This window comes from Chloroflexota bacterium (assembly GCA_020850535.1).
GTDB lineage: Bacteria > Chloroflexota > UBA6077 > UBA6077 > JACCZL01 > JADZEM01.
Genome location: JADZEM010000059.1, coordinates 1 through 47,405 on the forward strand (window position 1 = coordinate 1; position 47,405 = coordinate 47,405).

43 protein-coding genes are annotated in these 47,405 nt (G+C 68.4%); 24 read left to right on the top strand and 19 right to left on the bottom strand.

Features of this window, described 5'->3' with window-relative positions; genetic code table 11:
• Positions 1-546 precede the first annotated feature (546 nt).
• From IT306_08680 to IT306_08705, 6 genes are all read right to left on the bottom strand, one after another.
• On the bottom strand, positions 547-1,128 hold the full coding sequence (locus IT306_08680; GenBank protein ID MCC7368484.1) for a GNAT family N-acetyltransferase: 582 nt from the start codon (positions 1,126-1,128) through the stop codon (positions 547-549).
• 52 nt (positions 1,129-1,180) lie between these two features.
• Positions 1,181-1,729: an adenylyl-sulfate kinase gene (cysC, locus tag IT306_08685; GenBank protein MCC7368485.1), complete on the bottom strand. Its 549-nt coding sequence runs from the start codon at positions 1,727-1,729 to the stop codon at positions 1,181-1,183.
• A 124-nt stretch (positions 1,730-1,853) separates the two neighbouring features.
• Positions 1,854-2,345 carry a hypothetical protein gene (locus tag IT306_08690; protein ID MCC7368486.1) on the bottom strand — a complete coding sequence of 164 codons (492 nt, stop codon included), beginning with the start codon at positions 2,343-2,345 and terminating at the stop codon, positions 1,854-1,856.
• A complete protein-coding gene (locus IT306_08695; protein MCC7368487.1) occupies positions 2,329-3,129 on the bottom strand; it encodes a phosphoadenylyl-sulfate reductase in 801 nt (266 codons plus the stop codon). The genes IT306_08690 and IT306_08695 overlap by 17 nt, the downstream gene beginning before the upstream one ends.
• Positions 3,126-4,847: a nitrite/sulfite reductase gene (locus IT306_08700; GenBank protein MCC7368488.1), complete on the bottom strand. Its 1,722-nt coding sequence runs from the start codon at positions 4,845-4,847 to the stop codon at positions 3,126-3,128. The genes IT306_08695 and IT306_08700 overlap by 4 nt, the downstream gene beginning before the upstream one ends.
• 154 nt (positions 4,848-5,001) lie before the next feature.
• On the bottom strand, positions 5,002-5,382 hold the full coding sequence (locus IT306_08705; GenBank protein ID MCC7368489.1) for a YezD family protein: 381 nt from the start codon (positions 5,380-5,382) through the stop codon (positions 5,002-5,004).
• On the opposite strand from IT306_08705, the gene IT306_08710 reads away from it, so the two are divergent.
• From IT306_08710 to IT306_08775, 14 genes are all read left to right on the top strand, one after another.
• A complete protein-coding gene (locus IT306_08710) occupies positions 5,381-5,575 on the top strand; it encodes a DUF4177 domain-containing protein (protein MCC7368490.1) in 195 nt (64 codons plus the stop codon). The two genes, IT306_08705 and IT306_08710, sit on opposite strands and share 2 nt — an antisense overlap.
• A 63-nt stretch (positions 5,576-5,638) precedes the next feature.
• On the top strand, positions 5,639-5,893 hold the full coding sequence (locus tag IT306_08715) for a hypothetical protein (protein MCC7368491.1): 255 nt from the start codon (positions 5,639-5,641) through the stop codon (positions 5,891-5,893).
• A 1-nt stretch (position 5,894) separates the two neighbouring features.
• Positions 5,895-6,323 (top strand): nucleotide-binding protein, PIN domain-containing protein, encoded by a 429-nt coding sequence (locus tag IT306_08720; protein ID MCC7368492.1) that lies wholly within the window; start codon positions 5,895-5,897, stop codon positions 6,321-6,323.
• A 145-nt stretch (positions 6,324-6,468) separates the two neighbouring features.
• On the top strand, positions 6,469-7,182 hold the full coding sequence (locus IT306_08725; protein ID MCC7368493.1) for a response regulator transcription factor: 714 nt from the start codon (positions 6,469-6,471) through the stop codon (positions 7,180-7,182).
• Between the two features lie 3 nt (positions 7,183-7,185).
• Entirely contained in the window at positions 7,186-8,670 is a 1,485-nt protein-coding gene (locus IT306_08730) for a HAMP domain-containing protein (protein MCC7368494.1), read from the top strand.
• A gap of 100 nt (positions 8,671-8,770) precedes the next feature.
• Positions 8,771-9,316, top strand: a complete 546-nt coding sequence (locus IT306_08735) for a pentapeptide repeat-containing protein (GenBank protein MCC7368495.1) — start codon at positions 8,771-8,773, stop codon at positions 9,314-9,316.
• A 485-nt stretch (positions 9,317-9,801) separates the two neighbouring features.
• A complete protein-coding gene (locus IT306_08740; GenBank protein ID MCC7368496.1) occupies positions 9,802-10,209 on the top strand; it encodes a hypothetical protein in 408 nt (135 codons plus the stop codon).
• 137 nt (positions 10,210-10,346) lie between these two features.
• Positions 10,347-10,526 (top strand): hypothetical protein, encoded by a 180-nt coding sequence (locus IT306_08745; protein MCC7368497.1) that lies wholly within the window; start codon positions 10,347-10,349, stop codon positions 10,524-10,526.
• Between the two features lie 274 nt (positions 10,527-10,800).
• A complete protein-coding gene (locus IT306_08750) occupies positions 10,801-12,135 on the top strand; it encodes a YihY family inner membrane protein (protein MCC7368498.1) in 1,335 nt (444 codons plus the stop codon).
• Positions 12,136-12,343: 208 nt separating this feature from the next.
• Positions 12,344-12,751, top strand: coding sequence for a response regulator (locus tag IT306_08755; protein ID MCC7368499.1), 408 nt, complete (start codon positions 12,344-12,346; stop codon positions 12,749-12,751).
• Positions 12,752-12,877: 126 nt separating this feature from the next.
• The gene (locus IT306_08760) at positions 12,878-13,480 is read left to right on the top strand and encodes a (2Fe-2S)-binding protein (protein ID MCC7368500.1); all 603 of its coding nucleotides are present in this window, start codon (positions 12,878-12,880) and stop codon (positions 13,478-13,480) included.
• The gene (locus tag IT306_08765) at positions 13,477-15,816 is read left to right on the top strand and encodes a xanthine dehydrogenase family protein molybdopterin-binding subunit (protein ID MCC7368501.1); all 2,340 of its coding nucleotides are present in this window, start codon (positions 13,477-13,479) and stop codon (positions 15,814-15,816) included. Before IT306_08760 ends, IT306_08765 begins: the two co-directional genes overlap by 4 nt.
• Before the next feature lie 2 nt (positions 15,817-15,818).
• Positions 15,819-16,847: a xanthine dehydrogenase family protein subunit M gene (locus IT306_08770; protein ID MCC7368502.1), complete on the top strand. Its 1,029-nt coding sequence runs from the start codon at positions 15,819-15,821 to the stop codon at positions 16,845-16,847.
• 233 nt (positions 16,848-17,080) lie between these two features.
• Positions 17,081-17,989 carry a Rieske 2Fe-2S domain-containing protein gene (locus tag IT306_08775; protein MCC7368503.1) on the top strand — a complete coding sequence of 303 codons (909 nt, stop codon included), beginning with the start codon at positions 17,081-17,083 and terminating at the stop codon, positions 17,987-17,989.
• Positions 17,990-18,004: 15 nt separating this feature from the next.
• Here IT306_08775 and tenA read toward each other — a convergent pair whose 3' ends face one another.
• The 7 genes from tenA to IT306_08810 form a co-directional block, all read right to left on the bottom strand.
• Positions 18,005-18,697, bottom strand: a complete 693-nt coding sequence (gene tenA / locus IT306_08780; protein ID MCC7368504.1) for a thiaminase II — start codon at positions 18,695-18,697, stop codon at positions 18,005-18,007.
• Between the two features lie 48 nt (positions 18,698-18,745).
• The gene (locus IT306_08785) at positions 18,746-19,531 is read right to left on the bottom strand and encodes an energy-coupling factor transporter transmembrane protein EcfT (GenBank protein MCC7368505.1); all 786 of its coding nucleotides are present in this window, start codon (positions 19,529-19,531) and stop codon (positions 18,746-18,748) included.
• A complete protein-coding gene (locus tag IT306_08790; protein ID MCC7368506.1) occupies positions 19,528-21,312 on the bottom strand; it encodes an ABC transporter ATP-binding protein in 1,785 nt (594 codons plus the stop codon). The genes IT306_08785 and IT306_08790 overlap by 4 nt, the downstream gene beginning before the upstream one ends.
• A gap of 73 nt (positions 21,313-21,385) precedes the next feature.
• Positions 21,386-21,997: an ECF transporter S component gene (locus IT306_08795; GenBank protein MCC7368507.1), complete on the bottom strand. Its 612-nt coding sequence runs from the start codon at positions 21,995-21,997 to the stop codon at positions 21,386-21,388.
• A 640-nt stretch (positions 21,998-22,637) separates the two neighbouring features.
• Positions 22,638-23,150 (bottom strand): MaoC family dehydratase, encoded by a 513-nt coding sequence (locus IT306_08800; GenBank protein MCC7368508.1) that lies wholly within the window; start codon positions 23,148-23,150, stop codon positions 22,638-22,640.
• Between the two features lie 12 nt (positions 23,151-23,162).
• Positions 23,163-23,600, bottom strand: coding sequence for a transcriptional repressor (locus tag IT306_08805; protein ID MCC7368509.1), 438 nt, complete (start codon positions 23,598-23,600; stop codon positions 23,163-23,165).
• A gap of 99 nt (positions 23,601-23,699) precedes the next feature.
• Positions 23,700-24,137: a hypothetical protein gene (locus IT306_08810; protein MCC7368510.1), complete on the bottom strand. Its 438-nt coding sequence runs from the start codon at positions 24,135-24,137 to the stop codon at positions 23,700-23,702.
• A gap of 390 nt (positions 24,138-24,527) precedes the next feature.
• Between IT306_08810 and IT306_08815 the strand changes: the two genes are divergently transcribed.
• The 5 genes from IT306_08815 (at position 24,528) to IT306_08835 (ending at position 31,233) form a co-directional block, all read left to right on the top strand.
• Complete coding sequence (locus IT306_08815; GenBank protein MCC7368511.1) at positions 24,528-27,350, top strand: aconitate hydratase; 2,823 nt, start codon at positions 24,528-24,530, stop codon at positions 27,348-27,350.
• Between the two features lie 2 nt (positions 27,351-27,352).
• Positions 27,353-27,931, top strand: a complete 579-nt coding sequence (locus IT306_08820) for an NUDIX hydrolase (GenBank protein MCC7368512.1) — start codon at positions 27,353-27,355, stop codon at positions 27,929-27,931.
• 192 nt (positions 27,932-28,123) lie between these two features.
• Entirely contained in the window at positions 28,124-29,899 is a 1,776-nt protein-coding gene (locus IT306_08825; protein ID MCC7368513.1) for a DUF1957 domain-containing protein, read from the top strand.
• Between the two features lie 46 nt (positions 29,900-29,945).
• Complete coding sequence (locus tag IT306_08830; protein ID MCC7368514.1) at positions 29,946-30,734, top strand: hypothetical protein; 789 nt, start codon at positions 29,946-29,948, stop codon at positions 30,732-30,734.
• Between the two features lie 10 nt (positions 30,735-30,744).
• The gene (locus IT306_08835) at positions 30,745-31,233 is read left to right on the top strand and encodes a DUF4240 domain-containing protein (protein MCC7368515.1); all 489 of its coding nucleotides are present in this window, start codon (positions 30,745-30,747) and stop codon (positions 31,231-31,233) included.
• Positions 31,234-31,622: 389 nt separating this feature from the next.
• Here the strand turns inward: IT306_08835 and solA are convergent, their stop codons facing one another.
• The 4 genes from solA to IT306_08855 all read right to left on the bottom strand — a co-directional run bounded on the left by solA (position 31,623) and on the right by IT306_08855 (position 38,510).
• Positions 31,623-32,756 (bottom strand): N-methyl-L-tryptophan oxidase, encoded by a 1,134-nt coding sequence (solA, locus tag IT306_08840; protein ID MCC7368516.1) that lies wholly within the window; start codon positions 32,754-32,756, stop codon positions 31,623-31,625.
• A gap of 11 nt (positions 32,757-32,767) precedes the next feature.
• Positions 32,768-33,592 carry a sugar phosphate isomerase/epimerase gene (locus IT306_08845; protein MCC7368517.1) on the bottom strand — a complete coding sequence of 275 codons (825 nt, stop codon included), beginning with the start codon at positions 33,590-33,592 and terminating at the stop codon, positions 32,768-32,770.
• A gap of 101 nt (positions 33,593-33,693) precedes the next feature.
• Complete coding sequence (locus IT306_08850; protein ID MCC7368518.1) at positions 33,694-35,100, bottom strand: C69 family dipeptidase; 1,407 nt, start codon at positions 35,098-35,100, stop codon at positions 33,694-33,696.
• Between the two features lie 161 nt (positions 35,101-35,261).
• Positions 35,262-38,510, bottom strand: a complete 3,249-nt coding sequence (locus IT306_08855; protein MCC7368519.1) for an efflux RND transporter permease subunit — start codon at positions 38,508-38,510, stop codon at positions 35,262-35,264.
• Positions 38,511-38,722: 212 nt separating this feature from the next.
• On the opposite strand from IT306_08855, the gene IT306_08860 reads away from it, so the two are divergent.
• Positions 38,723-39,145, top strand: coding sequence for a hypothetical protein (locus IT306_08860; GenBank protein MCC7368520.1), 423 nt, complete (start codon positions 38,723-38,725; stop codon positions 39,143-39,145).
• A gap of 75 nt (positions 39,146-39,220) precedes the next feature.
• On the opposite strand, the gene der is transcribed toward IT306_08860, so the two are convergent.
• Positions 39,221-40,576 carry a ribosome biogenesis GTPase Der gene (der, locus tag IT306_08865; GenBank protein ID MCC7368521.1) on the bottom strand — a complete coding sequence of 452 codons (1,356 nt, stop codon included), beginning with the start codon at positions 40,574-40,576 and terminating at the stop codon, positions 39,221-39,223.
• 502 nt (positions 40,577-41,078) lie between these two features.
• Complete coding sequence (locus IT306_08870; GenBank protein ID MCC7368522.1) at positions 41,079-42,059, bottom strand: D-2-hydroxyacid dehydrogenase; 981 nt, start codon at positions 42,057-42,059, stop codon at positions 41,079-41,081.
• 277 nt (positions 42,060-42,336) lie between these two features.
• On the opposite strand from IT306_08870, the gene IT306_08875 reads away from it, so the two are divergent.
• The 4 genes from IT306_08875 (at position 42,337) to IT306_08890 (ending at position 47,151) form a co-directional block, all read left to right on the top strand.
• Complete coding sequence (locus tag IT306_08875; GenBank protein ID MCC7368523.1) at positions 42,337-43,947, top strand: hypothetical protein; 1,611 nt, start codon at positions 42,337-42,339, stop codon at positions 43,945-43,947.
• 183 nt (positions 43,948-44,130) lie between these two features.
• Entirely contained in the window at positions 44,131-45,180 is a 1,050-nt protein-coding gene (locus IT306_08880) for a ParB/RepB/Spo0J family partition protein (protein ID MCC7368524.1), read from the top strand.
• A gap of 180 nt (positions 45,181-45,360) precedes the next feature.
• Positions 45,361-46,224, top strand: coding sequence for a pentapeptide repeat-containing protein (locus tag IT306_08885; GenBank protein MCC7368525.1), 864 nt, complete (start codon positions 45,361-45,363; stop codon positions 46,222-46,224).
• A 72-nt stretch (positions 46,225-46,296) separates the two neighbouring features.
• The gene (locus IT306_08890; GenBank protein MCC7368526.1) at positions 46,297-47,151 is read left to right on the top strand and encodes an NAD(P)-dependent oxidoreductase; all 855 of its coding nucleotides are present in this window, start codon (positions 46,297-46,299) and stop codon (positions 47,149-47,151) included.
• Positions 47,152-47,405 lie beyond the last annotated feature (254 nt).

Below are 47,405 nucleotides of genomic sequence, written 5' to 3' on the forward strand. Positions count from 1 at the left end.
CGTGCCGCCGCGTCGGGGCTTGAAAGCCCCGCCTACGATCCTGCAGTCGCTGCGCGACGCTCCAGTCGCACCAGTGCCGGCCGTTCCCGACGGCCGTCGCGCAGCGACTGAATGACTGTAGGCGGGGGGTTTCAACCCCCGCCTGCGCGTCTCGTCGCGCTTCGGGAACACCAGCGAACATGCAATCGCCCTGAGTCACGAACCGGAGCGATTGCATGATGGCCTCGTCGTGCCGCCGCGTCGGGGCTTGAAAGCCCCGCCTACCATCCTGCAGTCGCTGCGCGACGCTCCAGTCGCACCAGTCCCTGCCGTTCCCGACGGCCGTCGCGCAGCGACTGAATGACTGTAGGCGGGGACTTCAGTCCCCGACCGCCCGTTCCATGATGCATCGGGTACACCAATGAACATGCAATCGCCCTGAGCGAGGGGGCAGGGCAATCGCATATTGGGTGTGTCGTGCCGCCTCGTCGGGGCTTGAAGCCCCCGCCTGCGCGTCTCGTCGCGCTTCGGGAACACCAGCGAACATGCAATCGCCCTGAGCAGATGTCACGCATGATTCGGGATGGGATCGCCGTTCCGACCGGCCCAGTCGGCGCGGAGCAGGCCGTAGATGGCGCGGTCGGCGCGTTCGCCCCAGCGCACCACCTGCGAGCGGAGCAGCCCCTCACGCTGCATCCCCAGCTTCTCAAGCACCCGCACGGAGGCTACGTTGCGCGGATCGACCCGCGCAACGACCTTCTCCAGACCCAGCGTCTCAAAGACGTAGCCCGTGACGGCGGCTGCCGCTTCGGTGGCGAGTCCGTGGCCCCAGTGCTCGCGGGCGATGCCGTAGCCGAGCGTTGCGACGAGGTTCACGCGGTCGATCTCGAGTGTGAGCCGCCCGATCACCATGCCGTCGCGCTCGACGGCGAACTCGGCCCGCTGCCCCCAGGGGATCGCGACGATCCGCTCCATCGCACGCCGCATGACGTCCATGTTGGCTGGCCGCCGCGCCCCGAACACCGCGAACTCGGGGTTGCTGGCCATCTGGAAGTACGCCTCGGCGTCGGAGACGGCTGGCGGGCGCAGCAGCAGCCGGGCCGTGCGAAGCTGGGTCGGCTGGGGCGGGCTTGCGGGCGGCGTGGCCATGCCTGGATGGTAGCGCAGACGCTCGCTGCCGGTGGCCAGGAGGAGGATATCGTCAGCCCGGCACGGCGCTGCGGGCGCTCACGTAGCCGATCCGTTCGAGCGTTGCCAGCACCCGCTCAACCGACGCCTCGACGGTCTCCTGGTCCGTGTCCAGCACCAGCTCGGGGTTGAGCGGCGGCTCGTACGGGTCCGAGACGCCCGTGAACTGGGTGACCTCGCCGCGCAGCGCCCGCTCGTACAGGCCCTTCACATCGCGCCGGATCAGCTCTTCGAGCGAGCAGCGCAGATGGACCTCGACGAACCGGCCGATGTCGGCGCGGACCTCGTCGCGGGTGGCGCGGTACGGCGAGATCGCCGCCACCACCGCCACCACGTCGTTGCGCGACAGCAGCTTCGCCACGAACCCGATCCGCCGGATGTTCGTGTCGCGGTCCTCGCGGCTGAATCCCAGCCCCTTCGACAGGTTGGTGCGGACCACGTCGCCGTCGAGCACTTCGACGGTCTGTCCGCGCTCGCGCAGGGCCGCCGCGACGGCCGCTCCGAGCGTCGTCTTGCCGGCCCCCGAGAGGCCCGTAAACCAGATCGTGTATCCGCTGCTCATCTGCGTCCTGCGTGGAAGGGTGGGCTGCCTGCGTAGATGGATCGGCTTCCTGCGTTGCAGGACCGGTATTGATATCGTACGACCACGGGCACGCCGCTGTCGCTCTCGACCTGGGCCGCGCCGGTCATCCGCCGACCTCCACCCGGTCGACGGACACCCCGCTGTTCCCCACCGAGAGCGTCAGATGGGCGCGGTCCGTGTGGATCGTGATGACGTGCCGGCCGGCTGCCGCCGTCACGGCGATCTTCTCGACGGTCTGGCCCTGGACGGCTTCGAGGGCACGGGTCACGTCGCGGGCCGCCTGGCGCAGCCCGGCTCCACGCTCGGTGCGGAAGTAGAGGTCGGTCAGGGTGCGCTCGGCGTCGGGGCCGTGCCGATTGCGGACGGCCTTCGACTGGAGCGCCAGCTCCAGCATGGTTTCCAGTGGCCGTATCAGCGGCGATGGGATCTCGCCATCGGCCACTGCCTCGGCCAGCTCGGCGTACCGCGCCTGCGAGGCCGGGTCTTTGAGGTTGCGCGCGAAGGCTGGGACGTCTTGCAGCAGGAGATCCTGCTCGGCCGGCGCCAGCGTCAGGCCCGCCCCGCGTTCGGTCTGCTGCTCACTGGCGGTGACCAACGATCACCTCCAGCTCGTGCTCGAAGCCGCCCGTCTCGACGGCGCAGTGCATCCCGCACTCCTTGGGCGCGCCCTTCTCCCACCACCAGCGACCGGAGCGCTGGTCCGCTCCTGGCTCCACCGGGCGGGTGCAGGGCGCACAGCCGATGGTCTTGTAGCCCTGGTCGTAGAGGGTGTTGTAGGGGACGTTGTTCTCGCGCAGATAGTCCCAGACCTCTTCCTCAGTCCAGTCTGCCAGCGGGTTGATCTTGACGAGGCCGCCGTGATCGTGGTCGATCTCGATCTTGCGGATGTTCGAGCGGGTAGCCCACTGGTCGCGGCGCAGGCCGGTGATCCAGCCGTCAAGGTCGCCGAGCACCCGCACCAGCGGGCGGACCTTCCGTACGTCGCAGCAGGTCAGCCGTAGCGGCACGGATTTCAGGAAGAGATCCTCGCCATGCTGCCCGATCATGTTGGTCAGGTCGTTCCGGTCGGGGTGGTAGGTCTCGACCTGCAGCCCATAGTGATCCTGCACCCGCTGGATCAGGTCGAGCGTCGCGAGGGGCAGCCGGCCGGTGTCCACCGTGAAGACGCGCACGTTCGGGTCGATGCGCCAGGCCATGTCGAGGATCGCCATGCCGTCGACCTGGAAGGACGTGCAGACGGCAACGCGACGCGGCGAGAAGGTGGTCAGCGCCCATTCGATGACCTCCCACGGCTCGCGGTCGTCGTACTCGACGGCCAGCTCGCCGGCCTCCCAGTCATCGAAGGTGATCCGTGCGTCCTCGATCGTCTCAACGCTCATTGCGCCCTCCCTGCCCCCGCCCCTGCTACCGCTTCCTGGCCGCTCGCCAACGCGACCAGCGTCTCATCTGCCGTCCGTCGCGTGAATGCCTGGAACGATTCGCCGTCCTGCCGCTGGGCCAGCCAGCCGGCCACCAGCCGCTCAACGGTGTCCACGGCCTCGGCGGCCGGCACGCGCCGCAGGACCGCCCGCCCGACGGTGGCGTCCTCTCCGATGCCGCCGCGCAGGTAGACCTCGTAGGCCTCCAGCTTCTGGATGCCGTCGCCGCGCGCCGTCGTGCCCTGGAGTCCGATGTCCGAGATCCAGTGGTGCGCGCAGGCGTGCGGGCAGCCGTCCACGCCCAGGCTCAGCCCGTCCACGGCGTTCCCGAACCGCTGCTCCAGCCGTTCCACGATCTCGCGCATTTTCGGCTTGGTCTCGGCAACAGCGTAGTTGCAGAGCGGCTGCCCCGTGCAGGCGACCGCCGTGCCCCGCAGCTTGTGCACGTCCAGGTCGAACCCGATCTCGCGCAGCTTCCCGACGATCTCGTCGACGCGGCCCGTGGGCACGCCCGTCAGGATGAAGTTCTGCTGGCGGGTCAGGCGGATGTCTCCTCCGTACGATGCGGCCAGCTCGGCGATGGCGACGGCCTGCACGGCGTTGATCTGACCGGCGAAGACCGGCACGCCGATGTAGACCTTGCCGTCCTCCTTCTGCTGGTGGACGCCGAGATGGTCGATGCGAGCACCCGGTGGCGGCGGCGTGATGAGATCTTCGAGCGTGCGCCCGAGCTTCTCCTCCACCGCCTTCCGCACGCCGTCCACGCCGTAGTCGTCCACCAGGAACTTGAGGCGGGCCTTGGCACGCGACACCCGATACTTCAGGTCGTGCCGCCAGACGTCGAGGATGGCCCGCGCCACCTCGATGGCCTGACCCTGCTCGACAAACACGCCCAGGTCACGGGCGATCCGTGGCGTGGACGAGAGGCCGCCGCCCACGTGCACCGCGAAGCCGTTGCGGGGGCCGTTCGGCCCGGGCTGGGTGGCCCCCACGAATGAGATGCAGTTGATCTCGGGCGCGTTGCACTGGTCGGTGCAGGCAGCCATCGAGATCTTGTGCTTGCGTGGCAGATCCAGGTACTCGTCGTGGTTGATGAAGTAGCTGACGAGGTCGTGCAGCTCGGAGGAGCAGTCGAACAGCTCCGTTCGGTCGAGGCCCGCGACGGGACAGCCGGTGACGTTGCGGACGGCGTCGCCGCAGCCGCCCTTGGAGGTCATCCCGACGCTCGCCAGCGCCGCGAAGACCTCGGGCAGGTCGCGGATGCGAAGCCAGTGGAGCTGGATCGTCTGGCGGGTGGTCAGCTCGGCGTAGTCCCGCCCGAACTTCTGCGAGAGCTCGCCGATGACCTTGAGCTGCGGAGCGGTCAGGTGGCCGGCTGGCACCTTGATCCGCAGCATCATCAGCCCGATTTTCGGCTTGTCGTGGTACAGGCCGTACCACTGGAAGCGGACCATGTCCTCTTCGGAGACGTCGTTGTAGTCGAGCGCACCGAGGGCTGGCGCCTCGTCGAGGATGGCGAGCGGGTGCTTCTCGGCCTTGAGCTTCTCGACGTTGTTGCGCTTCCGCACCAGGTCCCAGTCCGGCGCCGCGCGGGACGCCGCCGGGAAGGCCGGGCGCACGGCGGCGGCCGGACGTGGCCGCGGCGTGGTCGCCTCCTCGCCGGGTGTTGGACCGCTCATGATCGCGTTCTCTCCCTCGAAACTGCCGTGAACACGAGAAAAGGCCGAGCCGGCCTCTTCAAGCCGCTCGGCCTCCAGTGGACTGGTCAGCCGGGAGTGCCCGCGCACGCACGAGCACGCATCTTCAGTTGGTGCGCTCCGCGAGCGTCAGCCGTCAGGGAGCGCTGCCGCCCTGCCGTCGCTGCGCGGGAGCGCCCGCCAGCCGCACCTTGTGCGTCGCGTCGAGCTGCACGACCCGACCATCCTGAACGATCACAGTGACGGACCCGTGGCGCATCCCCGCGAGGAGGCGCTGGAGCTCCGACACCAGGGTGTCGAGATCCTCGGATCGTGTCGGATCGAGACTCGCCAGAAGCCACCTCCAGCGCCAGAAAGGCCCGCCGGTGAGACGCTGCACAAAATCGATGAAATCGACTCGTTGAGTAGACAATAGCGGGTTTCGCGCGGGGCTGTCAACCCTGCCGGTGGCACGCAGGCCGTCCGAACCAGTACGGTCCGTCCGCAGCCGGGAGTTCACGACCTGGAGGTCAGGCATGGCGGATCGTTGGCAGTACAAGACGGTGAGCGTCTCGCCCGCGCAGGCGGAGAATCTGGACGAGATCCTCAACAGCTACGGCGCGGCCGGCTGGGAGCTGGTGTCGGTGGTCGTCGAGGCGTGGATGCCGCGGGGCTTCCTGGGTGGCGCGCAGCAGCCGACGTACCGGGCGGTGTTCAAGGCGCCGGCGTAAGCGCCGGCGACATCGCGATGCGCTGGTACACTCAGAGGCAGGACACCCGAGGAGGTGACGCTGATGTGCCGCATCGACATCAGCGAGCTACCGCAGCAGACGGACGAAGAGATCGGCACTGGCGAGACCTACGCCGTCGAACGAGATGGCAAGGTCGTGGCCTACGTCGTTCCGGTGAAGCCCCGCGACGAGAGCGAAGTACGGGCCGTGACAGAACGGGTTGCACACGCTGTCGATGCCAGTCTGAGCGAAGGGTACACTTCAGAGGATCTGGCCCGGGATCTCGACATCAGCCGTCCATTCAACGCATCCAGATAGCATGCGCCTCGCTGTCGATGCGAGCGTGCTCGTCGCCGAGCTTACACGCCGGCGTGGACGAAGCCTGATTTCGCTCTCTGCTCTGGAGTTTGTTGTTGCTGCTCACGCCTGGGACGAGGTGACCTACGAACTACCGCGCCGACTGGCGGCCCGCGAGCGACACGGCCGCCTGGTTTCCGGCGGTGCAGATCTGGTGCTGCGCAAGTGTCTCTCCCTGGCGGCGGCATACGTCACCGTCGTGCCGAGCGTCGCGTACGAGTCGTTCGAGGCGCTGGCGCGGCGGCGAGTGCCGAGGGATCCGCGCGATTGGCCGACCGTTGCGTTGGCCATGGCGCTCGAGGCCGGCATCTGGACCGCCGACGCCGACTGTCTCGGCTGTGGCCTGCCAACCTGGACGACCGAGGCGCTGCTGCTGGCGTCCGAGGCGTGAGCGAGGCAGTTCGCTGGAAGGCCTGGCTTGAACACGGGCCTTCATGAACTTGTCATATTCCATCCGTCTGCACCCTCATGAAGATCGCCGCCTGTCGATGGTTTCGCCTCACTCGTCATAATCGTGCTCCGTATCGGGTGACCGTATGAGCGTCCAGCCGAGTGCACGCTCGGGCTCCGCGCGCGCCCGCGTGCTTGTCGTGGACGACGATCCGAAGGTCGTGAGCCTGATGCGCCGTGGGCTGACCTTTGAGGGTTACGACGTGAGTGTGGCCTCGGATGGCGATGAGGCGCTCGCCGTGGCGCACGACTCGCCGCCGCACCTGGTGGTGCTCGACGTGATGATGCCGCGCCTGAGCGGGATCGAGGTCTGCCGCCGCCTCCGTGCGATTGACCGCGACCTTGCCATCCTGATGCTGACGGGGCGCGCCAGTGTGTCGGCGCGCATCGAGGGGCTGGACGCCGGTGCGGATGACTATCTCGTCAAGCCGTTCGCGTTCGACGAGCTGCTGGCCCGCATCCGAGCGCTCTTGCGCCGGACCCTCCCGCCGGAGGATGAAGTCCTCGAGTTCGAGGACTTGCGGCTCGTCCCGTCCACCCGTGACGTGACCCGCGCAGGGCAGGCCGTCGAGTTGACGGCGCGCGAGTACGATCTCCTGGAGCTATTTCTGCGGCACCCTCGCCAGGTGCTTCAGCGCGACGTCATCTTCGCCCGGGTGTGGGGGTCCGACTTCCTTGGTGAATCGAACGTCATCGACGTCCACGTGATGCGGTTGCGGGACAAGCTCGAATCCGGTGGTGGCGAGCGCCTGATCCACACGATTCGCGGCGCGGGCTACAGCCTCCGGCGGCGGAGCTAGACGGTGCCGTCGCTGATGCGCCTGCCGATCCGCCTGCGGATGGCGCTCTGGTTCGCTGCGCTGCTCTGGCTGCTGGTGGGCGCGATGAGCGTCTTCCTGCTCTCGGCGTTGGACGACGTCGTTCAGGAGCAGATCGATGCCGCCCTGCGATTGCGCGCCTCACGGGTCGAGCGGGAGATCACGACGGGCGACGATGACCGGCTCGACCCGCAGGACGTGCAGGCGAGTCTGCTCGACCTCGCCCCGTTCGAGGAGCTGTCTGCGCCGGGCATCTACGTGCAGGTGCGGGACATCCGTGGGGCCGTCATCGCGGCGTCCGCCAACCTGCCGCGCGACGAGCTGCCGGTGACGCAGGAACTGCTCGCGAGCGCGCTCCAGGACCGCGAGGCCTTCGAGACGGTCTCGGTCGGCAACGAACAGGTACGCATCCTGGCGTGGCCGGTCGATACATCGGGGCCGGTCGTGGGTGTGGTGGTCGTTGGCCAGTCGTTGCGGCTGGTCGAGGTCACACGGCAGGGCGTCGAGCGGCTGGTGACCATCGCGGCGATTGTGGCGACGGTGGCTGCAGGCCTCGGCGGTTGGTGGTTGACCTCGCGGGCGCTGGGTCCGATGGCCGACGTGACCCGCGTTGCCCGTGACATCGCGGCGACAGGGCGGTTCGAGCAGCGCATCGCGCGGCCGGCCGGCGACGACGAGGTTGGACAACTGGTTCAGACGTTCAACGAGATGCTGGCGCGGTTGGAGCGGATCTTCGCACTCCAGCGCGAGTTCCTGGCCGATGCCTCACACGAGCTGCGCGGCCCGCTGATGGTGATTCGCGGCAACCTCGACCTGCTTCGCCTTGGCATCCCCGAAGACGAGCGGCGCGACTGCGTCCGTGAGGCCGGTGAGGAGGTGGAGCGGCTCTCGCGGCTCGCCTCGGACCTCCTGTTCCTGGCGGCGACCGACGCTGCCGAGGTCGTCGAGCAACTGCCTGTTCGCCTCGATCAGGTGGTGGTTGGCGCCTGGGAGCGCGCCCGCCTGACCGACCACGGGCGGCACGAGATCGTGCTGGGCGAGAACCAGCCGAGCGAGGTCATCGGAGATCGGACCCGGCTCGATCAACTCGCCTGGAACCTGGTCGAGAACGCGCTGCGCTACACCCAGGCCGGTGGGCGGGTCGAGCTGTCGCTGACCCGGGCTGGAAATCAGGCGACGTTCGTTGTGCGCGACACCGGATTGGGCATCGCCGCCGAGCATCTGCCGCGCATCTTCGAGCGCTTCTACCGCGTTGACAAGGCGCGCTCGCGGGGGAATGGCGGCACCGGGCTCGGACTGGCCATCGTCAAGCGCGTCGCGGAATCTCATCAAGGGCACGTCAGCGTCACCAGCGAGCCTGGGCGCGGGACGACATTCACCGTCACGCTCTACGTGCGCGCCGTTGCCGCCCAGCACGACGGGCCATCCGAGATTCGGCAGGCGTCCGCGGAACGGCAGGTGCGCGCCTGATCTCCGTCCTCACATTCATAGTTCTGTCATCTTCAACGGTCATGCTGACCGCTCTCAGATTGTCGTCCTGGCCGCTCGGCGCCGCTGAAGGGAACCTCCCGTGACACGTCTCGACCTGATCCGCGCGTTCGTTGCCATGCTGATCGTCAGCACGGCCGTCCTGGTGCAGTTCATTCACGGGAGCAGCAGCCGCCCGGCAACTTCGTCTCAGCTCGACGCACAGGCAATCCTGCACCGCTTCGTACCCGAGCCGAGCCGCGTCGCACTGGCTGACAACGGCAGCGACAATGGCGACGAAGACGCCGACAACAGCGGTGCTGACAACAGCGGCGCCGACAACAGCGGTGCTGACAACGAGGATGCCGACAACAGCGGCGCCGACAACGAGGATGCCGACAACAGCGGTGCTGACAACGAGGACGCCGACAACGAGGACGCCGACAACAGTGGGGCCGACAACGAGGACGCCGACAACGGCGGCGCTGACAACAGTGGGGCCGATAACGAGGATGCCGACAACAGCGGCTCCGATAACGAAGACGCTGACAACAGCGGTGCCGATAACGAGGACGCCGACAACAGTGGGGCCGATAACGAAGACGCCGACAACAGTGGGGCCGATAACGAGGACGCCGACAACAATTAGTGGCTCGGCAGGCGTGCATCGCAGGGTTGCTCGGTGCCCATCGTCAACCTGACAGCAGCGAGAAACGACCTCCCGTCCGTCATCCCGACCGCGGCGAGGAACGAGCGGAGTGGGGATCTTCTCCTTCTGTAGCGTGAGGAAGATCCCTCGACTTCGTTCGCACGCTCACGTCGCTCGGGATGACGGGGGAAGCGTCGAGTGACCCGACCCGGTCGTTCACGACGGACAGGCCACGAGAATCAGTTGAGACTCTGCTGATCCCGTCCGGCCCCGCCTGACGCCCCGTGTGCCAGAATGGAAGCCCGAGCACGCCCCGCGCCTGCGAGCAGGCACGGGGCGTGCTTGTGTCACCCGGGGTTGCGACACACGCGGAGCCGGTGCGGTGGATATGGGAGCGGGGAGCACGGCTGTGAGCGACGGCGGACCTTTCAAGGCGTCGGAAAGATCCGAGCGCGAGGTCGGGCGCCGCGCTCCCACGCCTCTGAGTGGAGCCGCCTTTCCTGGTCACCGTTGCGTTCAACGCTGACGTCGAGCAGCAGGCCGGGGCGTACGCCACCGGCCTGCTGGCGTTGATCACCTCGGCCACCGTCACCGTGACGCTCTCGGCGCACCGTCGGGGGCAGCGGGCCGCCAGCGTCGCTTTCGGGCTGATCTCGTCGATCTTCATCTACAGGACCGTCGTCACGATTGTTGGCCGCCCGGAGGGTTTGAAGATCGCTGCCCTGTTCATCGTAGCGCTTGTGGCGACCTCGGTCGTGTCGCACCTGCTGCGGCAGACCGAGCTACGGGTGAAGCGCGTCATTCTGGACGAGACGGCGGTCAGCTTCATTCGGGCGGCGAAGCGCCAGCCGCTCCCACCTGATCGCTCACGACACCGACTGCCAGACGCCTGAAGAGTACGACTCGAAGGAGACGGAACAGCGCGAAGCACGACTGTCTGACGGCCCGTGGCCGCGCGGCACGTTCGGTGCAGAGGGATCGGCGATGACGTGACAGGGCGCGCCGCAGCGCCGCCGTGAGGGAACACCTGATGATCGAACGACCGCGCACCGATCCAACAGAGCCTGGCGATCCTGACGATCTCGCAGACGATGTGGTGGACGAAGCCGAGCCGGTCACGCCTCCGCCGGCCGTCGAGCCGGCGGCCGGGCCGCCAACGTTGCCGCCCAGCGAACCGCCCAGCCCGGGCGTCGGCGGACTCCGGAACTGACCGGTGAGAGGGTCGCGGTGAAGCTGCCCAAAGGGGGCACGTCTGGCTCTTGCAACTGGACTATCTCGTCATAAGATGATGGAGCCGTCGAGAGAGGTCAGCCTGCTCTCTCGCAGGAAGCGCAAGCGCCGGGGTGGCCCAACACCCCGGCGCTTTTTGTTGTGTCTCGGGGCCCCCACGTAGGCGCGGCCGGAGGCGGGCATGCAGCCTGCGTGTGTCGGCGGCAGAATCGGCCGGCAACGTCGATCAGGCCGCACCACCGACGAGGATGACCATGGACACGCTCGCCGTACTCAGAGATCCCAAAGGCCTGCTCGCGCTGCTCAAGGAGACCTTCAACGACTGGAGCGAAGACAAGGCTGCGAACCTCGCTGCCGCCCTGGCCTACTACACGGCGTTCTCGATCGCGCCGTTGCTGCTGATCTCCATCGTCGTCGCCGGCCTGTTCTTCGGCCGCGAGGCGGCCCAAGGGCAGATCTTCGGGCAACTCGAGGGGCTGCTCGGGCCGGAGGCGGCAGGCGTGATCCAGACCAGCGTCGCCAACTCCCAGCAGTCGGGCGCCAGCACGCTGTCGGCCATCATTGGCGTCGTGACGCTGATCTGGTCGGCCTCGAGCCTCTTCGCGCAGTTGCAGGACGCGCTCAACACGATCTGGGAGGTGAAGCCAGATCCGCGGGCCGGCTGGCTGGCGTTCATCAAGCGCCGGTTCCTGTCGATGACGCTGGTCCTCGGCATTGCGTTCGTGCTGCTGGTGTCACTGGTCTTGAGCGCTGGCCTCGCAGCTGTCGGCGGGCTGCTCGGCAACGTGCTGCCCGGTGGAAACGTCTTCTGGCAGGCCGTCAACTTCGTGATCTCGTTCGCGCTGGTCACCGGTCTGTTCGCCGCCATCTACAAGGTGTTGCCAGACGCTACCATCAACTGGAGCGATGTCTGGATTGGCGCGGCATTCACCGCCTTCCTGTTCACGGCGGGCAAGCTCGTGATCGGCCTGTACCTGGGGCATGCCAGTATCGGCTCGACGTTCGGCGCAGCCGGCTCGCTGCTGGTCTTCCTGGTGTGGGTCTACTACTCGGCCCAGATCCTCTTCTTCGGCGCAGAGTTCACCCAGGTCTACGCCCGCAAGTACGGCTCGCGCATCGTGCCTGCGCCCGGCGCAGTGGCGCTTGACCCACAGGACCGGGCGCAGCAGGGCATCCCGCACGAGAACACAGCGCCGAAGCATGCCGCCGCTCGCGAGCGGCAGGAAGCACTTGCCGGCGCAGGAGCCGGCAGCCGCCGTGAGAACGGCAAGGCCGTGGCGCCAGACGGTCGGCCAAATGGTCGACCAAATGCTCGGGCCAACGGCTCAGCGTATCGGCGCGGCGCGGCGCGCGCCCCGGGCGACTACGCCACGACGAAGCACGCCCAGGCCCACCTGCGTCGGGGTGCGGGTGGCCCTGCTCCTGGGGGCAGCGGCGGTTCGAACGGCGCACCTGGCGCCGTCAAGAAGCTGCTCTGGGCCGGGCTGGTATCGGGATCGCTGGCCGTGGGAGCTGTGGCAGCCCGCCGGGCCAGCGCCGAGATCTGGCGCGGCGTCTTCCACCAGGAACCGCCCACCAGGAACGTCTGAATCAGAGCCATGGTGGAAGCCAGATGGCACGCCTCCGACGTAGCCGCACCCCCGGCCCGCACCTCCGTGCGTCATCCCGTCCGACAGGCCCGATGGATGCGCAGTGTCGTCCTGACGGCCTCGTGTTGGAACGCTCTCTGTACTGGAGCATTGACAGAAGCGCAGAACACGACGATGTGTCCACTCCAGCGCAGCATGAGGGACGACGATGCGTCAGCAGCGAACGGTGATGATCGTGGAGGATGAGCCGGCCATTCGTGGGCTCCTGTCGATGACCCTGGAAGCCGAAGACTATCGGGTAGAGACGGCGGCCGATGGGCGCGAGGCCCTGGAACGGGTTCGACATCATCCGCCGGACGCGATCTTGCTCGATCTGGTGCTCCCTTACCTGGACGGACCGACACTCATTCGCACGCTCGACGACGACCCGTCGCTGCAGCAGATCCCCGTCGTCGCGGTTTCGGCGACGGAGCGCTACCCGGGTGTGGGCGAGCGCGGGGTGTACGCATTCCTGTCCAAGCCGTTCGACGTGGAGACGCTCCTGACCATCCTGGACGATGCGCTGGTCGAACATGAGGCGCGTCGTCTGGTCACGTTTGACGACCGCGTCGAGTAGGCAGGCGCGCCGAACCGGACGAGTGCCGCGTCACGGCGCACCGGTATGAAAAGTGCGTCAGGTCCGGTGGCCCGGCGACGCAGGAGATGCGTCGCCAGCGCCAGTGAGAGCCGCCCGTAGTCCGACATGCTGCCGGCAGCGTCGGACCGCCCGTCGTATCACGCACCGGAGCCGATGATGCACCTCGTCTCGTTCCGCCTCAACGGCGAAGAACGGTCGCTGGCTGTGGAGCCGCGACGCACGCTGCTCGACGCGCTGCGCGTCGACCTTGCCCTCACCGGGACCAAGAAGGTCTGCGACATGGGCGACTGCGGCGCATGCACCATCCTCCTGGATGGGAAGGCCGTCTACTCCTGCCTGACGCTCGCCGTCGACTGCGACGCCCGCTCGGTGACCACGGTCGAAGGGCTGGCAGACGGCGAGCACCTCGATCCCGTACAGCAGGCGTTCATCGACACGGACGCCTACCAGTGCGGCTTCTGCACACCGGGCCAGATCATGAGCATCGCCGCGCTGCTGGCGGAGTCGCACGTCCCCGACGAGACCGAGATCCGTCGGGCGGTGAGCGGCAACCTCTGCCGCTGCGGGGCCTACCAGAACATCGTCAAGGCCGGGCAGCGCGCCGTGGAGCTCATGGTTGACGCACGCGCGAGCCGTAAGGCTGGCGGCTCGGACGAGTCGACGAACGGGCATGTGTTGCCCGACGTGGCAAAGGCAGGGGTCCGATGAACGTCGTGCGGGTTGACCGCGAGCAGACCGCCAAGGGTGACGAAAAGTACACGGTCGTCGAGCGGAACACGGGGGCCGCGTGGCCGCGGGACCGAGGGTTCCAGGTTGTTGGGAAGCCGCTGCCGCGCGTCGAAGGTGACCTGAAAGTCACCGGCAAGGCGCAGTACGCCTACGACGTGCGCTTGCCGGGCCAACTGTACGCCAGGGTGCTCCGCAGTCCGCATCCGCATGCCCGGATCGTCCGCATCGACACGACCCGGGCCGAGGCGGTGACCGGCGTCCGGGCCATCGTCAGCCGAAACAATGCCGCCGACATCTTGTGGTTCAAGGACACCGAGCTGTTCTCGTCGGTGGTCCGCTACATCGGGGAGGAGGTGGCGGCCGTCGCTGCCGACTCCGAGGAGATCGCCGACGATGCCCTGCGGCTGATCGAGGTCGAGTACGAGCCGCTGCCCTTCGTGATGGAGGCCAGCGCGGCGCTGCGGCCCGGCGCGCCGAAGATTCACCAGGACGGCAACATCGCGGGTGAGGTGCAGGAGCAGGAGCGCGGCGACGTGGCAGCCGGATTCGCGCAGGCGGATGTGGTGATCGAGCGCGAGTACGTCACCCAGGCGGCCCTGCACAACTGCCTGGAGCCGCACGGCTGTACGGCGGCCTGGGAGCCGGATCGCCTCACGATCTGGGACTCGACCCAGTCCATCTTCGACGTGCGGCAGGAGGTCGCCAGGCGGCTGGGCCTGCCCGAGCACCGCGTCCGGGTCGTCAAGCAGTTCATGGGCGGCGGCTTCGGCAGCAAGCAGATCGCCTGGAAGCACACGGCGCTGGCGGCGCTGCTCTCGAAGCAGTCGGGGCGGCCCGTGCAATTGATGCTCGACCGTGAGGCCGAGAATCTGGCGGCCGGCAACCGCAACCCGACCCGGCAGAAGGTGCGGGCCGGAGCGAAGCGCGACGGGACGCTCACCGCCATCGAGGTCGAGGCCATTCAGAGCGTCGGCGCGTACATGGTGGGCGGCGAGGCGGCGAACGTGGTCGGCCCGTACCGCACACTCTACCGCTGTCCCAACGTCCGGACGAAGCAGACGCCGGTCTACATCAACGCCGGCCCGACGGTGGCCTTCCGCGCCCCCGGCTACGTCGAGGGGGCGTTCGGGCTGGAATCGGCCATGGACGAGCTGGCCCAGACCCTGGGCATTGATCCGCTGGCCCTGCGCCTCAAGAACTACGCCGACCGCGACCAGGACGAGGATCAACCGTACACGGCCCCGGACGGGCTGCGACGCTGCTACGAGGCCGTCGACGAGGCGTTTGGCTGGCAGAAGCAGGCGCGGCAGGCGCGGGCGAAGGCTGGCGCTCGACGGGCCACGGGCGCGAAGGTGCGGGGTGTCGGGTTCGCCGGGCACGATTGGATCGGCGGGGCCGGGCATCCACCCGGGTACGCCTGGGTCAAGCTGAACGCCGACGGCAGCGTGGACATCGTGGCGGGCACCCACGACATCGGCACCGGCAGCCGGATCGGCCTGACCCAGATCGCGGCCGAAGAGCTGAGCATCCCGGTCGAGCAGGTCGGCCTCCACCTTGGAGACACCGCCTACGGACCGTACGCGCCGGTCAGCTCCGGCAGCGCGACCCAGGCGACGATTGGCCCGGCGATCCAGGCGGCGGCTCTCGACGCGAAGGCCCAGTTGTTCAAGGCGGCCGGCCCGATGCTGGAGGTCGATCCCGACGACCTGGAGCTTCACCATGGACAGGTGCGCGTCAAGGGTCAGCCCTCCCGCGGCCTGAGCATCGCCACCGTGATGGAGAAGATCGACCCGCACATGATCCAGGGGCAGGGCTCGCGCGGGCCGAACCCGGACGGCAAGACGATCCACACGTTCGGGGCGCAGGCTGCCGAGGTCGAGGTTGATACCGAGACGGGCGAGGTGACGGTGCTGCGGATCGTGGCGGCGCACGATTGTGGCCGCATCATCAACCCGATGATGGTCGAGAGTCAGGTGATCGGGGCGGTCACGCAGGGGCTGGGCTTCGCACTGACCGAAGAGCGCATCGTGGACGAGCGGCGCGGGGTCGTCCTCAACGCCAATCTCGAAGAGTACAAAGTCCCCACCGTGCTCGACATCCCGCACGTCACCACGGTGCCGCTCGACATGCCCGACCCGGAGGCAAACCCGACCGGCGCAAAGGGCATCGGTGAGTCGCCGTTGATCCCCACCGCGCCGGCCATCGTCAACGCCGTCTGCGATGCACTCGGCGTCCGCATCCGCGAGACGCCCCTGACCCGGTCACGGGTGCTGCGCGCACTCGCCGAGCGGGACTCGGCGCAGGGAGGAGCGTAGTCATGCGGACGTTCGAGTACGCCCGCGCCGAGACCATCGACGATGCGACGACCCAGGTCGCGAGTCCGAGCGCCGATGGCAACGGGAGGCGTCCCATTGCGCTGCCCGTACAGGACGGACGCCGGTTCCTGGCTGGCGGTACCGATCTCCTGACGCTGATGAAGGCTGACGTGTTTGCGCCGTCGATGCTGGTCGATATCAAGCGGGTTGCCGACATTCCGCACGGCATCGACGAGCGCGGCGATGGCGGCGCGGCCATCGGGGCGCTCACGACCCTCAGCGAGATCGAGCGTCATGCTGGGCTCGCTGCGAGGTTTCCGGCCCTCGTCGCGGCGGTGGGTCAGGCGGCAACGCCCCAGCTGCGAAACATGGCGACGATGGGTGGCAACTTGCTCCAGCGACCGCGTTGCTGGTACTTCCGGAGCAGCCTGTTTCCCTGCTGGCTCAAGGGCGGCGACGAGTGCCACGCCCGCGATGGCGAGAACAGCCACCACGCCATCTTTGGCGAGTCGCCGTGCGTGGCCGTGCACCCGTCAGATGCGGCGGCGGCGCTGGTAGCGTACGGCGCCACGGTGCGGCTGCGCGGCCCGCACGGCGAGCGGACCCTTTCCGTGGAGGAACTGTTTGCCGAGCCGACCGACGACCGCCGCACTGAGACGCTGGTGGAGCCAGACGAGCTGGTGCTGGCCGTCGAGTTGCCGGCCCCGGCGGCCGGCAGCCGCAGCGCCTATCTGAAGGCGATGGACCGGAAGGTCTGGGCGTTCGCGCTGGCAGGCGTCGCCGTGGCGCTGACCCTCGATGGCGGGCGGATCACAACGGCGCGGGTGGTGCTGGGCGGTGTTGCGCCGATCCCGTGGCGCGCCCATGACGCCGAGTCGGCGCTGACGGGTCAGGCTGTCAGCGCCGAGGTGTTGAACCGTGCCGCCGACATGGCCCTGGGTGGCGCGCACCCGCTCGAACACAACGGCTACAAGGTCGTGCTCGCCCGGAATCTGGTCCGAAAGGCCCTGCACGACGTGGCCGGGCCCTAGCTCACAGCGGGCCGAGGGGACGCCGCGAGCAACTGCTCCATGGTGAGCAGTTTATCTCGATGCTGGGCTACATGGCCGCCTCGCAGTGTTGGGCCGTCGGTAGCTCCTCGGCAGCTAAAGGTAGACGCCGTCCGGCACTGCTCTTGCCTACAGGACGACGCCAGGGACCGTTGGCGGCCCTCAGGATACCGGTGGCCGAATGGCGCGGTGCTCACAGAACTGGAGGTCGGTGCATGACTACCGATGAGCTGGCGGAACAAGTGCAGCAAGCGGTGACCGCGGCCTTCGAGCTGGCCGGCGAGCGTGGCGCGAAGCTCAAGGACGTCCTGCACGGCACCTGGCTGGGGCACGCGCTGCACCCGATGCTGGTGGCTGCGCCTATCGGTGCCTGGACGACTGCCGGCGTGTTGGACATGGTGGGGTCAAAACGCGGGGCCGATACGGCCATTGGCTTCGGCATCCTGGCGTCGCTGCCGGCTGCCGCCGCCGGGTTCGCGGACTGGTCCTACACCGAGGGGAAGCCTCGTCGGCTCGGCCTGAGCCACGCGGCGCTCAACGGCGCGGCCCTCGCCTGCTACGGGCTGTCCTGGATGGCCCGCCGGGGTGGCCGGCGAGGCATCGGCATGGCCCTCTCGACCGTCGGCATGGGGCTGGTCAGCGCGAGCGGCTACCTCGGCGGCGAGTTGTCGTACTCGCTGGGACAGGGGGTCAATCGGAACGCCTGGAGTCCGGAGGTCGAGCAGACCTCCCAGCCGCCGAGCGACTTCATCCCCGTGATCGCGGCCAGCGAGCTGCGCGAGGGCATCCCAACGGCCGCCGAGGTCTCACTCTTCGACACCCCGGTGCCCCTGGTGCTGGTGAAGAAGGGGCGCGAGGTCTTCGCGCTGAACGGCCAGTGCTCGCACCTGGGCGCTCCGCTGGCCGAGGGACGGCTGGTCGACGAGTGGTGTCTGGAGTGCCCGTGGCACCAGTCGCGGTTCGACATCCGCGATGGATCGGTTGACCAGGGGCCGGCGGCCTACCCGCAGTCGCGCTTCCAGACGCGCATCGAGAACGGGATGGTCGAAGTTCGGCCGCGATCCGCCCCCGCCGACGCGGTGGACCGGATGCTCGCGTCCGTCGAGGGATCCGCGCTGTCATAGGTTGAGGGTGGCCCGTCAGACGGGCCACGTCTCCAGGCGATAGGCGGCGTCCCAGAACATCCACTCGTAGCGGCTGGCGGTGAGGTAGTGGCGGCGGATCGGCGTGAGACGGCTCTCGGGCAGGTCCGCGGTTGAGTGGTTCACGGCGTCCAGCACGCGTTGCACCGCCGCCGCGAACTGTTCTGAGGCGTAGGCGTCGATCCACCGCTGGTAGACGGGGTTCGGGGAGCCGTGCGCGATCAGCGTCTTCCCGACCTCCCAGTAGATCCAGTAGCACGGCAAGATCGCCCCGAGCAGCTCCTCGAACGTGCCGGTCCCAGCGACGCGCAGCAGGTACGAGGTGTACGCCGTCGTGGTCGGCGTGGCGGGCGTCGCCTCGATCTCGGCCGGGGAGAGGCCCCACGCCGCGAAGTACCCCTCGTGCAGCGAGCGCTCGACGTTCAGGGCCGACTGCGCGTGTGCCGCGAACATCTCGCACCAGTAGGAGGACGAGGCGCGGGCTGAGGCCAGGGCCAGACAGCGCGCGTACTCCCGCAGGTAGAGCGAATCCTGCTTGACGTAAAACTGAAAGCGCTCCTCCGGCAGCGATCCACTTGTCAGGCCTTGCAGGAACGGATGCTCCAGGATGCGCTCGTAGATCGGGGCGGCACTGGCCCAGAGCTGTGGGGTCAGCGCGACGCTGGCGGGTGCATCGGGGGTGGTGGTCATCACAGGTTCTCCATGGGCGACATGCGGTGACGTTGGTGACATGGTGACTCAGGCTGCGAGCTGGCGAACGGCGAGTATGGTCACTGTGCAGGTGAGCGCTGCCCCGAGCAGAAACCAGAGGTCGGCCGACGTCCAGTGCGTCTGGCGATAGTAGGTCCGGTGCCGGTGGCCGCCGAAGCCCCGCGCGTCCATCGCCAGGGCGACCCGCTCGGCCCGCCGCACGGAGATCGCCAGCAACGGGATGGCGAACCCGAACATGCGCCGGAGCCGGGCCAGGGGGCCGCGCCCGCCGGCGCCGCCCCGAACGTGGTGGGCCGCCTGGATGTTCTCCAGCTCTTCGTGGACGAGCGGCACGAAGCGGTAGGCGGCGAACACGGCGTAGCCGACCCGGACCGGCAGCCGGGCCTGCTGAATGAGCGCCGCCACGAGATCGATGGGGTTGGTGGTGAGCACGAACAGCATCGACGTGGCGAAGATCGCCAGGAGCCGACAGACGACCGTCAGGCCGAACAGCAGACTGGCCGGCGCGATCGAGACCGGGCCGGGCACAAGCGACGGACCGTCCGCGCCCGGCCCGGCGTAGAACACGACGCTCGACCAGAACAGCCCGAAGCCGAGCAGCAGCGCCAGGGCGAGCGGTCGGAGGATGTTGGGCCACGGCACCCGTCCGAGCGTCCGGGTGGTCAGGGCTGCCACGACCCCGAGCAGCAACGGCGTCAGCGGTTCGTTGAACAGGGTGACGACGGCGGCCATCGGCAGAGCCAGGGCGAGCTTGGTCAGCGGATTCAGCCGGTGGAGGGGCGAATCAGCCTCATGCCAGACAAACTGCCTCATGCGGACGGCCGTCCTGCGTGCGCCTCTGGCCGGCGGCCGGGCTGCTCGGCGAGCGCGGTGGCCACGCTCGCCACCGACAGCCGGTCCAGGCGTGGGAGCGACTGGCGCAGCCCCAGGCGCTGGCTCAGCTCCCAGAGCGGCGGCGGCAGCAGATGCGCGGCGGCGAGCAGCGCCCGGTCGGAGAAGAGATCGGCGGGCCGGCCGTCGAACAGGACCGTGCCGTCCCCGATGACCACGACGCGCTGGGCGTGCTCGGACACCAGGCGCATGTCGTGGGTGATGGCCACCACGCCGCGCTGCTCGGCCGCCAGCGCTTCGAGCTTGTCGAGCAGCATCGTGGCGTTCTTCTGATCCTGCCCGAATGTCGGCTCGTCGAGCAGCAGCAGCCGCTGCCCGAGGACCAGCATCGAGGCGACGCTGAGCCGGCGCTGCTCGCCGTGGCTCAGGCTGAACGGGTGGGCCGGCCCGAGCGCCAGCAGGCCGAAGTCGGCCAGCATGGCGCGGCTGCGGTCCAGCGCCTCGGATTCGGGGACGCCGGCATGGCGCAGCCCGTAGGCCACGTCGTCCAGGACCGTCTGCCCGACGAACTGGTGCTCCGGATACTGGAAGACGTACCCGACGAACGTTGCCACGTCGCGGTGCGCGAGGCGCGCGGCATCCTGTCCGTCCAGCAGAATCGCACCGGGTGGCGGGCGCACGATGCCGGCGATCAGCCGTGCGAGCGTGCTCTTGCCGGCCCCGTTCGCCCCGACGACGGCCACCAGCTCGCCCGGCGCGACCGCGAGGCTGACGCCGTTCAGGACCGGACGGCTGGCGCGTGGGTACTGGTAGCTGACCTGGCGCACGGCGAGCAGCGGGCACGGCGCAGGATGCGCGCTGGTGATGCGCTGGGCACTCGCCGTGTGCGCCGTCGTCGTCAGGGCGTCGAGCGTCTCGACGTGCGGCCGGAGGGCGGCCTCGGCCTCGGGGAGGGAGATCGGGAACGGCTCGACCGGCACCCCGCCAACTCGCAGGCGGCGGGCCAGCTCTGAGACCTGCGGCGTCCAGACACCGGCCTCCGCGAGCGATGGGCCGTGGTCATCCAGCACGGCGTGCGGCCGACCGTCCGCCACGATGCGCCCGTCCGCGCCCAACACGACGGCCCGGTCCACCAGCGGCACGACCTCATCCAGCCGGTGCTCGACGATGACCAGCGTGTGCCGCCCTTCGGCTCGCAGCCGCCCGACGACGGCCATCACGTCGGCAGCCCCGAGTGGGTCAAGCTGGGCCGTCGGCTCGTCCAGCACCACGATGTCGGGGTTCAAGGCCAGCACACATGCCAGCGCCAGCCGTTGCTTCTGCCCGCCGGAGAGCCGCGCGATCTGCTCGGTGCGGCGGTTGAGCAGGCCGACGGTCGCCAGCGCTGCGTCGATGCGGGCATCCATCTCCGCACGGGGCACGGCGAGGTTCTCCAGGCCAAACGCGATCTCGTCCTCGACGCTGACCATACAGAACTGGGCCTCGGGATCCTGAAACACGATCCCGACGCGCGCAGCGAGGTCGGGCATGGACGTCGTGCGGGTGTCCCGGCCGTCGATGCGGACGCTGCCGCTGAGGTCGCCAGCCAGCGCGTGCGGGATCGCGCCGTTGAGCGCCAGGGCCAGGCTGCTCTTGCCGCAGCCGCTCGGCCCGAGCAGCAGCAGGGACTCGCCGCGCTGGACCGTCAGCGAGACGTCTTGCAGCGTCGGCAGCTTGCGCCCGACGTACTTGAACGTCAGACCACAGACCTCGATCAGCGGCATCGGCGCACCGACGACATGGTGGGCGGCAGGGTCAGCGTGCCCGCCGCCCGAGATGGCAGGAGGTCCATCCGACTCAGACCTCGCGGACGCGGTCTCGCGCGATGGGGAAGTTGTTCAGCACCCCGGTCCGCGCCAGCGCGTCGGCGATGAGCTTGCCGATCAACCCGGCGAAGATCGCCCCGCCGATCAGCTTCAGCACGAGCCGCAGCGCCTGAATCTCGATGCCCAGCGAGGCCACGCTGCTGGTGAAGTAGGTGTAGCCGAAGTACGGCACGATGGCGCCCGCCGCGCCGGCCAGCAGCAGGATCGGCAGGCTCCAGCGACGGTAGCGGGTTGAGGCGAAGACGGCTTCCACGCCGAGACCCTGCAACAGCCCCAGCCACAGGACAATGGCCCCGAACGGCGTGAGTGGGATCTCCAGCGAGGATGCCAGCATCTCGCCGAGCAGCGCAGCGCCCGGCCGCCGCACGATGTACCCGACGATCACGGCCGCCACGACGTAGAAGCCATCCAGGACGAATCCGAGCTCTGGGAGGATGGATCGGCCGGCCGACCACACGTATCCCCATCCGAGCGACCAGACCACGCCTAGCGGCACCGCGATGGCTGCCGCCACGATGAAGTCGCGTGTCTTCCAACTGCCCTGATCGACCGATGTCGGCTCTGCCACTCGCGCATCTGCCACGCTGCCACCCTCCCCGGTTCCAGGCTCCGCTGGAACGTCCGCGCCGCGGCGCGCCCGGCTGAACGGGATCGCGGGGGGGCGTGGGCGGCGGCGACGCGCGGGAGGGCGCGTCGAATGTGGCGAGCCGCGCGGGAGAACAGCCCCCCACGCACACCGGGTGGGCCGTCGTCCCGCCGTGGCGGCTGTTGCTTGCGGCTGACCGTCTCTGCATGACGCAGAACGACCACCGCGAAGCCAAAGGCCCGACCACGGTGGTCGCCATCCTTCGGTCGCATTCCCTACGCTCGTCTTCCGCTCCGAAGCGTCTGGCGCTTCGCACGGCTTCCCGAGATCAGGTTCGAGGGGTTGGTGGGCCTGACCCCGCCTCTCAGCTGCTCGCTCCCCCAGCGTACCGGTCGCGTCTTCAGTTGTACTGGTGACTATAGCAGCCGATCCGCGCGAGTGCGAGCGCTGCCGCTATGCCGCAGGGCGATTGCACGTTGGGCGCGTCGTGCAGCGTGGTCGGGGCTTGAAAGCCCCGCCTACCATCCTGCAGTCGCTTCGCGACGCTCCAGTCCCACCGGACGACGGCTGTTCTCGTCCTTCGTCGCGTAGCGACGGAATGAGTATAGGCGGGGGTTTCAACCCCCGACTGCGCGTTTCACGACGTTCTGGGAACACCAACGAACATGCAATCACCTTGCCGCGATGCCGGGCGGCGCTTCATGAATCCCAGGCCCACCAGCGTCATCGCCATGACGCCGTCCTGGTTCTCCGCCTCGACCTTGAAGCGGATCAGCCCGCGATCTGGCTTGCTGCGCGAGGGCCGGGCCTCCAGCACCGTCACGCGGACGGCCAGCGTGTCACCGGGGCGGACTGGCGCGAGCCAACGCAGCTCGTCGATGCCCGGCGATCCGAGACCGTTCGTCTCGCCGAAGACGTGAGCGACCATCTGGCGCATCGTCAGCGCCACGGTATGCCAGCCGCTGGCGATTAGGCCGCCGTACGCTGAGGCCTTCGCGGCTTCTGGATCGGTGTGGAACGTCTGCGGATCGTACTGCGACGCGAACGCGACGATCTCCGACTCGCCGGCGCTCACGCGGCCGGCGTCGAAGATGCGGCCGGGCGGGAAGTCCTCGAAGAACCGATCTGCGAGCGGATCGACACGCGGCACGGTCGCTGGCAGTCAGTGCGTGTGCGTCGGCAGGGCCTTGCCGACGCAATCGCCGCAGGTACCGATGATCGCGAAATGGGCCAGATCGGCGTGGAAGCCGTACGTTTCGCGCAGATGCTGGTCGAGCGGCGCAAGCTCCCGCACGTCGATCTGGCGCTCGGAGCCGCACGTCCGGCAGACCATGTGCTGATGATTCGAGTCCTCAGCCAGGTGGTACAGCGCGATGCCGTCGTCAAAGTGGGTGTGCGTCACGAGCCCGAGCGTCTGCAACAGCTCCAGCGTCCGGTAGACGGTCGAGATGTTCACCTGGGGGAACTGCGCCGCGACCTGGGCATGCACTGACTCGGCGGAGACGTGCCCCTCGGCGGCTTCGATGGCATCAAGAATGAGCTGCCGCTGCGGCGTGAGACGGTGGCCGCGCTCCTTGAGCGTATGCACGAGCTGGCCCATCAAGACCCCCTTGACGGGACGAACGGTACCACGCCTCGAGCGGGGCGATCAACGCAGGGAGGCCCACACGCCCAGGGGGCCTCCGCGTCGGTGTGGCGGTCAGTCGACGGTGAGCGTCGCGACCATGCCCTTCGTGTAGTGGTTCGTCAGATTGCAGAGGAGGATGTACCGGCCCGGGGCCAGCGAGAGCGTGCCGGACATCGACGCGGCCGGGGCCACGTCCTCGAAGCCCCCGATGTACTCGCCGATGGCCTCCTCGTCCACCTCGCCGCGCACCTTCGAGGGCGGCAGGGCGGTGATGTCCAGGTCGCTCTTGATGATGATGACCTCGTGGACGTCCTCGCCGATGTTCGACACGTCAATGGTCACGTCGCCGGCCGGGACGGCTGGCTGATCGGAGATGATCGACCACTCGTTCAGCGTCATGGTCACGTGGGAGGCCGTCTGGGCGGCGGCCGGCTGCGAGCCGGTCATCAAGGTCGTGCCAGCCAGGAGTGCCAGCCCCGCTGCCAGGAGTCCGAACCGAATGCGCTTCATGGTGCCCTCTCGTGTGTAGTCGGCAGGTGTTTGCCGCTCGCCGCCGAAAACGGCTGTGCGATCCGCGAGTGCTGCCCGCCGCGCAGACCGCCACCTGCTTCTTAGTACGGATGGCAGGGCTTCTCGGTTCTGACGACCTGCCGTTGCTGGCCCATAGCTCGCACCCAGCCGACTCGATCGCCACCCCTGGCCGACCGGATTGCCGCCCCTGTGGGCTGTAGTAAGATTCGTCCGAATGACGGGCCGCGAGATGACGGCAGGAACAGCCGGCTTGATGGGACCAGCCATCGAGTGTCCCAGGCGAGGCACCGGCGCTCGCTCGCAGACCCCACGACGCAGACTCCACCATGCAGGACCTTCTGCACCGGATGACGAGGGGGACACACTCCTATGGCAAGAGCCGACGCGTTTGGCGCGCGTGATTCGCTGAAAACGGCCAGTGGCTCGGTCACCATGTACCGGCTGTCGGCGCTCTCGGGGCTGGGCGACGTCGAGCGGATGCCGCACGTCGTCAAGATCCTGCTCGAAAACGTCTTGCGCTACGCCGGCCAGGAGCCGTTCGAGGCGTCCCACGTCGAGACGCTGGCCTCCTGGAAGCCGAAGGGCGACAAGTCGGCCGAATTGCCGTTCCTGCCGGCCCGCGTGCTGATGCAGGACTACACCGGTGTCCCGGCCGTCGTGGACATCGCCGCGATGCGTTCGGCGATGGCGCGGCTCGGCGGCGATCCGCAGAAGGTCAACCCGCTGATTCCCGCCGATCTCGTGATTGACCACTCGGTGCAGGTCGATCTGTTCGGCTCCAGCCTCGCTTACGCGGGCAACGTTGCCAAAGAGTACGAGCGCAACCAGGAGCGGTATCAGCTCCTGCGCTGGGCGCAGCAGGCGTTCGACGGCATGACCGTCGTGCCGCCCGGCACGGGCATCTGCCACCAGGTGAACCTGGAATTCCTGTCGAAGGTCGTGCAGTCGCGCTCCATCGACGGCGAGGTGGTGGCGTTCCCCGACACGCTCGTCGGCACCGACTCCCACACGACGATGGTCAACGGGCTTGGCGTGCTGGGCTGGGGCGTCGGCGGCATCGAGGCCGAGGGCGCGATGCTGGGCCAGCCGCTCTACATGCTGGTGCCGGAGGTCGTCGGCGTCCGCCTGTTCGGCGAGCTGCCGGAGGGCGCGACGGCGACGGACCTGGTGTTGACCCTCACCCAGATGCTCCGCAAGCACGGCGTGGTCGGCCGGTTCGTCGAGTACTGCGGCCCGGGCCTGGGCCGGCTGCCGGTCGCGGATCGCGCCACCATCGGCAACATGGCCCCCGAGTACGGCGCGACGGCGGGCTACTTCCCGGTCGATGCGGCCACGCTGGCGTTCCTGCGGACGACCGGCCGTTCGGAAGAGGTCATCGACCTCGTCGAGCGGTACACGAAGGAGCAGGGCCTCTTCCGCACCGACGCCACCCCGGACCCGGTCTACGACGATCTGCTGGAGCTTGACCTCGCCACCGTCGAGCCGAGCCTCGCGGGGCCACGCCGGCCGCAGGATCGTGTGGTGCTGGCGGACGTGGGCAAGGCGTTCCACCAGGCGTACGAGAGCCAGCTCGGCAACGGCGCGTCGAAGAAAGAGGCGGCCTCGACGGCCGCCGTGGCCGATACCTTCCCGGCCTCGGACCCGCTGCCGGCCCAGGCGTCGCCCTCCGCGCCTGACAAGGCGTCCGTCGGCCAGCCGGCTTCGCCGGACAACGCCGACCTGACTCCCGACCCGGTCGCCGTCCCGGTCAGCGCCTCCGAGACGGTCACCGTCGATCACGGCTCGGTGGTCATCGCGGCGATCACCTCCTGCACCAACACCTCGAACCCGTCCGTGATGCTGGCGGCTGGCCTGCTCGCCAAGAAGGCCGTCGAGCGTGGCCTGCGGCCGAAGCCGTGGGTCAAGACCAGCCTTGCGCCGGGTTCGCGGGCCGTGACCGACTACATGAAGGGGGCCGGCCTCGAACCGTACCTGGACGCGCTGGGCTTCCAGACGGTCGGCTACGGCTGCACCACCTGCATCGGCAACAGCGGCCCGCTGATCCCCGCCGTGGCCGACGCCGTGGACGAGCACAACCTGATCGTCGCGGCGGTCCTGAGCGGCAACCGCAACTTTGAGGGCCGCGTCCACGCCCAGGTGCGGGCGTCCTTCCTGGCATCGCCGCCGCTGGTGGTGGCCTACTCGCTGGCTGGCACCGTGGACATCGACCTCGTCAACGAGCCGATTGGGACGGACCCGACCGACAGCCCGGTCTACCTGCGCGACATCTGGCCGAGCCAGGACGAGGTCCGCCAGACGGTGCAGGAGGCGGTCACGCCCGAGGTCTTCGCCAAGAACTACGCCAGCGTCTTCGAGGGCGACGATGCGTGGCAGCAGTTGCCAGTCCCCACGGGCGACCTGTACGACTGGAATGTGCATTCCACGTACGTCCAGGAGCCGCCGTACTTCCGCAACATGGCGCCGACGCCGGCCCCGCCAGTCGATGTCGAGGGCGCGCACGTCCTGCTGAAGCTCGCGGACTCGGTGACGACCGACCACATCTCGCCGGCCGGGTCGATCTCGACCAAGAGCGCAGCCGGCTGGTTGCTGACCGAGCTTGGCGTCGAGCCGGCCGAGTTCAACAGCTACGGCGCGCGGCGCGGCAACCATGAGGTCATGGTTCGCGGCACGTTCGGCAACATCCGCCTGCGGAACGAGCTGGTCCCCGGCCAGGAAGGCTCCTGGACCAAGCACCTGCCGAGCGGCAAGTCGATGTCGGTCTTCGAGGCGTCGGAGCTGTACCAGGCGAACGACATCCCGCTGATCGTCATCGCTGGTAAGGAGTACGGCACGGGCAGCTCGCGCGACTGGGCCGCCAAAGGGCCGAAGCTCCTGGGCGTCAAGGCGGTCATCGCCGAGAGCTACGAGCGCATCCACCGCAGCAACCTGCTGATGATGGGCATCCTGCCGTTCCAGTTCATGGACGGCGAGGGACGCGAGTCGCTCGGGCTGACCGGCGCGGAGACGTACACCATCCGGGGCATCGCGGCGGGGATCAAGCCGCGCCAGATCCTGCCGGTCGAGGTCACTCGCGAGGACGGCTCGACCTTCACCTTCAAGGTGCTGGCGCGTGTGGACGCCCCGATTGAGTGGGAGTACTACCGGCACGGCGGCATCCTGCCGATGGTGCTTCGCAAGCTGGCGTCCGAGTAGCGTTGGCCCGCGAGCACGAGCGGGCGCACCCGTGGGAGGTACTCGGCACCGAGTACCTCCTCAAATCGCCCTGGCGTCATGTGCGCCAGGATCAGGTGCGCCTGCACACCGGCGACGAGATCGTCTACACCTACCTGGAGACGACCGACGCCGCCTTCGTAGTGCCGCTGACGACGGATGGGAAGGTCGTGGTGATCCGGCAGTTCCGGCTGCCGGCCCGCGCCTGGACCTGGGAGGTCGTCGGCGGCATGATCGCGGCCGGCGAGCCGCCCATCGCGGCGGCCGAGCGCGAGCTGCGTGAAGAGGTCGGCGGCGTCGGCGGGCGGCTGGTGCCGCTTGGCTCGTACTACGCCTGCGCCGGCAGCCTCTCGTCACGTCACCATGCGTTCCTGGGCCTCGACGTGGAGCTGGTTGACCCGGCCCTTGAGCCGATGGAGCTGATCGAGCGGGTGCTGCTCGACCCTGACGATGCGTTCGCGCGGGCGCGTGATGGACGCATCGACGATGCCCAGTCAGCGCTCGCGCTCTTGATGGCCGAGCCGCACATCCGCGCGCACCTCGCCCAGCGGAACGATCCGTAACCTGGATGACCGGTCCTGGCCGGCCGGTCATGTTCGCTCACCGAACGGCATGCTTGTTGCAATGAGAGCGTCGTCCGATAGCTCACCAGAAGACGTACAGCCTCACCAACGTTGTACCATCACCTGCAGACTGGTGCTGAGCGAGGGGAGTTCGTGAAGTACGGCGCCTGTTCCTTCGTTTTGCAGGGCCATTTGCCGTATGTTCGGCAGACGGGCCGTTGGCTGCACGGCGAATTCTGGCTCCACCAGGCGCTTGCCGAGACGTACCTGCCGCTCTTCTCGACGCTTTCGGACCTGGCCGAACACGAGGTGCCGGCCCGTCTGACGCTGAGTATCTCACCGATCCTGGCCGAGCAGCTTGCAGATCCTCAGGTCGCGCAGCGGTTCGAGGGGTACGTGCTCGAACGTGCCGAGCGGGCCGCCCACGACGTGACGCGGTTCGACCGGGCCGGCGACCTGCACGCCCGCTACCTCGCGCACTGGTACGAGGACTTCTACAACCGCACGCTCGCGGTCTTCCGTGGGCGCTTCAACCGCGACCTGATCGGCGCTGCACGGCGGTTGCAGGACAGCGGCCACCTGGAGCTTGCGACCACGGCGGCCACCCACGCGTACCTGCCGCTGCTCTCGCGGGACTCCTCCGTCTATGCACAACTGGCGACAGCCGTCCGTTCGTACCGCCGCGACTTCCGCCGCGAGCCGCGTACGGTCTGGCTGCCGGAGTGCGGCTACCGGCCGGCCACGGGCGGTCCAGACGGCGCGGTGCGGCCGGGCCTTGAGCACCTGTTGTCGCAGTTCGGGTTCTCGCTGTTCTTTGCCGAGACGCACGCCGTGGTGGGCGGGCGGCCGGTCGGCAAGGCCATGAACGACGTGGTCGGGCCGTACCCGAGCGTGCCGAAGCGGTATCAGGTGCCGCTGGCCGCGTCATCCCCGGCCACCGACCGCTCGACGTTCCGCCCGTACGGGGTCGGCGAGTCCGGCCTGACCGTCCTGGCGCGGAACACCCGCTCGGGCCTGCAGATCTGGTCGACGGCGCACGGCTACCCCGGCGACTTCGACTACCGCGAAGCGAACCGGCGCGACGGCATCTCCGGTCTGCGCTACTGGAGGGTGACCGGCACCAAGATCGACCTTGCCGCGCGCGACTGGTACCATCCGGACTGGGCCGAGGGCAAGATCAGCCTGCACGCGGATCACTTCGCGCGCGTGGTCGAGGACACCCTCCGCGAGTACTACGAGCGGACCGGCGAGCAAGGTATCGTCGTGGCGATGGTCGATGCGGCGCTCTTCGGGACGTGGTGGTTCGAGGGCGTCCGCTGGCTTGGCGAGGTGCTCGCGCGGCTGGCGCGCAGCGAGACCGTCGATCTGGTCACCGCTGGCGGATACGCCGAGCAGCACCCCCCGACCGAGTCGATTGCGTTGCCCGAGAGTTCGTGGGGCATGGCCGGCCGGCATTTCACCTGGGACAACGTCGATACCCACTGGATGTGGGCGGTGATCCACGCAGCCGAAGCCCGCTTGCAGGCGTTGGCTGCCAGATTCCCGCACGCCGAGGGCGATCTGCACGACGTGCTCTCGCAGGCAGCCCGCGAACTGCTGCTGCTTCAGGCCAGCGACTGGCCGGCCCTCATCACGATGGGGCAGGCTGGCGAGTACGCGCACGAACGGTTCCGCGAGCATGCGGAGCGCTTCGACCGCCTGGCAAGCGTTGCCGAACGGGGCGTCGTGGATGCGGCCGGCCAGCGTCTCGCCGCCGAGCTGTGGGAGCGCGACCGCGTCTTCGCCGACGTCGATTACCGAGATTGGGCGCCACGCGCGTACGGCACGCTGGCTTCGTTCACGGGCACAGCCGGTCCGTCTGGCTCCGACTTCCACCGGACCGAGACGTCTGGCTCGCCGCCCGGCCCGCCAGAATATGCCAGTGGGTCACCCTCAGCCATCCCTGAATGGAGTGCCAGTGGCAGCTGACGCCAGCTCTTCATCGCCGTCAACCGTGCGTACCTCGCCAGCCCCCATGCCGAGCATCGTTCTGTACCATGGCAACTGCCCCGACGGATTCGGCGGCGCATGGTCCGCCTGGAAGGCCTGGGGCGACGCCGTTCGTTACCTGCCCGTGAGCCACGGCGACGCGCCGCCTGAGTTGACGGCGGATGCATCCGTGCTGATGGTGGATATCGTCTACCCGCGCGCCGAGACGCTGGCCCTGAAGGACCGGGTGCGCGAGCTGGTGATTCTCGATCATCACAAGTCGGCCTGTGAAGAGCTGGGCGATCTCCCGTATGCGATTTTCGACATGCAGCGGTCGGGCGCGATGCTCTCCTGGGACTACTGTCACCCGGGCGTGCCCGCGCCGCCACTGGTCGGCTACGTCCAGGACCGCGACCTCTGGCGCTTCGAGCTGCCGCACAGCCGCGAGGTCACGGCGGCGCTCGGGTCTTACCCGATGGATTTCGAGGTCTGGGATCAGCTCGACATGCGGGCGTTGGCGGCCGAGGGGGTCGCGATCCTGCGCTTCCGCGACCAGACCGTCAAGAGCATCGTGGCGCACGCCCGCTGGAGCGAGATCGGCGGCCACCGCGTGCCGGTCGTCAACGCGACGGCGCACTGGTCGGACGTGGGCGCGGAGATGCTCGACCGCTATCCTGACGCGCCGTTCGTCGGGGCGTGGTTCGAGGACGCCGAGGGCACCCTGCGCTGGTCACTGCGGTCTCGGCCGGGCTTTGACGTCAGCGAGGTCGCGAAGCGGCTGGGGGGCGGCGGGCACCCCCAGGCGTCCGGGTTCCGCCAGCGCCGTCCGGGATGAGCGGCCTCTGATGGACGATGCGGCATTCTGGCAGCTGATCGAGGAGTCGCGGGAGAACGCCGGCGGCGATCCCAACGAGCAGGCTGCCGAGTTGACCGATCTCCTGTCTGCTCTGCCGGCGGGGGAGATCGTTCAGTTCGACCGCCGCTTCCGCGAGCTGTTGGTGCAGGCGTACCGCTGGGATCTCTGGGGCGCGGCCTTCCTGATCGACGGCGGCTGTTCCGATGACGGGTTCGAGTACTTCCGCTGCTGGCTCATCAGCCAGGGGCGGCGGGTGTACGAGGAGGCGCTGGCCGATCCTGAATCATTGGCCGAGCGCGCCGAGCCGGATGTCGAGGCTGAGTCGATGCTGTACGCGGCTGCCGACGCCTACGAGGTGGAGACTGGCAAGCCGCTGCCGTCGTCGAGCGTCGGCGACCCGGCGGAGCCGGCCGGGCAGCCCTGGGAGGAGAACGATCTGCCTCGCCGCTTCCCGAGGCTGGCTGCAGCCTTCCCCTGACGCCAGATCGCGTCCGACTGCCTCGTCAGGCGTCAGTAGCCGGGTCGCGCGGTGCCCATCGTCATCCCGACTGAAGCGAGGAACGAGCCCACCCGCCCGTCATTCCGGCTGAAGCGCGGAACGGGTCCACCCGCCCGTCATCCCGACCGAAGCGCGGAACGAGCGAAATGGAGGGATCTTCCTCACGGGTGTAGACGGTTCGCCGGGGAAGATCCCTCGACTTCGCTCCTTCGTCGCTTCGCTCGGGATGACGAGGTAGGGGGTTGTCAGGCTTGCCCTGAGCTTGTCGAATGAGTCTGCCTTGAGCTTGTCAAATGGGTCGCTTCGCCCGGGATGACGGGGAACGCGTGGGCGGTGATGTAGCCCGGCATGTCACAACCGATGGCCCCCTACGATGCGAACCGGCTCAGGCGGAACAGCTCGATGTTGTGGCGCGTCTCACCGGTCTCTGCAAGGTCCGCCGTGATCTCCCCCACGACGCTGCAGAACTTGAAGCCGTGGCCCGAGCACGGCGACGCCACCACCACCCGGTCGTCGTCGGGGTGCAGATCGAGGATGAAGTGCTCGTCGGGCGCGTTGGTGAACATGCAGGCTCGCAGCGCCATCGTCGGGCCGGTGCCAGCGGGGAAGTAGCGCTCGGCAAACTGGCGGAGGATCGCCTCGTCCTCGGGGGTCGGCTCGCGGTCGATCGTCTCAGGATCGACGGCCTCGGCGAGATGGTGGTAGCGGCCGAACTTGAAGCCCGGCACCGACTCGATGGGAAAGCCGTAGTAGCGCCCCTCGTCCACTTGGAGATTGAAGACGGGGAAGCGTGCTGGCTCGAAGAGGGCCGGCTCAGACGGCTGGAGCCACGCCAACACCTGGCGCTCGGGCGTGGTCAGCGGCTTGAGGCGGGGGACCATCTCGCCGACCCATGCGCCCGCCGACACGATCAGTTTGTCTGACTCGTAGACGGCACGGTCTGTGCTCACGCGAATGCCGTCCGGGCGCGGCTCCCAACCCTGGACGCGCTCGCGGGCATGAACCTCCGCACCGAGCGCCTGCGCTGCCGTCACGTGGGCCACGATGCAGCGCTCGGAGAGGAGGTAGCCGCCGTCGGGCTGCAGCACCGCTTGATGGTCAGCCGGCAGGCGGTAGGCCGGGAATCGCCGGTTGATCTCGGCGCCGCTGAGCACTTCGTGCGGCAGCCGGTGCTCCCGACAGGAGGTCAGCGAGCCTTCAAAGCACTGGCTGTCGGCCGGGCCGGCGTCGATGGATCCGGTGATGTGCAGCAACTGCTCGCCCACGCCCGATTCCAGCTCGCGCCACAGCTCGTAGGCCCGGCGCAGCAGCGGCACGTAGGACGGATCCTCGTAGTAGGCCAGCCGGATGATGCGGGTGATCCCGTGGGATGAGCCCATCGTGTGCGGGACGTCGAAACGCTCCAGCCCGAGCACCCGCTGGCCGCGCTTCGCAAGCTGGTAGACGGCGGCGCTGCCCATCCCGCCGACGCCGATGACGATGGTGTCGTACCGCTGCGCCACGCTCGACCCTCCTACCCGATCTCGGCCAGCATGGCCGACCAGACGTCGCGCCAGTGGGCCTTCTCTTCCGGCCGCCCGAAGTCGATGCTGAAGGGACCACGGTAGCCGGCTCGCGTCAGCATCGTGAAGACGTGACGGAAGTCGACGATACCGCCGCCCTCGCCGGGCCGGAAGTGCTCCTCCCAGAGGCCGTTCGTATCGTGCAGGCGGACGTGCCCGATGCGGTCTGCGCCGAACGCCGTCAGGAAGCCCTCGAAGCCGTCAGGCACCAGCATCGCATGGCCGACGTTGCAGGCCCACCGCGGCGACGGCGCGGCGATGCCGTCGAGCATCCGGCGCATCTCGGCCACGGTGTGTGGGATGTAGCGGATCTCGGCATGCTCAGGCTCGGCGTTGTGGTTCTCGAAGTGCAGCTCGACAGCGTGCGCCTCGGCCAGCTGTACGGCCAGCTTCAGCCGCGCGATGGCGGCGGCGAAGCGAGCATCCACATCGGACGAGAAGTGGAACCCGCCGTGCACGACCAGGTGCGTCGCGCCGAGCGCTGCCGCCAGCTCGACGTTCTCGCGGACGTAGGCGTCGGCGGCCGCGGCCATGACCGGCGTGATCTCGGCCATGTTGACCGCCGAGAGCGTGTGAATCCCGAGCGTGATCCCATGCTGCGCCGCCAGCGCCCGCACCTGCCGGACCCGCTCAGGGGTGAACGTGCCCGGATAGTTGGCCGGGTTGTCGGCGTTGAAGTCCACGCGGGAGAAGCCGAGCGCAGCCCCCTGGTCGATGGCTTGCTCCAGCGGCCACGAGCCAGGACCAGAAAAGACGAAGCGAGTGCGATGATCCACGAATCTCCCCTCCGAGATCGCGATCCAGCGATGTCAGTCTCGTAACGTTCAGCTCAGCAACAGTGGGCCGTCGACAGCAGCCGTCCGCGTCCGCGCAGCGGTCAGGTGGCGGGTACGGCGGCCGGCGTCTCGCGAACCAGCTCGTGCAGGCCGGCCGCCTGGTTGATGGCCGCGCGATGGGCCGGCTGCAGCACGATGGGCGGCTCGGCCAGTCGCGCGGCGGCTTCGAGCTGGACATCGGCGGCGGCGACTGCCGCGTCCAGCTCCTCAAGCGTGCGGTCCACGAACTGGCGCAGGACCGTCCGCGCCGCGTCCAGGTCGTCGTCGGCGGCGTGCTGGCGAGCCGTGGCCTCGACGGTCGGCGCTTCGGCCAGCCACGCGGCTTCCAGCCCCCGGTACGAGGCCTGCAGCGTCGGGGCGAGGGCCGGGTGCCCGTCCACCATGCGCTGGAGCCGCTCGAACCGCCACCACGCCGAGGCCGGGTCGTACTGCCCGCCGCCGGCGTCCAGCTCGGACGGCAGGCCGACGCCGTCCAGGTAGACCGGGTGAAAGGCGCTCAGGCAGGGCGAGGTGAATGCATGCCAGACCTGGGACCGCAGTGGTCCGTCCTCGGCGCGCAGCTCGGCCACGAAGCCAGAGGCCGTCTCGCCGTTGTACTGCGCCGAGCTGTGCATGCAGATCGAGGAGAAGCACAGCTCCTGCGGCGACCAGCGCGGGGCCATGAACGTATCGTCGTAGTGGTCGCGCAGGTGCGCCATCATCGACTGGACCGTGACCTGCCCGCCCTGCTTCCCCAGGAGATCGGTGGCTCGCTGGAAGCGGAAGCAGCGCGGCGCGATCTCGACGCTGTAATCGCCGTAGGCCCTGGCGAAGTTGAACGGCACATCCGCGCGCCACCAGCCCTGGGCCAGCGCGTACTCGACGAGGTCAGACGACGCCTCGTCCCAGTGGGTCTCGATACTGTAGACGTTGGAGATCGCCCGCGCGCCCGTGACCCGCTCGGCGGCCCAGAAGCGGCCGGCCGTCTCCAGCACCCAGGCCTCACGTGGGTCCGCGATGATGAAGGCGTTGTGGTAGTAGCGCCTGCCGTTGACCTCCGCTGAGCCGCCCTGGCCGTGCGCTTCGAGCAGCTCGACGATGACGTGCATCGCCTCGTAGGCCGTCGTGCCGCGCTCCAGGCCGAGCCGCACCAGATCCATGCCGAGCAGGCCGGTCTCGGCAAACGGCAGCTTCGACATGACGGCCTCGTTGCCGATGGCGACGCCCCACTCGTTGACGCCTGTTTCAAAGCCCCAGAGCCACCACGGGCGGCCCCCGACGACCTCCCACGTTTCCGTGACCTGCGGGATCTGGATGTACTGGCACCGCAGCGTGGTTCCTGCCGCGTGCTGGGCGCGTGGCGCGCGGAACAGTGGCTGGCACTCGTTGGGGTGACGGTCGCTGTTCTTCGCGAAGACGACCGTGCCGTGCGCCGTCGCCGCGCCGACGGCGACCGCGGTGTCACACATGCTGCTGCCTCCGGATGGCTCGTATCAATCGCACGAGCCATCCCGCACATCGGGGAGAGGATAGCGGACGGCCATCGGGATGACCATTCCGCCACGCTTGAGAACAACAGAACGGGCGGCTGCATCAGCAGCCGCCCGTCCCAACATTCGGGGGGAGACGGTCAGTCTTCGGAGCCGCCGCGCACCGGCGGTGGGGTCGCCACCGACGCCGTCATCGTCGGGACGGCCGGAAGGCTATGCCCCTCGGCGCTTGCCGGTCGGCCCCGTCGCAGCCGCCCGGTCAGCGCACCCACGGCATCCTTGGCGTCGTCAAGGATGGTGTACACCGAGGGCACCAGCACCAGCGTCAGCATGGTCGAGCTGATCACGCCGCCGATGATGACCACCGCCAGCGGCGCGCGCGACTCGCCGCCCTCCTCCAGCTTCATGGCCAGTGGGAGCATGGCGAAGATGACCGTCGAGGTCGTCATCAGAATCGGGCGGAGGCGGATGTAGCCCGATTCGAGGATCGCTTCGGTGCGCTCCATGCCATCGCGGCGCAGGTTGACACAGAAGTCGATCAGCAGGATGGCGTTCTTCCCGACAAGCCCCATCAACATGATCATGCCGATGAGCGAGAAGATGTTGAAGGTGTTGCCCGTCAGGTAGAGGCCCAGGAACGCACCGACCAGTGCCACTGGGAGGCTGAACATGATCGCGAACGGCGTCAGCCAGGACTCGTAGAGGGCGACCATCAGCATGTAGACCAGCACGACGGACAGCGCCAGCGCCGAGATCAGCGTCAGGAACGCCGTCTCAAGCTGCTGCACCTGCCCGGCGAACGTGACGCGATACCCTTCGGGCAGCGGCAGCCTGTCGGTCTGGGCGCGGACGTCGCGCGCCACGTCGCCGAGTGAGCGTCCGCTGACGCTCGCGTTCACCTCGACCACGCGCTGGCGGTCGGTCCGCTGAATACGGGCCGGGCCAGCATCCTTCGCGATGAGGGCCACCTGATCCAGCCGGACGGTCGTAGTGGCATCCACCACCAGCGGCAACTGACCAAGTTGGCCAGGATTGGCGCGCGTCGCGTCGTTGGCGATCAGGCGAATATCGACCTGATTCCCAACGTCCGGCCGCAGCTGGGTCACCACAATGCCGCCGACCATCGTCCGCATGGCGTCTGAAACCTGCGTAGCGTTGAGGCGCAGGTCGGCCAGCCGCTCGCGGTCGAGGACGGCGCGGACCTCAGGATCGCGTTGCTGGGCGTTGTTGTTGGCGTCGACGGCGCCCTCGGTCTCTCGCACGATGGTCTCGATCTGGGTGGCGATCTCGCTGAGCTTCCCCAGATCCTCGCCGGCGATGCGGATGTTCACACCGCTGCCGCCGCCACCAGCCAGCGGGCTCTGGACGCGCGCCGAGACCTGTGCCTCAGGCACAGATCGGCCAATACGGCGAACATCGGTGAGCACCTGGAAGACGGAGCGCTCGCGGTGATGCTTGTCTTTCAACTGCACGGCGATACTGCCCGAGCGGGTGCCGCCGCCACCGCCGAAGCCGCCGCCACCACCGACCGTCGTGAAGACGTTCTCGACCTCGGGGATGTTCTTCAGCCCGGCCTCGACGCGCCGAACGACCGTGTCCGTGCCCGCCAACGACGTGCCAGGGGGCATGGTGATGCTGACCTGGAAGTTGCCGTCATCCTCGGGCGGCGCGTACTCCGAGCCGATCATGTTCGTCCTGAGCATCATGTACGAGCCGAACAGGATCAGGAAGCTGGCCGCCACCACCAGCCAGCGGACCTTGAGCGCGCGTGCCAGCAGCCAGCGGTACCCGGCCGCCAGGCGGTCGTAGCCACGGTCCCAGAACACTCCGAACCGCGCCAGCGGACCACGGCGCTCGTGTCCGGGCTGGAGCCAGCGCGAGGCCAGCATCGGCGTCAGCGTGAAGGAGACCAGCAGCGAGAAGAGCGTCGCCGCGGCGATGGTGATACCGAACTCCTTGAAGAGCCGGCCGATGTTCCCCGTCATGAAGCTGACGGGCAGGAACACGATCACGTCGACCAGGGTGATCGAGATGGCCGCCAGCCCGATCTCGCTCCGTCCGCGCAGGGCCGCCGTGCGTGGTTCCTGACCTTCCTCGAGATGGCGCGAGATGTTCTCGATGACAACGATCGAGTCGTCCACGAGGATACCGATGGTCAAGGCCAGGGCTAACAACGTGATGATGTTCAGGCTGAAGCCCATCACGAACATCACCAGGAACGTCGAGATCAGCGACGTGGGGATCGCCAGCAGCACGATGAACGTGTTGCGCCAGGTGTGCAGGAACAGCAGCAGGACGATGCCCGTCAACACCACCGCGAGATTCAGGTCGAAGATGACGGCGTCAATCGAGCGGCGGGTGAAGATCGACGTGTCGCTGGTGATCGTCATTCGCACATCGCGAGGCAGCGCTCGCTGCAGCGTCGTGATCGCGTTCTTGACGTTGTCGGCCACCTGGATGCTGTTCGCGTCGGCCTGCTTGACGATCGAGAAGCCGACCGCGTCCGCGCCGTTGAAGCGCTGGAGGCGCGTGACCTCGCGGGTGGTGTCCACCACCTCGCCGATGTCCTGCACGCGGATGACGCGGCCAGTCACGGCGGCGGCCTGGGCGTTCGCGCCGGTGCCGACCGTCTGAATGCCCGTTGCGCCCGGCCCGACGATGACGAGGTTCTTCAGCTCTTCGACGGTCTTGACGGACGCCAGCGCGCGAACGCTCTCGGAGCCTGCGCCCTCGGTGACACGACCACTGGGCGTACTGACGTTCTCACGCTGAAGCGCCGTCTGGACCGTCGAGAGGGCGACGCCGTAGGCGCGCAGCTTGTTCGGATCGATCTTGACCTGGATCTCGCGCTGCAGGCCGCCGAGCAACTGCACGTCGGCGACGCCGTCCACCGACTGGAGTCTCGGCAGGATGGTGTCGTTGGCAAGGTCGAACAACTCGTTGAGCGGCCTGTTGCTCGACACCGCGATGTTCATGATCGGGAAGGCGTTCTGATCGGCCTTCGTGACCTGGGGCGCATCCATCGCCTCGGGCAGCCGGCGGCGAATCGAGGAGATGCGACGTTCGACGTCCATCGCCGCCTGGTTGGTCTCGGTGCCCTCGACGAACCGAATGTTGAGGCTGACGGAGCCCTCGTTCGAGGTCGAGGTGATGCTCTCGATGCCCGGGAGGCCGGAGACGGCGTTCTCGACGGGCTTGGCGATCAGCTCCTCGATGTCGGTGGGCGCAGCGCCGGCATACTGGATCGAGACGAACACAGCCGGGAAGCTGATCGCCGGGAAGCGGTCAACTTTCATCCTCGTGTACGAGACGGCGCCCATGAGCACAAGGCCCAGGAGCAGCATCAGAATCGCGAGCGGCCGATTGATCGCGAGCCGGGTAAGACCCATCGAGTGCTCCAGCGATCCGGCGTCGGCACACGACGCGGACACAACCTTGCGACGGTGGCCTCAACCGGGCCATCGTGTGCCAATGGCGCCTGCGCGGACATTCTGCCGCGCCTTCCCAGTCAAGGCAAGCCCTTTGACAAACTTTTTACAAATCGGAGGCGATTCCTGGGAGTTTGACGCCATCCTGTGCACGCCCGCACGATATACGGGACATGCAAGAGCGGATCTCAGCGTGGGCTGGTCTGGCGCTGCTCGTGATTGCCGGGATCGTGGCACTGGCCGGGCCGGTGCTGGAGGCGCGCCAGCGCGGGCCGGAAGGGCCGGCCCGGGCCTACCTCGCTGCCGTCGAGCGCGGCGACGTCGACGGCGCGCTGGGCCTGATCGACCCGGCCGCGCGTGAGGCGCTGCGCGAGCGCGTCACGCTGCAGCAGCGCAACCGCTACGCCATCGGCGCGCTGGTGCTCGGCCGCCCGTCAGTGTGGGACCGCCTGACCGGCCGAGTCCTTCCGGCCGCCTGGGTCACCGTGACCGCCGACGTCACGACGATCGCCGGCGACCGATGGAGCAGCACCTCAACGGCCCCAGTGGTCGAGCGCGACGGCGTCTGGTACCTGGCCGGGCCACTGTTCGCCTGACCGCTGTTCGCCCGAGCGCCGGGCCACTGCCCGCCTGAGCGCCGGGCCACCGTTCGCCGGTCCCGCGTCTGACGGTCAGTTCTTCTCGTCGCGCCCCCGGAAGATCATCCGGATCGCCGTGCCCTCGAAGCCGAATGCCTGCCGGATCTGGTTTTCGAGGTAGCGCTGATACGTGAAGTGCATCAGCTTCGGATCGTTGACGAAGAAGACGAACGTCGGCGGGCGCACGTCGGCCTGGGTCGCATAGAAGATCTTTAGCTGCCGCCCGCCCTCAGAGCGCGGGTGGCGCACGACGGCCTCGCGGACCATCTCGATCAGCTTGGGGGTGGTGACCCGCTTGTCGCGCTCGGCCTGGACCGCGTCGGCCAGCTCCAGCACGCGCGGGGCGCGCTGGCCGGTCATGGCCGAGATGAACACCAACGGCGCCCAGTCCACGAAGTTCAGATCGCGCCGAATCATCGTGGTGTACTCGTTCGCCGTGAAGTTGTCCTTCTCCAGCAAGTCCCACTTGTTGACGGCGATGACGAGGCCCTTCTTGGCCTCCTGCACGTACCCGGCGACGTGGGTGTCCTGCGCCGTCACGCCATCGACCGCGTCGATGACGAGGATCGCGATCTCGGCGCGCTCGATGGCGCGGACCGCCCGCAGCACGCTGAACTTCTCCACGCCCTGTTCGATGCGCCCGCGCCGCCGGATGCCGGCCGTGTCGATCAGGCGGACCCGCTTGCCGTGCCACCGCAGCTCGGTGTCGAGGGCGTCGCGGGTGGTCCCAGGGATCGGGCTGACGATGGCCCGGTCCTTCCCGAGCAGCCGATTCAACAGCGACGACTTCCCGACGTTCGGCCGCCCGACGATGGCGATGGAAAGGTCCGGCTCCTCGTCCTCGACCGGGGGCGACTCGCGCAGGTTCTCAACCACGGCGTCCAGCAGATCGCCGGTGCCGGTTCCGTGAATCGCCGAGAAGGGGATCGGCTCGCCGAGGCCCAGCTCGTACAGCTCCACCGCGCCCTGCAGGCCGCGCTTGCCCTCAGCCTTGTTCGCGCCGAGCACGATGGGCTTCTCGGAGCGGCGCAGCAGCTGCGCCACGTCCATGTCGGCGCTGGAGAGGCCGTTCAGCGCGTCCACCAGGAAGACGATGACGTCGGCCTCCTCCATCGCCTCCTGGGCCTGATCCAGAATGTGCGAGAGCGGCAGCGTGCCCCAGCGGGCGGGATCACCAGGGCCGCGCAGGATGTCGGTCTCGACGCCGATGCCGCCGGTATCGACCACGGTCATCTCGTGACCGTTCCAGTCGGTGGTGCCGTAGAGACGGTCGCGCGTCGTGCCGGGCACGTCGTGCATGACGGCGCGTTGCTCGCCGATCAGGCGGTTGAAGAGGGTCGACTTGCCGACGTTTGGTCGGCCGACAATTGCCACGACGGGCCGGGCCATGTTGGTGCTCCATCTGCCGAGCCCGCAAGCTCGCTACCTGCACATACTCGTTGGGGGAATGATGCGGGACAGCAGGGGCAACGGTCGAATCTTCGCGGGCGTCGGGTTCTGGGGCTGAGTTTCGGGGCTGGGTCGTGGGGCGTGGGTCCTGGGGCGTGGGTCCTGGGTCGTAGGGCGTGGGGCGTGGGGCGTGGGTCGTGGGTCGTGGTGAAAGCGTGCAAGTCGCAGTTGTCATCCTGAGCGCAGCGAAGGACCTCACCCGCTGACGCGGGCTTGACGGTGGCGGCCTTCCACTCGTCGGGTAAGAACCAGAACCTCACCCGTTGACGCTAGAGGTGACGGTCAGCGGGTTGGGCGCAAGAGGGTGGTCGGTAGGTAATGCAGATGTTGACGGTCAGCGGGTGAGGTCCTTCGCTGCGCTCAGGATGACAACTGCGACTTGCACGCTTTCACCACGACCCACGACCCACGACCCACGACCCAGGACCCACGCCCCTGGCCGCTAGAACCAGAGCGCCTTGTTGACCTGGTTGACCAGCGGCTCGCCCGCTGCGAACCGCTTCGCATTCGCCACCAGCAGGTCGCGGCGGCGGTCGTCCAGGTACGGCCCGAAGCCCGCCGTGTGCGGCGTCAGCATCACGTTCGGGGCGTCCCAGAGCGGGTGATCGGCCGGCAGCGGCTCGATCTCGTACACGTCGAGCGCTGCGCCGGCGATGGTCCCGTTCCGCAACGCGGCGTTGAGGTCATCCAGCTTCGTGGTCATGCCGCGCCCGATATTGATGAAGAACGCCGACGGCTTCATCCTGGCGAAGCGCTCGGCGTTGAACAGACCTTCCGTCTCGGGCGTGTGAGGGATGGTCAGGATGACGAAGTCGGCGCGGCCAAGCTGCGCGTCGAGGGCCTCCGGGCGGTGCAGCTCGGAGATGCCCTGCGGGGCCTGCTCCACGCGGCCATCGATGCCGATTACCGTCACGCCGAGCTGCGAAAGGTACTTCGCGGCTTCGGCGCCGATCCCGCCGACGCCCATGATCAGCGCCGTGGACTCGGGCAGATAGACCGTGCCGGTGTCGAGCCGCTCGGGCTTGTACTCATGCCGTAGCTGGCGCGGGAAGTAGTAGTGGAACCCCCGCGCAAACGCCAGTACGAACGCCAGGATGTGTGCGGCGATATGCTCGTTGAAGATGCCTCGAAAGTTGGTGGCGATGCTCGGGTGCTCGACCAGCCGCTGGAAGTAGTAGCCGGCTGGCGGCGCGATGGCTGGGGCTGCGATCCACTTCAGGCGCCCGGCCTTTGCAAGCAGCTCCTGGTTGAGCGTCCCGAACACGGCGTCGGTGTCGGGGATCTCCTTCAGCGCCTCCTCGTCCGTCTCCGCGACTACGACCGTCGCCTCGGGCACGGCCTTCGCAATCGCCTCGGCCCACTCGCGCGTCTTCTCGCGCTGGGGCGGCAGGAACGTCATCTTGAATGGAGTCGGCACGGGCATCCTCCTGTGCGTGGCTGTCCTGGCGCAGCCAGGTGCGGGCGGTCGGGTTGCGGTGGCCCTCCCCGCCGCACGGCGAATTGCCGCGGGTTGGGCCGCCCGACAGGATAGCAGCCAGTCGCGTTGTGCGCGGTTGATGCCACCTGCTGCCGCCGATCTGAAACGCTTTAGGGTGTTCGGGCATAATGGCAGGACGCGATGGCCGCACGCGATGGTGCGGCGGCCGATTCGACCGGTTTCCCGGCAGTCCGCCTTTCCCATTCACCGGAGGTGACGCACCATGGCGGTGACGATGTCCGCGCCCGCGCAGCAGGAGCGGGACGGCGTGTACGCGCGGCTCGAAGAGCGCGTCCTTGCCCGCGACCAGATCGGCGCGAGTCAGGTCTTCTACGAGCTGGTGAAGGCCGGCCGGCCTGTCGACGAGCTCGTTCGCGAGACGGTTCGGATCCACGCGCCGTACACGCATGTGCCGTTTCACCAGCGGCACGACAGCGGCGACGTCCGATTCGTGAACAACGATCACTGCCTGCTCAGCATGCGGGCGGCCCTGCAGCTCAAGAAGCTGGTGCCGGACGAGACCGCCTTCCTGCCGATGGCCCAGACCATCTGGTACATCCCGACGGGGCTGGATCCGTGGAATCAACTGCTCGGCAAGGCGCCCGGCCACTACAACCGCGTCTACAACATGGAGTTCCAGGGCGCGCCGACGCCGCCCGTCGCCCACTGGGCCGATGGCCCGGCGCTGCGCTCCGATGCAACCCTTCAGGAGCGGCTCGATCACTGGCTGACGCTGGTGATGCGCTGTCAGGTTGAGGAAGCGTACGGGACGTTCCTCGGACTGATGCAGAACCCGGCGGACCGCCAGCAGGTGCTGGCGCAACTGATGTTCGCCGGCCTGATCGACGTGCAGGATCGGACGGTTTTCCGCCTGTCGTTCACGACCGGGCATCGCTCGTACCGCGCCCGCGCCACCATCGAGCTGGCCGAGACGGTGGGCTGGGAAAACGCCCATGACGTGATCTACGCCGGCGTGATGGATCTCGGCGTCGGGCCGCACTGGTACTCGATGTACGAGATGGCCTGTACCTACACTCGGGTGGTGCTGCAGGGTCAGGACGTCGAGATGCGGCACACCAACCAGAAGCCGCTCTCCCGCGCCGAGGTCAAGCAGACCGTCGAGGCCGTGACGAAGGGCAACGAGGTCTCCGTCGTCAAGCACATCGGCGGGCTGCTGAAGGCCGGCAAGTCGCTCAAGAGCATCATCGACGCGATCCAGCTCGCGGCCACCGAGACGATCCTCGAATGCGGCTCGCCGGCGGCCTACAACATGCCGATGCACGCCTACGAGTACGTCAACACGGTCCGCTGGTTCTACGACAACTTCGACCACCCGCACATGGCGAAACTGCTGTTTATCGCCGGCTCGTTCGTCAACGAGGTGTACCAGGGCCAGTATGCGTGGCCCGGCAACGGCCCGAAGGCGTTCACGGCCCCGCGTGGCGCGAGCGGCTGGTCGCAGGGGCAGCTGCTCGAAAAGGTGGACCAGGCCATCGTCGCGCTGAAGCCGGACGAGGCGGTTGGGCTGACGCAGGCGTATCTCAAGGCCGGCCACGACACGCAGCCGCTGGTCTCGGTGCTGGCGCTCGGGTGCAGCAAGCTTGGGAACGACCCGCACAACCAGGAGATCAGCCTCGTACAGCTCGAAGACTTCGGGCGGAACAGCCACGCCGCGCGTGGCCGGCTGCTGATGGGGGCGGCGGCGCACGCGGCCGGGCACCGCAAGTACGGGGAGCCGCTGGAGGCGTACCGCCGTTTCGCCGAGGCGCTGGGCATCACCGCGACGCAGAGCGCACAGGGCGACGGCGAGGTCGAGGAGGCGCTCCTGGACTAGTCGTCAGCTCTCAGTGGTCAGGTGTCAGCGGTCAGAGCCGAGGCTTCCCGGCTGACGGCTGACGGCTGACGGCGCGGATGAGACGGCATCGTGAGCGGCGGCTGGCTCCCACGGGGGCCAGCCGCCTTTATCATCGCCCCAGCGTGCTCGAACACGTGTTCACTTTCGCATGAGAGGGGCGACATGATGTCGCTAGTGCTGGTCGATCCGCGCGCCATTCAGCCGGATCCCGACAACGTGCGTCGTGACGCCGCGGACGATCTGGACGGTCTGGCCGACAGTATCCGTCAGCATGGCGTCCTGCAGCCTCTGGGCGTAGCTCGAGAGAACGGCGGCTTCCGGGTGGTGTACGGCAACCGGCGGCGCGCGGCAGCCATCAAGGTGGGCCTGCCGGAAGTGCCGTGTGTGGTGGTGGACGCCTCACCTGAGGATCGGCTGATCCACCAGATGCTGGAGAACCTCCAGCGGCGCGATCTGAACGACATGGACAAGGCCGAGGGCTTCGCGCGGCTGAAGCGCAACCTGGCAAAGCACAATCCGGATGCCAGCGACCGCGGCCTGGACGAGGCCATTGCCCAGGTCGTCGGGTTTTCGCCGTCCACGGTGCGCCGGTACCTGGGGCTGCGTGACCTTGCGCCGGCCGTCCGCGACCTGATCACCGACGGCAGCCTGACCGTCACCCAGGCCCAGCACCTGAGCGCAGTGGCCGATCCGGTCAATCAGACCGAGCTGGCCGAGCTGGCGGTCGAGAAGGGCCTGTCGGCGGCGGCGTTGAGTCGGGCCTGCCGGGCGTCGGCGGCGCAGCCGGGCATCAGTCCGGCCGAGGCAATCGAACTGGGCGAGCGCGACCAGCTGCCGGAGCCGATCCGCCCTGTCCGCTCGGCGGAGGCGGCCCCGGCACGCGTAGCGCGCGCCCCCAGGGCGAAGGACGAGTCGGAGGATGACTCCGACCTGTGGGTCGGATCGGCGGACTCGATCCCGGATGACGACGGCCCGCGCGCGCCGGTTGGACCGCGCACGGCGGACGGCCACCGCGTGTTCAAGATCAAGACCGTCTCGGCGTTCATGGACGAGATCGACCGGCTGGCACGCTGCATTCAGGACGGAGACCTCGGGCGGGCGGCCGACGAAGAGGCCGACGCGCCGATCCAGCTGCGGCTCGCCTCGCGCCAACTGGCCTACGTGTCCAAGGAGCTGTCCGGGTTTCTGAAGAAGCGGGGCTGGGGCGAGTAGGCTGGGTTTCGGGTTTCGGCCGGCGCCGCCGGCCCCCGGGCAACCTGTGATGGACGCGTAACGCCCTCGCTTCTGTCCGTCTGTCGGAGCGTCAGTACACTGGCTGCGTGACAGAAGCGAGCCTTGCTGAACCGTCCCGGTCTGTTTCCGCGCTCGGCCTGCCTGAGCGGAGGCGCCGGCATGGCGCTTGACGCCGGCCTGTGGCTCAACCTGCTGATCGTCGCAGCGGCCATGGGCGTGCTGCTGCTGAACCTCCGGATCCAGCGATCCGTCGCCGACGTGGTCAAGTCCGTCGAGCGCAGTGGTCCGGTCGCCGAGCGTTGGACGCAGGCCATCGAGCTGCTGGCGCAGGGCGGCGGCGACGGACCGGCGACCATCGAGCGGCGGCTCGCCGCCACCTACGCCATCGAGCAGGTGGCCCGCGAGTCGGAGCTGTACCGGACGCCCTCCATGGAGCTGCTGGCGGCGTTCGTGCGGGAGTACGCACGCGCCGGCAACACCGGACTGCAGCCGACGACGGAAGTGCAGTCTGTCCTGACGATCCTCGGGCGGTCATCCGTGGATGGCCTGGATCTGCGGCGGACGGCGCTCTGGGGCGCGGATCTGGAGAGCGCAAGCCTGACCGGCGTCAACCTCAGCCAGGCGCGCCTGCGCGGGGCGTCGCTGGCAGGCGCTTCGCTGACGCAGGCCCGTCTGCGCGAGGTCAACCTGGCCGAGGCCGACCTCGTCGGAGCGGACTTGAGCGGCACGATCCTGCGGGGCGCATCGCTGGCGGCAGCCGATCTGAGCGGTGCACGCTTGCGTGGAGCCGATCTCCAGGGGGCGGACCTGAGCCGAGCACGGTTGCGCGGCGCGGACTTGCGCGATGCCTCGCTGGTCGGCGCGCGGTTGACGGGGGCGACGCTCGACGATGCTGACCTGACGGGCGCGATCCTGGCCGGGGCCGATCTGACGTCCGCGACGCTCAACGGTACGATCCTCGCGGGCGATCAGCCGCTGGCCACGAGCCGCATCTCCAGCACGCCGGCGCCAGTTCGCCGCTGACCGGCCGTCGAGGCTGGCGAAGCCCAGGACCGCCGCGCCACACTTGGCCGCACAGCGTGAAGGGGGACAGGCATGCGGATCGTCATTACCGGCGGCTCGGGACGTATCGGGCGATGGGTCGTGCGGGAGCTGCTCGCGCGGGACCACGAGATCACGATTTTTGACCGCGTCCCGCCCAGCGAGCAGCCGGCTGGCGTGCGGTACAAGCTCGGCGAGTGTGAGGATCTCGGCGCGGTCTACGACGTGCTGCGCGGGCACGATGCCGTCATCCACCTCGCCGCCATCCCGTCGAATCAGGTGCACCCGTATCCGACGGTGTTCCGCACCAACGTCATCAGCACCTACCATGTTGCCGAGGCAGCCGGTCGACTGGGGATGAAGAAGCTGGTGGCCGCCAGCAGCATCAACGCGCTCGGCATCACGATGGCCGAGCGGCCGTTCAACCCGACCTACCTGCCGATTGACGAGGAGCACCCGCGACTGGCGCAGGACGCCTACAGCCTGACGAAGCTGCTGGACGAGGAGATTCTGGCGGCGATGACTCGCAGGACGGGCCTCCCGACCATCGGCATTCGGCCGCCGCTCATGCAGTACGGCGAGCCTGAGAAGGAGCGGGAGACGGTGCGGGCGCGGGTGGACAATCCGGACCTCGCGTCGCGGGTGATGTGGGTCTACTGCGACGTGCGAGACCTCGCCCAGGGGTTCCGGCTGGCCGTCGAGGACACGACGCTCGAAAACGAGACGTTCTTCATCACGGCGGACGACGCCCTGGCCCGGCAGCCGCTGGCCGACCTGCTGCCGCGCTACTTCCCGGGCACGGAGGAGATGGCAAAGGGGCTGACGGGCACCTCGCCGGCCGTGGTATCCACGAAGGCGAAGCGGCTGCTCGGCTACCGGCCAGAGCACTCCTGGCAGGAGTACGTGTAGGCGGGGGGTATGGATCGTGGGTGGTAGGGCATGGGGCGTGGGTGGTGGGGCACGGATCGTGGGGCGTGGATCGTGGGCAGCGGATGCGTACTGGCTGACGTGCGCCGCTACGACGTAGTAATCACGCAACACACTCTGTCATCCTGAGCGCAGCGAAGGACCTCACCCGCTGACGCGGAAGTTGGCGGTCGGCGGGTGAGGCGTAAGACGACGGCCTGCAAGTGATGCGAACGTTGACGGTCACCCGCTGACGC

Bases quoted from the DNA above. Each gene is read 5' to 3' on its own strand.
- IT306_08680 (MCC7368484.1), bottom strand. From the start codon at position 1,128: ATGGCCACGCCGCCCGCAAGCCCGCCCCAGCCGACCCAGCTTCGCACG.
- cysC (MCC7368485.1), bottom strand. From the start codon at position 1,729: ATGAGCAGCGGATACACGATCTGGTTTACGGGCCTCTCGGGGGCCGGC.
- IT306_08695 (MCC7368487.1), bottom strand. From the start codon at position 3,129: ATGAGCGTTGAGACGATCGAGGACGCACGGATCACCTTCGATGACTGG.
- IT306_08700 (MCC7368488.1), bottom strand. From the start codon at position 4,847: ATGAGCGGTCCAACACCCGGCGAGGAGGCGACCACGCCGCGGCCACGT.
- IT306_08710 (MCC7368490.1), top strand. From the start codon at position 5,381: ATGGCGGATCGTTGGCAGTACAAGACGGTGAGCGTCTCGCCCGCGCAG.
- IT306_08705 (MCC7368489.1), bottom strand. From the start codon at position 5,382: ATGCCTGACCTCCAGGTCGTGAACTCCCGGCTGCGGACGGACCGTACT.
- IT306_08715 (MCC7368491.1), top strand. From the start codon at position 5,639: ATGTGCCGCATCGACATCAGCGAGCTACCGCAGCAGACGGACGAAGAG.
- IT306_08720 (MCC7368492.1), top strand. From the start codon at position 5,895: ATGCGCCTCGCTGTCGATGCGAGCGTGCTCGTCGCCGAGCTTACACGC.
- IT306_08725 (MCC7368493.1), top strand. From the start codon at position 6,469: ATGAGCGTCCAGCCGAGTGCACGCTCGGGCTCCGCGCGCGCCCGCGTG.
- IT306_08745 (MCC7368497.1), top strand. From the start codon at position 10,347: ATGATCGAACGACCGCGCACCGATCCAACAGAGCCTGGCGATCCTGAC.
- IT306_08750 (MCC7368498.1), top strand. From the start codon at position 10,801: ATGGACACGCTCGCCGTACTCAGAGATCCCAAAGGCCTGCTCGCGCTG.
- IT306_08755 (MCC7368499.1), top strand. From the start codon at position 12,344: ATGCGTCAGCAGCGAACGGTGATGATCGTGGAGGATGAGCCGGCCATT.
- IT306_08760 (MCC7368500.1), top strand. From the start codon at position 12,878: ATGCTGCCGGCAGCGTCGGACCGCCCGTCGTATCACGCACCGGAGCCG.
- IT306_08765 (MCC7368501.1), top strand. From the start codon at position 13,477: ATGAACGTCGTGCGGGTTGACCGCGAGCAGACCGCCAAGGGTGACGAA.
- IT306_08770 (MCC7368502.1), top strand. From the start codon at position 15,819: ATGCGGACGTTCGAGTACGCCCGCGCCGAGACCATCGACGATGCGACG.
- IT306_08775 (MCC7368503.1), top strand. From the start codon at position 17,081: ATGACTACCGATGAGCTGGCGGAACAAGTGCAGCAAGCGGTGACCGCG.
- tenA (MCC7368504.1), bottom strand. From the start codon at position 18,697: ATGACCACCACCCCCGATGCACCCGCCAGCGTCGCGCTGACCCCACAG.
- IT306_08785 (MCC7368505.1), bottom strand. From the start codon at position 19,531: ATGAGGCAGTTTGTCTGGCATGAGGCTGATTCGCCCCTCCACCGGCTG.
- IT306_08790 (MCC7368506.1), bottom strand. From the start codon at position 21,312: ATGCCGCTGATCGAGGTCTGTGGTCTGACGTTCAAGTACGTCGGGCGC.
- IT306_08805 (MCC7368509.1), bottom strand. From the start codon at position 23,600: ATGGGCCAGCTCGTGCATACGCTCAAGGAGCGCGGCCACCGTCTCACG.
- IT306_08810 (MCC7368510.1), bottom strand. From the start codon at position 24,137: ATGAAGCGCATTCGGTTCGGACTCCTGGCAGCGGGGCTGGCACTCCTG.
- IT306_08815 (MCC7368511.1), top strand. From the start codon at position 24,528: ATGGCAAGAGCCGACGCGTTTGGCGCGCGTGATTCGCTGAAAACGGCC.
- IT306_08830 (MCC7368514.1), top strand. From the start codon at position 29,946: ATGCCGAGCATCGTTCTGTACCATGGCAACTGCCCCGACGGATTCGGC.
- IT306_08835 (MCC7368515.1), top strand. From the start codon at position 30,745: ATGGACGATGCGGCATTCTGGCAGCTGATCGAGGAGTCGCGGGAGAAC.
- IT306_08850 (MCC7368518.1), bottom strand. From the start codon at position 35,100: ATGTGTGACACCGCGGTCGCCGTCGGCGCGGCGACGGCGCACGGCACG.
- IT306_08855 (MCC7368519.1), bottom strand. From the start codon at position 38,510: ATGGGTCTTACCCGGCTCGCGATCAATCGGCCGCTCGCGATTCTGATG.
- IT306_08860 (MCC7368520.1), top strand. From the start codon at position 38,723: ATGCAAGAGCGGATCTCAGCGTGGGCTGGTCTGGCGCTGCTCGTGATT.
- der (MCC7368521.1), bottom strand. From the start codon at position 40,576: ATGGCCCGGCCCGTCGTGGCAATTGTCGGCCGACCAAACGTCGGCAAG.
- IT306_08870 (MCC7368522.1), bottom strand. From the start codon at position 42,059: ATGCCCGTGCCGACTCCATTCAAGATGACGTTCCTGCCGCCCCAGCGC.
- IT306_08875 (MCC7368523.1), top strand. From the start codon at position 42,337: ATGGCGGTGACGATGTCCGCGCCCGCGCAGCAGGAGCGGGACGGCGTG.
- IT306_08880 (MCC7368524.1), top strand. From the start codon at position 44,131: ATGATGTCGCTAGTGCTGGTCGATCCGCGCGCCATTCAGCCGGATCCC.
- IT306_08885 (MCC7368525.1), top strand. From the start codon at position 45,361: ATGGCGCTTGACGCCGGCCTGTGGCTCAACCTGCTGATCGTCGCAGCG.
- IT306_08890 (MCC7368526.1), top strand. From the start codon at position 46,297: ATGCGGATCGTCATTACCGGCGGCTCGGGACGTATCGGGCGATGGGTC.